This is a genomic window from Rhizobium sp. SG741, from assembly GCF_012275435.1.
GTDB lineage: Bacteria > Pseudomonadota > Alphaproteobacteria > Rhizobiales > Rhizobiaceae > Rhizobium > Rhizobium lusitanum.
Genome location: NZ_JAAZQP010000024.1, coordinates 1 through 55,119, shown reverse-complemented (window position 1 = coordinate 55,119; position 55,119 = coordinate 1). Strand labels below are relative to the sequence as shown.

Sequence of the window (55,119 nt, the reverse complement as noted above, 5' to 3'; positions counted from 1 at the left end):
AATTCCAGGAAAAGTGCGTAGCGGTTTTCCGTCCGGAATTGCGCAAAAACAATAGCATAGAGCGGTCAGGCGATTCCGTGAAACGCGTAACCGCTCTAGGTCGTGCGCCCAATGTGTTGCGCCATGTCGAGCATCCGGTTCGAGAAGCCCCATTCATTGTCGTACCAGCCGAACACCCTGAGAAGGCCGCCGGCGCCAAGCGAAATCTCCGGTCCACTCAAAACAAGAGATTCGGGACGACCGCGCAGATCCACGGAGACCAGCGGCTTCTCGATCCAACCCAACACCGGCGATCCATCGGCTGCTTGTTTCAGTTTCGTACGCATGGTGTCGAGGTCAGAAACATGCCGAACCGCGACGGTGAGATCGATCGCCGAAACGCTGGCCGTCGGCACCCGAAGGGCGCGCGCCTCGATCAAGCCGGCGAGATGCGGAAGGACTTCCCCGACGATCGCATGGGCGCTCGTGGTCGTCGGCACCATCGAAAGTGCGGCGGCACGGCTTCGGGCTAGATCGGAGCGCGGTTGATCTATCGTCGGCTGGCTTGCCGTGTAGCAATGAATGGTGGTCATCTGGCCGCCGATGATGCCGAACTCTTGATCAACAATGCGCAAAAGCGGCGCAAGCGCATTTGTGGTGCATGAGGCGTTTGAAACCACGGTCTGGCCGCGGAAGGCTTCCTCATTGGCACCCAGCACCAATGTTGCATCGGCAGCGTTAGACGGACCGGAAATCAGCACCTTCTTTGCGCCGGCATCTATGCCTCGTTGAGCCACCGCTCGGGAATTGGCATGGCCGGTGCATTCCAGGAGAACGTCGACGCCGTGAAGGTCGAGCTTGCTGATATCAGGAACATTGTGAAACGGTATCGACACCTTGCCGACGACGAGCGTCCGCTCGCCAGTCGAGACGGCCTCCGGCCAAGGACCATAAATACTGTCATATTCGAAGAGGTAGGCACATGTCTCCAAAGCGGCGATGTCGTTGATCAGCACGACTTCCATATCAGGACGATCGCGCAGGAGGAGACGCAGGACCGAACGCCCGATCCTTCCAAACCCGTTAATTGCAATCTTCAACGGCCGGTTCGACATACGACTTACACCCTTAATCGACAATGCCGGAGGCCTGCAGTGTCGCGGTTGAATTGGCTATCGCCGTGGCGTCGCGGATGTCGATGCCACCGTCCTCCCTATCCTCCTCCCTTTAGATGCGCCGGCCCTAGAAGTCGACCTCGATTGCCACGCCTTTTGCCAGGGCGAGCTCGACGGCAGCCGAGGCGACGGCAAGATCCTGAAGGCCAACCCCCGTACCGTCGAAGAGCGTAATCTGGTCTGCGGAGGTGCGTCCGGGGTGGGTTCCGTTGATCACCGCGCCAATCTCGACGATGGCCTCTTCACGGATTAGTCCCCTTTCGATCGCATGCTGGGATTCGCCGATGGTAACGGCCTGTGCGACTTCATCGGTGAAGACGGCTGCCGCAGCGAGGATTTCGGCTTCGACCTCCTGCTTACCCTTCGTATCGGTCCCCATGCAGGCGAGATGTGTGCCAGCTCGAACCTGCGATGCCTTGAGCATCGGCGCAAAAGACGAGGTGATCGAGATGATGACATCCGCTTCGGCCCCCAGCCGATCAAGATCGACTGCCTCGAAAGGAAGGCCCTCCTCCTTGGCAACCTCCTCCAGACGGCTCAGCATATCCGGATGCAGATTCCAGCCGACGATCCTTTCGAATGAGCGCTGCGCAAGGGCTGCGCGCAATTGAAACGTCGCCTGGTGACCGGCACCGATCATGCCAAGGACCTTCGCGTCTTTACGGGCGAGATATTTTATCGAAATGGCAGAGGCCGCCGCCGTCCGCAGCGCAGTCAACAGATTGCCGCCGACGACGGCGCGGCATTTGCCGGTATCCGGATCGAACAGGAACACGGTCGACTGATGGTTGGTGAGGCCCTTGTGGACATTGTTCGGCCAGAACCCACCGGCCTTGAGCCCGAGCGCCAGGCCCTTGCGATCGAAACCCGACTTGAAGCCGTAGAGGGCATCGGCATGCCCGATCGCCTCGCGGACGACAGGGAAATTGTAGGCCGATTTATCCGCCATCGAGGCAAATACCCCCTCGACCGCCCTGAAGCAATCGGCAGGGGTCACCAATCCGGCAATTTCAGTCTCAGGAACGATGATCATTCTGGCTTCCGCTAGCTTTTCAATGGGGGCCGGAACCCCCTGTTTCGTCAGTAGGCCTTGCCGCGGGCGGACACGGGCCAGAGCGTTTCGACCTTGCCGTTGCGCACGCCGACATACCAATCATGGACATTGCAGGTCGGATCACAATGACCAGGGACCAGACGCAGCTTTTCGTTGATCTTGAGGACGCCGTTCGGGTCTTCGATAACGCCATGCTCGTCCGAGCATTTGATATATTTCACGTCATCGCGGCCAAAGATAAAGGGCAATCCGGAGTCGACCGATTGCGCCTTGAGGCCGGCATCGCAGATTGCCTTGTCCGCCTTTGCGTGGCTCATGATGCTGGTCAGGATGAACAGCGCATTCTCCCATTCCCCCTGATCGATCCGCTTGCCGTCTTTGTCACGGATGCGGCCGTAATCCGCGTCCATGAACGCATAGCTGCCGCACTGCAGCTCGTTGTAGACGCCCGAATTGCTCTCGAAATAATAGCTGCCCGTGCCGCCGCCGCTGACCAGCTCGGGGTCGAGACCTTCGGCCTTGAGCGCGTCGACGGCATCCTTGACCTGGGCTATCGCCGCATCGAGCTTGGCCTTGCGGTCTTCATACTTGTCGATGTGCTGCATGGCGCCCTGATAGGCCTGGATGCCTGTGAACTTGAGGCCGGGGGCCGCATGGATGGCATTGGCAAGCTCGACGACGGCCGAGGTCGTCGTGACGCCGCACCGTCCGGCGCCGCAATCAATCTCGATGAAGCATTCCAGCGTCGTGCCGTATTTCTGCGCTGCCCTGGAGAGCTCATCGACATTGGCCAGGTCGTCGACGCAGACGATGATCCGCGCGCCACGCTGCGGCAGCAGTGCCAGGCGATCGATCTTTGCCGGATCGCGAACCTGGTTCGAGACCAGCACATCCTTGATCCCACCGCGAACGAAGACTTCCGCTTCGGAAACCTTCTGGCAGCAGACGCCGACAGCACCGCCCAGTTCCTGCTGGAGCCTCAGAACATCGACAGACTTGTGCATCTTGCCATGCGCGCGGTGGCGCATGTTGTGGGCTTTTGCATAGTCGCCCATCTTGCGAATATTGCGCTCGAGCGCATCGAGATCGAGGATCAGGCAGGGCGTCTGGATGTCATCGACGCTCATTCCGGGAAGAGCCGGTACGTCGTAGCCGACTTCCATGCCGGCAAATTTCGGTTCCATGTTCATTGCTTCTGCTCCCTATTGCCAAGGCAATTTATCGAGGTCGACGTTGCCGCCGGTGATGATGATGCCGACGCGTTTTCCGGCAAAGACGTGCGTGTTCTTCAGGATGGTCGCCAGAGGCACGGCGCTGGAAGGCTCCATGACGATCTTCATCCGCTTCCAGATGAGCTTCATCGCATCGACGATGTCTTCCTCGGAAGCCGTCAGGATATCCGTGACGTGGTTTCTGACGAAATGCCAGGTCAGCTCCTTCAGCGGCACCTTGAGACCATCGGCCACGGTGTTCGGCGCGTCGTCTGCGATGATGTGGCCGGCTTTGAAACTGCGGTAAGCATCATCAGCCTGCTCCGGCTCTGCTGCGTAGATCTTGATGCGGGGCGCAAGATTGGAGAGAGTGAGGCAGGTTCCCGAGACCATTCCGCCGCCGCCGATCGGGGCGATGACGACATCGAGCCCGTCAACCTGTTCGATCAGTTCTTTCGAACAGGTCGCCTGTCCCGCGATGACTCGCGGATCGTTGTAGGGATGCACGAACTCCGCTCCCGTTTCAGCCACGACTTCGGCGAAAACGGCCTCGCGCGATGAGGTCGAAGGTTCGCACTCGACGACCTTGCCGCCATATCCCCGGACAGCATCCTTCTTTGCCTGCGGCGCGGTGCGCGGCATGACGACCGTGCACGGAATTCCGCGACGGCCGGCCGCATAGGAAAGGCATGTCCCGTGGTTGCCGGACGAATGCGTGGCAACACCCCTGGCGGCCTGTTCGTCGCTGAGGCCAAAAACAGCGTTCGACGCGCCGCGTGCCTTGAAGGCTCCCGCTTTCTGGAAATTCTCGCATTTGAAGAACAGTTCGGCTCCGGCCAGCGAGTTGATGAAGCTGGACGTCAGAACCGGGGTTCGATGAATGTAAGGCCTGATCCGCTCATCCGCGGCAGTCATGTCGGCAAGTGTTGGGATATACATGGTTCCGGCTCCTCAGGCAGCGGCCCGGACCTTGGACGTGCGGCCGTCGCGATAATAGTCCTGCGCAGCGGCAACACCCGAGCCGAGCTTGATGTCGAGGCCGAGATCGACCATGACCATTTCAGCCGTCGCAATGCCCGACAGCGCCATGACATCGGTGAGACTGCCGAGATGGCCGATGCGGAAGACCTTGCCGGCAACCTCGCCGAGGCCAACCCCGAAGGCGACATCATATGTCTTGGCGGCGTGCGCCACGATCGACGTCGCATCGAAGCCCTCAGGCGTGCGGATTGCGCTGACCGTGTCCGAGTAGAGGTCTTCGCTCATGGCACAGAGCTCCAGCCCCCATGCCCGGACGGCCGCACGAATGCCCGAGGCGATGCGCCGATGGCGGGCAAAGACATTCTCCAGGCCTTCCGCCAGCAATAGTTCCGTCGACAGCTTGAGCCCGTTTAGCAGTCCGACGGCCGGCGTGTAGGGATAGGCATTGTTTGCGTAGCTCCTGGCCATGTCTCTGATATCGAAGAATGTCCGCGGAAGCTGGGCCGTTTCGACCGCCGCCAGCGCCTTCGGCGAAAAGGCCGTGATCGCGAGGCCTGCAGGCAGCATGAAGCCCTTCTGCGAGCCCGTGACGGCGATGTCGACCGACCATTCGTCCATGCGGAAATCCATCGAAGCGATTGAGCTGACGCCATCGACAAACAACAAGGCCGGATGACGCGCCGCATCGATCGCCCGCCGAACGGCGGCGATATCGGATTTAACGCCGGTTGCCGTCTCGTTATGAGTGACGAGAACCGCCTTGATCTCATGCGCGGTGTCGGCCGCGAGGATCTCCTCGTAGCGGGCGGCGGGAGCGCCGCCACCCCAGGCGGCTTCGATGATATCGACTTTCAGCCCGTGCCGCTGGCACATATCGATCCAGCGCTGGCTGAACATGCCATAGCGCGCGGCAAGGACACGGTCGCCGGGGCTGAGCGTATTGGTAATCGCCGTCTCCCATCCGCCGGTTCCCGTGGACGGAAATACATAGACGGAGGCGGCTTCGGTTTTCAGGATCTTCTTCACACCTGCAAGCGCCGGCCGCAGGATCTCTCCGAACAAGGGCGAGCGATGATCGAGCGTCGGCATGTCCGCAGCCTTGCGAAGGATCTCAGGCATGTTCGTTGGGCCCGGAATGAAGACGGGATTTTGCATATACATTTGGGCGTCCTCCTGTTGTGGGAGAATTGATAGCACGCCGGAAATAGGAGATAAATTTTTTTGAAATGATTTTTCAAAATCGTTATTATTGTTATAATATGCAATATAATCAATTGATTGGTATTTTTCATTGTATAAATGTATTTTTCAAGTCAGAATTTTTTATCGACTGAACGCCATTGGAGACGACGGCTGATGCCTCAAGAACCGCGCCGAAGAGGCCGCCCCAAGGCCTTCAACGGCCCTCAGACACAAAACACGATCCAGGCGCTCGATCGGGCACTGGATGTCCTCGATGCTCTCGCGACGCCGGAAGGCAAGACATTGTCGGAACTGGCCGGCCAGCTCGGGCAATCGGCAGCAACCATGCACCGCGTGTTGGCGACGCTGGAGCGCCGCGAGTTCGTCGAGATCAGTCCCGATCGCCAGGTTTGGCACATCGGTCCCGAGGCCTATCGGCTTGGCGCAGCTTTCCTCCGTCGCTCCAACGTCGTCGAGCGGAGCCGCCCCATCATGCGCGAACTCATGCTCGAAACCGGAGAGACATCCAATCTCGGCATCGAGAAGGACGGCAACGTCCTGTTCATCAGCCAGGTCGAGACTCATGAGTCGATCCGTGCCTTTTTCCCACCCGGAACACTATCGCCACTGCATGCCTCCGGCATCGGCAAGGCGCTTCTCAGCACATATGACGAAGACCGGCTTTCAGCGCTCTTCCGGAAGAAAGAATTCGAGCGATTTACGGAAAACACCGTGCGTTCCTTCGAGCAATTGCGCGAGGAACTGCAGAAGACGCGGGAGAGAGGCTATTCGTTCGACGACGAGGAACGCACGAAGGGGATGCGATGCGTCGCGGCGCCCATCCTGAACGTGCACGGCGAGGCGGTGGCAGGCATTTCCGTTTCCGGACCAATACATCGTCTTCCGGACGCTGATATCCACCAGCTCGGCGAGCGGGTGAGAAGCGCGGCGAGAATGGTGTCCCGTCGCCTCGGCGCACCGTAATCGAGGTTTAGGCCCGGCCCGTTACCCAGCCGAACTCGACTTAAGTATGATTCTGCTCAGCGGCGTCCCACATCAGCCAGCCAGGCGCTCGGTTCGCGCCGGGCAAGATGCGAGGGTTCGTCATGTACCGGACTGCCGACTTCCGGCCGGGCGACATCGGATACATGAGGAAAAGCCAAGGCCATATCATCGAGAACACCAGCAAGACGGATCTGCAATTCGTCGCCGTCTTCAAGGTGGCGGAATATCAGGAGAACCGGCTCTCCGTCTTTCCGCAGTTCTCCGTCAGCTGCGACGTACCGGTCGACCTGACCGGTACGAAGCCTCAAAACTCTTCCCATTCCTTTTGAGAGGCTGCTGAAGCCGATGCCCTGTTTCCGGCGGCTGCGGCTCGTCTAGGCTGAGGCATCATGGAGACGACGGCCGCCTGCCTATCGGGTTCAGCCATCGCCCGTCCCGTCCTGCGCAGCGCTGCAGATTGTGCGGAGGCGGAAGCTTGCAGCGTGAATTGGGAGACCAGATCACGAAGCTTGGCTGCCTCCATTGCCAGGCTATTCGAGGCTGCGGTCGATTGTTCGACCATGGCTGCGTTCTGCTGTGTCGTCTGATCCATCGAATTGACGGCCGTATTGACCTCTGCCAATCCGGTGGACTGTTCCTTCGCTGAGGTCGCAATGGCGTTCATGTGCTGGTTGATGTCAGCGATCTGCTCGCCAATCGTCTTCAGCGACATGCCGGTATCCAGCACGAGCTTGACGCCGCTTTCAACCTCCGATGACGACTTCTGGATCAGCCCCTTGATCTCTTTGGCTGCTTGTGCCGATCGCTGTGCAAGTTCACGCACTTCCTGAGCGACAACCGCAAAACCCTTTCCGGCTTCACCGGCGCGCGCTGCCTCGACCCCGGCATTCAGCGCCAGAAGATTTGTCTGGAAGGCGATCTCGTCGATCACCCCGATGATGCTGGAAATCTGTTGCGAGGATGCCTCGATGCGGCGCATGGCTTCCTCGGCGTGCGATACGACTTCGGCGGACTTTGCGGCGCTGCGATTGGCTTCGGTCGCCGCAGTGCGGGCCTCGTCGGCGCGCCTGCTCGAATTCGATACATTGACGGTGATCTGGTCAAGCGCCGCGGCTGTTTCCTCAAGGGAGGCCGCCTGCTGTTCGGTGCGCCTGGAGAGATCGTTGGCGCCGGAAGAAATCTCGCGCGTACCGTCATCGATCGCTGCAATGGCGATGGAGATTCCGCCGAGCGCATCTCCAAGCTGCTTGACCGACCTGTTGAAATCCTGCCGAAGCGCTTCGAAATCCCCGGAAAAAGGCTCGTCAAGCTGGAATGCTAGATCGCCGCCGGCAAGCCGCTTCAATCCGGCCGCAAGGCCTGATGTGGCGGCGCGAAGACGATCCGTCGCCTCTTCGTCGGCCTCGCGTCGAGCAGCGACCTGATCCGATTCGGCTTGCTTCCTGGCTGCCTCGGCATCCTGTTCAAGCTGCTTATTGGCAATCGCAGCTTGTCGGAAGACTTCAAAGGCCGATCCCATGACGCCGATTTCGTCTGAACGACCAATCGCGCCGCAACGGATGTCGGTCTCGCCCCCGGCCAGCCTCTGCATATCATTGGAAAGTGCAAGGATAGGCTTCGTAACCGTCTTGCGTGTCAACCAGTAGAGGCTGATGGAAAATAGAGCTGTCAAACCGAGAAGGCCGTTCAAAAGCCTGTCCACGAAGGCTTGCATATGGGCACTTTGTTTTGCCGTTGCAGCGGACAAGGCACTGATCTGATCCCCGGCCTGTTCCATGGCCGTTTCAAGAGCGGAAAACTGATTCATGAATTCGGGTAGCGATTTCATGGCTGCAGCCTCATCCTTCGCAGCAAGATCGACCATCGCCGTGGCACTGTCGATATACTTCAAAAGAGGAGCTTCGACCTTGGCAAGCACCTCCTGCACACTCTTGTCGGTTGCGAGCCTTTTGTTGGCTTCGATCATTTCCCGGAAAGAGGCCTTGTGTTCGTTTAGATCGGCCTTTACCGCGTCCGTGGTGATCCCTGCCGCCGGATTTGCCGCCAGCATCGACGCCAGCACGTCTGCCCGAAGCGCATCGTGCATCATGTCCGCCTGCATGTGGTTCCGAAGCACATCCGCCGTACGGGCAACCTCGGCGTTGTTATCTGCAAGAGTTGCGGCTGACCACAGCCCGACACCCGTGGCGCCACCGGCCAGGGCGAAAATTGCGACACTTGCAATGATGATCTTATGTTGTATCGACGCCATCGTCGCACTCCCCCAGTTTGTTTCTATAGCAAAACTAGCCAAACATTCTTAATTATTTATCAACCATACATTTCTACTTTGATTATATGAAATTATATTATAATATTCAAAAATTACTTCAGGTTGTAAGTATAATAAGATCCCGCAAGGAACGGCCGCAGTTAAAAGCCGAACGAAATGGCGTGGAAGTATCATCTCCTGCTTTGATGCTGCCGCGCGGCCACCTTTCCGATATTCACCTTCCAAACAACCAAATTGCCGACTGTCGTTATCGACGGGCTTCATGATGCCTGGGCGCCGGACAGCCGACGATTCGCCTTCGTCCGCTTCCACAAGGAGGCATAGAGCAGCCCTGGCATTTTATGTCGGCAACTCATATCGCGCGGTTGGAACGACCATCAATCAGCACCGAACATCCGGCATCGCGATGTAGAACAGCGATTGGCCTGAATTCGGGACCGTATGCCACCGGTATGGTGTGGCCGGGCTGGTGGCGATGGCAGCCGATCACAATATCGACGGCCACCGTGCCTGCTGTGTCAAAGCTCACGATTTCGGCTCTCCCCCCCAATCCTATGCGGCAACAGAAAAGTTCAGCCTGCCGGTGATCTCGTTAGTCAATGCGAACCCCTCATCGCTAAGGGGTAGGTAATTCCTGGCCTGACCGGCGATCCGAATATTCCATCGGCACCCCGGTTGCCGCGCCATTCCCGGCGCGTCGCAAGCAGCTCTTGCCGAAGCGGATTTGTCGGAGCAGATTGCGCCGATAACGGAGATGGACGCATGACACAGGACGATGCTTCGGGCTCTAATGCGGGGGGTATCGCCCCTCGCTGGACATCCAGCGCGAAGAGCGGTGTTGGCACGGCGCTCTCATCGGCGTGCCGCATATGGTTCACGCTGAGCCACGGCATCCTCAACGAAGTCTATTTTCCGCGCGTCGATTGCGCCTGTACGCGTGATCTTGGCCTGATCGTCACCGGTCCGGACGGCTATTTCTCCGAGGAAAAACGCGATACCGAAAGCATTGTTACGACGATCGAGGACGGCGTTCCGGCCTATCGGCTCGTCAACACGGCACTCGATGGGCGCTACCGGATCGTCAAGCGCATCATCGTCGATCCGGTGCGCAACAGCTTACTACAGCAAATATCATTCGAAGCGTTGCAAGGGTCGGTCCACGACTATCGCCTCTATGTTCTTGCCGCCCCGCATCTGGTCAATGCTGGCAGCGGCAACACCGGCTGGGTTGGCGATTACAAGGGCACGCCGATGCTCTTTGCGACGGGCAAGGGCGGTATCTCGCTGGCGCTTGCCGTTAGCGGCGGATGGCGGACGGCGTCCGCCGGCTATGTCGGCATTTCCGATGGATGGCGCCAACTGCAGGAGGCCGGCCAATTGGACCCGCGCATCACTCGTGCCGCCGACGGCAACGTCGCGCTAACAGGCGAAATTGATCTTGCGGCCGGCAGCGACACCGTTCTTCTCTCGCTCGGCTTCGGAAACCGTTCCGAGGAGGCGGGCTACAACGCGCTTGCCAGCCTGCAGGCCGGCTACGAGGATGCCGAGCGCAGCTACGTCGCCGACTGGCGGAGATGGCAAAGCACGCTACTGGCGCTCGACGAACCGAGAGCGCCGCCGCCCGAACTCAATCGCTACCGGATATCGACGGCCGTTCTCGCCACGCACCGGCCTTTGTCCTTCGAGGGTCCGGCCGTCGCCTCGCTGTCTATCCCCTGGGGCTTTGCCAAGGGCGATGAGGATCTCGGAGGCTATCACCTGGTCTGGCCACGCGATCTCGTCGAGACGGCCGGCGGCTTCCTTGCGGCCGGCGCCCCTCAAGATGCGCTCCGTATCCTTGCCTATCTTCGGACGATCCAGGAGGCGGACGGGCACTGGCCGCAGAACGCCTGGCTCGACGGCGTACCCTATTGGACCGGCATACAGATGGATGAATGCGCCTTTCCGATCCTGCTGGCTGACGCGCTGCGCCGCGAAGGAGCGCTCACCGGCGAAGCGCTCTTGTCCTATGTCTCGATGGTCGAGCGAGCGGCGCGCTATGTGGTCGTGAACGGCCCTGTAACGGGTGAGGATCGCTGGGAGGAAGACGGCGGCTTCTCTCCCTTTACCCTTGCTGTCGAGATCGCCGCGCTTCTCGCCGCTGCCGACATTCTGGAGATTGCCGGACAGGACCACAATGCCGATTATCTCAGACAGACCGCCGATGCCTGGAATGACCAGATCGAGCGCTGGGCCTATGTCGGCGCCGATGCCGCTAGTGCCGATCTTGGGGTCAAGGGCTATTATGTGCGCATCGCCCCACCCGAGATCGCCGACGGCGCCTCGCCTGCCGATGGTTTCGTGCCGATCAAGAACCGCCCGCTCTCGGAATCGTTTCTGCCGACGGCCCGCGTCGTCAGCCCGGATGCCTTGGCGCTGGTTCGGTTCGGATTGCGTGCCGCCAACGATCCACGCATTCTGGACACCGTCAGGGTTATCGACGCTCATCTCAAATGCGATCTGCCGCAAGGTCCGCTCTGGTATCGCTATACTGGGGACGGCTATGGCGAGCATGCCGACGGCGGCCCATTCGACGGCATCGGCATCGGTCGCCCGTGGCCATTGCTCGCCGGCGAACGAGCCCACTATGAACTTGCTGCCGGCAGGCCAAAAGCGGCGATCGCGTTGCTCAGCGCTCTTGAAGGCTCTGCAGGACCGGGCGGGCTACTGCCCGAGCAAGTATGGGACCAGGCTGACATACCCGAGCGAGGCCTTGTTTTCGGCGAGCCATCCGGCAGTGCGATGCCACTCGTCTGGGCGCATGCCGAACACATCAAGCTGCTGCGTTCGCTGAGAGACAATGCCGTTTTCGACATGCCGCCACAGGGCGTCGAGCGCTATATCAAGAACAAGACCACCGCGCCCTTCGTGCTCTGGCGCTTTAACAACAAGACATCGCGGGTTTCTGTCGGCAAGCGCCTGAGAATCGAAGTGATGGCGCGGGCCGTGGTGCGCTGGAGTTCGGATGGTTGGGAAAGCGCAAGCGATACCACAACCCGCCAAAACGGCTTCGGCATCGATGTTGCGGAGCTTGCGACTGAACGGCTGCCAAAGGGCGCGGTGATCGCCTTCACCTTCTATTGGTCTGACACCGACCATTGGGAGGGAGAGGATTTCTCAGTCGTCGTGGCCGACGGCGACGCCTAAACGTCACTAACAACAAACCTACCAGAAGGGGAGACGCACCGTGACCGCAAAACCCGAATCTCTCGAGCACACAACGTCGGCCGCGCCGCAGGATCTCGTCGTCCTGGCAATCGATCTTGGCGGCTCGCATGTCAAAACGCGTCTGAGTTCCGGCAGCGACCGGCGGGCAGCCGTCTCCGGTGCGGCAATGTCCGCGCAAAAGATGGTCGAAGCAGTCAAGGAGCTTACCGCCGACTGGCAATACGACGTCATCGGCATGGGATATCCCGGCCCGGTCGCCGACAATAAACCAGCGGCGGAGCCGCACAATCTGGGGGCCGGCTGGAAGGACTTCGATTTTTCCGCCGCTTTCGGCAAGCCCGTCAGGCTCGTCAACGACGCAGTTTTGCAGGCGATCGGCAGCTATGCGGGCGGCAACATGCTGTTTGTTGGGCTGGGCACCGGGCTGGGTTCGGCAATGGTCGTCGATCACGTCTGCTTGCCCATGGAACTTGCACATCTGCCCTACAAAAATAATGAGACGTTCGAGGACTTCGCCGGCGAGCGCGGCCTTGTGAAATATGGCAAGAAGAAATGGCGCAAATCGGTCGAGAAGATCGTCGGCAAGTTGCAAGCGGCCCTGCTGCCGCATGAAACTGTCATTGGTGGCGGCAATGTCGACAAGCTCGAGAAGCTGCCCGACGGCTGCCGCGCCGGCGACAACGAGAATGCATTTCTTGGCGGCTTTCGCCTATGGACGGACGAAAGCCTGAGATTTTAGGCTGAATCCGGCATGGCTTGCCCGCCTGCGCCTCCGTCTCAAAAACGAAGGAGATCGGAGATCGTCGATCGTGTTCCTGCGATCTGCGAGGATAGAACGGCTTCCTTCCTGACATACATCTAAAGAAACAGCTCTCGACGCGGAACGGCGTCGTGATATCGTCTATAGCCGTCCGACAGCACGCTCCGCCAAGCTAAGCCGCGACAAAAGAAGGGGAGAACTTCATCAAAATCCCACCTTGATGGCTAAAATCTCCGGAAAATGGGAAACTCTTGAAGAGTTTCGGATTGTTGATAGTAAAGCACACGCGCTATAAGGTCAGTGCGCGAGCTAGATGGCCGTGGAAGTGAAGAGGAAATACGATGCCTACAGGTACTGTGAAATTTTTCAATGAAGACAAGGGATTTGGCTTCATTACTCCCGAGAACGGAGGAACGGATGTGTTCGTTCACGTTTCCGCTCTGCAGCGGGGCGGTTCTCTCAGAGAAGGTGAGAAGGTTAGCTACGAATTGGGCCAGGACCGGAAGACTGGAAAGTCGAAGGCTGAAAACGTCAGCGTGCTCTGATCGCATGAGCTAGCGGACCCGCCGCGGATTTAGCCTGCTTCATGATTAGAACAGGCTAAATCAACCCCACTGCTTGAGTGGAATCGAACCAGCCGCTCCGGCGTGCAGACAACGACTATTTCAGAACCCGGCCCGACATGGCGCCGCTTTCTTTTGGCTTGCTCTCCGAGCATGCCTGCTTTGTTCCGATAACCGCGGGATTTTTGCGCCGTTTCGCTGCAAGGCTATCCGCGCAGTCGTCAGCGCGCCACGCCCCGACTGCGGCGCCCTCAACCCTCTGCGGTATCGACCAACCCAGCTGCGACATCGCGTGAGCACTCTTCGAGATCCTGTATTGCGCGCCGGCGATCAACTCGACGCCTCACAAGAGCGGTTTCCACGGGAGCAACACCAATCTCGATATATCTGATGGCGGGATTCGAATAGTAGCGCTCAAGGTGCTCGCCAACGATGACGACAGCCTCGCGTGATTCGACGACCGCAAGACGTTCCCCGATTGCCGTCATGACCGGCCCACGCGCAATGGGCTTCCCAGAGGGCGTGTGGTCAGGGAAATGGATCGCCGCCCACGCTCCCAACCGATGATTATCCGGTAGTGTCGGCAAGGTCTCGAACGCGAGTTCCTCCGGATCGATCAGGCTCTGTCGCACACCCTGTGATCGGCAGGCACGACCAGCGTCTTCTTCTCCTCGAACAGAACAGCGCATTGCACCGAGCCGTCATGGAAAAGCGGAAGTCTGCGAAGCGCTGCATCGACACATCACCAAGGGCCTCGCGAGCGGCGCGCTCAAGCCGATCCTCGATCGGATTTTCAAGCTCGTTTCAACAGGAGGGACTACGTCGCTGCCGAGCGTCTCTCCCGCAGGCGGGCATCGTAAAATGAGCGCGCTGAAGGCGATTTCGACAGATATGACTTTGCCTCAGGCGGTTTGAAGGGGCTCGAACCGCCAACCCATTTGCAGAAAGTTCTATGCTTACAAAGGGTTGGAATGGCAGACGGTAAATTGGCTTGGAATGTTTGCCCGGCATATCCGATCTATTGCAGCCGTTAGGCGCCTTCGCAGCGGGGCTATCTTGAATGCTTTCTGGCAAGGAAACATGGTCCAAAACGAAAAAGCCTGCCGCGGGAGGAGGTGCGGCAGGCTTTTCGAAAAGAACCGAACAGCGACTGGGAGGAGGAGTGCCGCTGTTCCTACAGACGTCCCTGGGAGGAGGAGTGGGCCGTCTGAAACTCGAAGCTCTGCGGGAGGAGGTGCATCACTTCGATGGAGCTAACAATACTCCAATCATCGAGATTTCATATAGCTTATGCTGCACTGCAGCTATGCAAGAAACACAAGTCGGAAAACTCAGTACAGAAGGAGGAGAAAACCGATCTCGAACAGGAGCGGCTGACGCAAAAACGCCCGCGTCATCAGCGGGCGTCGAGCAGTCGTAAAGACTATGAGGTTAGCGCGCGATCGATGCGCGGGCAACGCTGCGGATATCGGCACGATCGATGCCGAGGTCCTGCAGTTCGCGGCTGGACATGCGACCGAGTTCGTTAACAGTCTGACGGAACTTGCGCCAGTTGTTGAAAGAGCGTGCTACGTTCATGATAATCCCCTTTCCTGAGGCTTTCTGACGTCAGCAACCTTGTTTGGCCCCGGCGTCGTTTCGATGATTGGAATATAGGCGTTTCAATCGGTTTAAAACAGAGATAATCCCGCACTGCACCTATGCATTCAATGCATTGGTTTCACGGATTACATGAGGGATGATCGTTTTTTAGGCCAAAATCTGTTCGACGGTCCAAACATTGCTCGGCGCACCAGGCAGTTGTCTCGCATCTATCTCGATGAGGACAAGCTTCTGGGGCAGCTGCGCCATCGTGACCAACCCGGTCGCGGAAGCCTCGAAGAAAAATGCCACATCGCCCCGTTTCTCCGACGTGGATCCGCGCTATTCTCAAAGGGAGATTCACCCGGCGAGATAGCGCCCACAAGCCATCTGCGCCCCGCCTCACGACCGAAGGAGCAACTCCATGACGCAGACCCTTGCCGATCTGTTGGCTGAAACCTTGGCGGAAGCCGGCGTCGAGCGCATATGGGGAGTGACGGGCGACAGCCTGAACGGCCTCAACGACAGCCTGCGGCGTCTCGGCCGGATCGATTGGATGCATGTGCGCCATGAGGAGACCGCCGCTTTTGCGGCCGGCGCGGAAGCTGCCGTCACCGGCAAGCTTGCTGTCTGCGCAGGGAGTTGCGGACCGGGGAACCTGCATCTGATCAACGGGCTCTACGACTGCCAGCGGAACCACGTGCCCGTCCTGGCGATCGCCGCGCATATCCCGTCCTCCGAAATCGGCCTGGGCTATTTCCAGGAAACCCATCCGCAGGAACTGTTCCGCGAATGCAGCGATTTCTGCGAACTGGTATCCAATCCCGCCCAGATGCCGGAGATCCTGCACAGGGCGCTCAACACGGCCATCGGTCGCAATGGCGTGGCCGTGCTCGTCATTCCAGGCGACGTGGCGCTCGCCGATGCACCAGCGGGCGCGAAAACAGGCTGGGTGCAACTGCAGCCGCCGCGCATTCTCCCTTCGGACGCAGAGATCAGCCGGCTCTCGACGCTGCTCAACGGATCGGACGCCATAACGATCCTGGCCGGCAGCGGCTGCGCCGGTGCCCATGATGCTGTGGTGGCGCTGGCTGAAAAGCTCGGCGCGCCGGTCGTTCATGCCCTGCGCGGCAAGGAACATGTCGAATGGGACAATCCCTATGACGTCGGCATGACCGGACTGATCGGCTTTTCGTCGGGCTATCATGCCATGTTGAACTGCGACACGCTCTTGATGCTGGGAACTGATTTCCCCTACCGTCCCTTCTATCCCAAAGATGCCAGGATCGTTCAGATCGACCGCAACCCAGGCGCACTCGGCAAACGGACGCAACTGACCCAAGGCATCGTTGGCGATGTGTCCGAGACAATCGCAGCGCTACTGCCGCACCTTAAGGATCGACCGAACCATGCCTTCCTCGATGCCGCCCGCAAGCATTATGCGGAGGCCCGAAAGGGACTCGACGATCTCGCCGTGCCGTCGGCGAAGGGCAATCCCATCCACCCCCAGTATCTGGCGCGGCTGATAAGCAAAATCGCGTCGGAGGACGCGATCTTCACCGCCGATGTCGGCACGCCGACCGTATGGGCAGCCCGCTATCTGACGATGAACGGCAAGCGTCGCCTGCTCGGCTCGTTCAACCACGGCTCGATGGCCAATGCCATGCTGCAGGCCATTGGTGCTCAGGCAGCCGCGCCCGACCGGCAGGTCGTGTCGCTCTCCGGCGATGGCGGCTTCACGATGATGATGGGCGACTTCATCACCCTTTCCCAGCTCGAACTGCCGGTGAAGATAGTCGTCTTCAACAACGGCTCGCTGGGCTTCGTTGCCATGGAAATGAAGGCCGGCGGCTTCCTCGACACCGGGACCGACCTGAAGAACCCGAACTTTGCCGCCATGGCCCAGGCGATGGGCGTCAAGGCGTACCGGGTCGAGGATTCCGGTAATCTCGAGGGCGCGCTGCGCGAGGCATTGGCGCATCGCGGCCCGGTGCTCGTGGATGTCGTCACGGCAAAGCAGGAACTGGTCATGCCGCCAAAGATCAAGCTCGAACAGGCCAAGGGCTTCAGCCTCTACATGCTGAAAGCGATCATCAATGGTCGGGGCGACGAGGTCGTGGAACTCGCTAAAACCAATCTCAGGCTCTGACAGGAGAGCGGCGCGTGACCGGACTGGAGCTCGCCAGGCATGTGGCCTTCGTATTGCGCTGCTCGGCTGCAGCGACATTCTCCTACATGCTGGCCTCGGCTATCGGCTTGCCGCATCCGGTATGGGCGGCGATGTCGGGGATCATCGTCTCGCAGGAGAAGCTGACCGAAACGCGCAGCGCCATGGCCTGGCGGCTGATCGGCACGGTGATCGGCATCGTCGTCGCCGTGGCCGTCGGCAGCGGCACCGCTCCGCTTGGCGCCGATGTGGCAATCCAGATCGCGCTTGCCGTCGGGCTCTGCGCCATCGTCGCGCGCCGCTATCCCGCGGTTAGGGTCTGCATGTGGACAGGGCCGATCGTGTTCCTGACGGTAGATCCGGGCATGCCTCTCTACATGGTCGGCCTTTATCGCGGTACCGAGGTTTTTCTCGGCGGATTGGTCGGTGCAGCGTTGCATGCCGTCTCGGAAGCGGTGATTAGGGGCCTGTTTGGCAGAACGGGGCCCGATCCTGCCGATTTGCCGGAAAAGCCGTGATGGCGCGCGCCCGTGCATGCCTGGAGAAACAACTGAAATCAAAAGCGTGGACATGCCCGTGGAAAAGGCGGTGATAACCGAGGCAATGTCGGGCTGCGTTTGAAGTGATAGATCGAGCCGCAGTCTTGACTGCTACCGAGATTCCGACTGCCACATAAGCGTGGCGGTCACGGCTTTCCAGTGGTCCGGAGCGCGGACACGATGGGTGTTGGCGGCAAACGGACAATCAAAGATTAGATTCTTGTTAACCATCTTGACGCTATAAATTTCTGATCGAAAGGCGCATCCGCTTTTCCAGTTCTCGCGAATAAATCAGCAATGTCGATCATCCATGCTTTAAGCGCAAACAGCGGCCGCCTCGTCAGGCTCACCTTCGGCCCCGAATCGCGCGGGCGCCCTTCCGTGCAAACCAAAGGTCATGCCAAGCTTGCGAAAACCCGCATCGTGATGCTCAGCGGCGGGCTGATCATGATCTACGTCGTGATCTTCGCCAGACTTATCAATTTCGGCATGGGGCCAAGGGACGACACGTCATCGATCCCGGCTGAACATGTGACAGCCGCACGTCCCGATATCGTCGATCGAAACGGCGAGCTGCTCGCGACTGACATCCGTACCGTGTCGATGTTTGCCGAGCCGAACCGTGTTGTCGATCCGGACGAGGCGGTGGAGAAAATAGCCGAGGTCTTTCCCGATATCGACCGCAAATCCCTCTATAAAAAGCTTGCCGACCGTCGCTCGCACTTCGCTTGGCTACGCCGCCAATTGACGCCGAAGCAGCAGAGCGAGATTTTGGCGCTCGGCATTCCGGCGATCGGTTTTCGACCGGAAATCAAACGTTTCTATCCAGGCGGCCGCACCGCGGCCCACATCCTCGGCTATGTCGATATCGACAATCACGGCGTGGCCGGAATGGAGAAATATCTCGACACGCAGGGCCTCTCGGATCTCGATTCCACCGGCTTGACGAGCCAAGACTCGCTGCAGCCTGTGCGACTTTCGGTGGACCTGCGCGTTCAGAACATCGTCCACGACGTGGTGTCGGATGCGATCGGCCGCTACCAGAGTCAGGCGGCCGGCGCCGTCATTCTCGACATCCACACCGGCGAAGTGCTGGCCATGGCCTCGGCCCCCGATTTCGATCCGAACGATCCGCAGGCCGACGGCGACAAGGGTTGGCTGAACCGAATGTCGAACGGCACCGACGAGATGGGCTCGGTGTTCAAGACCTTCTCGATCGCGTTGGCCCTCGATACCGGTACGGTCAAGCTGACGGACACCTTCGACGCCAGCGCTCCCCTGCATTACGGCGGCTTCACCATCCATGATGACCGCGACGTGCCGCGGCGTGTTCTTTCGATCCCGGAAATCTTCCGCTACTCCTCCAACATCGGCACCGCCAAGATGATGGACAAGGTGGGCATGAGCGACCAGAAGGCCTATCTGACCCGCTTCGGACTGTTGTCAAAGATGCAGACGGAACTGCCCGAGGTGAAAGCGCCGAGTCAGCCAAGAGTTTGGAAGAAGCTCAACTCTATAACCATAGCGTTCGGTCATGGCGTCGCCACCACGCCGATGCAGACCGCCGTCGCCGGCGCAGCCCTCATTGACGGCGGCAAGCTGATCGAGCCTACCTTCCTTCCGCGCACGCAGGAAGAGGCGGAAAAGACCGAAACGACGATCGTCAAGAAGAGCACCAGCGACACGATCAGATATCTGTTCAGGCTGAACGGCGAGCAGGGCACCGGTAGGTCTGCTGACGTCCCCGGCTATCATGTCGGCGGAAAGACAGGCACCGCAAACAAGGTGATCCACGGCGTCTATTCGCATAAGCTCAGCTTCAATTCCTTCCTAGCCGCCTTTCCCATGGCAAACCCGAAATATGTGGTGCTAGCCTTCATCGACCAACCGTTGACGGGGTTACACAACCTGAACCTCGCCGCGGAAACGGCCGCGCCGATGGTTCACGACATCATCAGCCGCGCGGCGCCGATCCTCGGCGTCGAGCCGGATTTCGGGACGAACGTGATTGCCGCCTATTGAGGGCGCCGTTGTTCCAACAACGATGAGATACGAGCACCGACAGGTCGCTTTACGAATAAATCTCTTCGAAGCCCTGTAGTCGGGTCTCCAGGGCTGCGAATGTTGCAGCGTAGAGCCAGTCGGTGCAACAGGCCGCCGGCTATTACAATAGCGTCACGCGACGAAGCGGAAAAATCACCAAGCTTTTGTGCTCCCGCTCTGCCGAAATACATGTCATAATCTATGGCCAGACACAGCTGGAGCAGTATTTTATGCAACGCGAAGCAGTCTGGACGCTGGCTCTATTTATTCTCCTCATGATTAGCGCCACGGCTGGTTCGGTATTGCGCGACAGATTGCCTGCTCCGCACCGCGGCAACGAGACAATAGACTTTCTTCGAGTTGTAACAGCTTTGCTCGTGACCTTTGCCGCGCTCGTGATGAGCCTGCTGCTGGCGTCAGAGCTCAATGCATACACAACGGCTTCCCACGATCGCAACCACTACGCTGCCGGCCTCGCGGAAATGGACCTTTGTCTGAGAAATTACGGCTCCGCATTGGACAACGAAAGACAACTTCTGCACAGCTACACCGCCGCCGTCATTGCCAGCACATGGCCCGAAGAGCCACAGCCACCAGGGGTGGCGTATCCTGACATATCAAAACTGCCGTTGGTCGGCGAAGCGCCGGCTCTGGGGGTAATTCTGAACACCATAGGGCTCGGCATTGCCCACCAGCAGCCCGCCGATCCGTTCCATCAGGCGCTCGTCACACGTTGCCATCAGGTCTTCACCAATCTCATGATGGGGCGATGGACGGTCATAGAAGACGCGCATGGCTCACTGTCCGCGCCGTTTCTGGGAGTCCTGATCTTCTGGCTTATGCTCGTATTTCTAAGCTTCGGCCTTCAAGCTCCGAAAAATCTGCTCGCAGGCTCGATTGTCGCTGTCGCCATCGTTTCAGTCGCGAGCGTCATGTTTGTCATCCTGGATCTTGATCTCCCCTATGGCGGTCTTTTCGGTATCTCGAGTACATCCATGCGGAATGCGCTCGCCGATATGCTGGCACAATAGCGGTCGGCTACGTGCCGCTTGGCAGCCAAGGCGGCGGCTGGCTGGCAGATCATCCCGTGCTTCGGGGGTGTCGAGACGCTGCGCCACCTCGTCGACGAGTGCATGGGCGATACGCAGGCACCGTCCCGCCAGGCGACATGGACACGCGATCCGAAGATGATGCGAAAATGAATTAAAAATGATGCGAAAATGAACCTGAAATGTTGACATACGGATTCTTCGAACTAGTTCCTGCTTAGACGCCGGGGTCGCCCTTTGGTCGCCCTTTCACAGCGACATGTAATTCTGCCCAGCTGTTCCAGCCCGTAAGGGGTTGGTACGGCAACGAACATCTGCGCGGGTAACAGTGTGGTCGCGTCATCGCACAGTGGGGAACTTTAACATCGTATGGCCAACATCACCGGACGGCTCGTCAAGGGAAGCATGTGGTTAAGCCTGTCTCGGACGATCGTGAACGGGCTTGCCACCCTCAGCACGTTCGTTCTGGCACGCTATCTCGCACCCTCCGATTTCGGCGTGGTCGCTCTGGGCATGACGATACTGTTGATCGTCACGACAGTTACCGAGCTCTCGCTCTCTGAGGCGTTAATCCGTCATGCGGCGCCGGAAGAATCCCATTTCAGCGCTGCCTGGACCCTCAATGCCGCACGTGGGCTGGCGATCTGTATCCTGTTCGCGATCTTTGCCTATCCTACAGCCGTCCTGTTCGACGAGCCCAGACTGACAGGCGTAATGCTGGCACTTGGCGTCAGCATGCTGATGGGTGGTCTCACCAATCCGCGCCGTATCATGCTCCAGCGCGATCTGATTTTCTGGCAGGAATTCGTGCTTGCCGTTTCACAGAAGTTCGCCGGCTTCGTCGCCTCGGTGGCAATAGCGGTCATCTATCAAAGCTATTGGGCGCTGGTCGTCGGTACCCTCATAAGCCAGGCAACGAATGTCATCGTCTCCTATCTCGTGCTGCCGTTCCGGCCCAGGATCACCTTTCAGCATATGCGGGAGTTCTTCTCCTTTTCCGCCTGGCTCACCGCCGGCCAGATCGTCAGTACACTCAACTGGCGCTTCGATTATCTGTTGGTCGGCAAGATGCTCGGCGGGGTCCAGCTCGGCTTTTATTCGGTAGGAAGCAACCTCGCCATGATGCCGACGCGGGAAGCGACCGCGCCCCTCACACAAACAATATATCCGGCCTTTGCCGGCATTCACAACGATCCGGCCAGACTCGCCGCCGCCTATCAGCGTGTGCAGGCGCTCGTCGCCGCCATTGCACTTCCCGCCGGCATCGGCGTTGCGGTGACCGCCGAGCCACTGGTCAGGCTTGCGCTGGGCGACAAGTGGACGCCGGTCATCTTCATCATCCAGTCACTTGCCTCAGTCTTTGCGCTGCAGACGCTGGGCTCGCTGGTGCAGCCGCTCGGCATGGCGAAGGGCGAGACGCGGGTGCTCTTCGTTCGCGATACCCAGATGTTCTGCCTCCGGGTGCCGATCATGATCGCCGGTCTGATGCTCTACGGCCTTCCGGGGGTCATCCTGGGCCGCGTGTTCACCGGCCTGTTCAGCACCGTTGTCAACATGATGCTCGTGCGGCGCTTCACCGGCGTTACCGTATTGAAGCAATTGTCGGTGAACCTTCGGGCGCTCGCAAGCGTCGCGGTGATGGCCGCCGGCGTCTCGCTCGCCTCGAGCCATCTGGCGCCCACGGACGACAAGTTCGTGCTCATCACGCACCTCGCAATACTGATCCTGCTTGGCGGCCTGCTCTATTGCGGTTCGACCTTACTGCTGTGGATGTTGATGAAACGACCGGCTGGCCCCGAAACGGAGGTTCAGACCATCCTCGGCAAAGTGCTGCCGAAACTACGCCTTGCCTGAAGAATGTGCGGCCGATGTCGGCCGGACTGCCTTGTCGTCTTAATGGGGGAATGGGGAAATGACATTGCAATCCAATCTAACGCTGATCGCGAAACTGGAAAGCACGGTCCACGATTGCCTGAGGGACTACATCAGTGATGACGAGCCCTTGGCGATCCTCGACTTTCCGGACATCCGCAACTGTGGCGACTCTGCCATCTGGTTGGGCGAAATGGCCTATCTCCAGAACAGACACCGTAAGCGGCCGGCCTATGTGTCGCGGATCGATGACTTCTCGCCCGAGCAGCTCGAGCGTATCATGCCAACCGGCCCGATCTTCATTCATGGGGGCGGCAACTTCGGCGATATCTGGGACGCACATCAGGATTTCCGCGAAAAGGTCCTGGAGAGGTTTCCGAATCGTCAGGTGATTCAGTTCCCGCAATCCATCCACTACAAGTCGCAGGCACGTCTGGACGAGAGTGCCCGCGTCATCGGACGCCACAAGCACTTCGTATTGCTTGTGCGCGATGAAGAATCGAAGGAGTTTGCCCTCAAGCATTTCGATTGCGAGGTGCGGCTTTGCCCTGACATGGCCTTCTGCATCGGAGCAATCGAGCCGGAAGCGCCGGAATTTCCCGTGCTTGCCATGCTGAGATCCGATCTCGAAAAGGTAGGAGATGCAGACCTCTCCGCCTATCCCGACATTCCGAAAGAGGACTGGACCACCGAATCCGCCAGGCGCGTGCGCATCTCCAAGGCCGTCGGCGCGGCGACGGCTCTGCTGGCACTTAAGCCGGCCGAAATACGGCTGCGCAAACTCGACGCGGCGGCACATAACCGACTGCGTCGCGGCATCCGCCAAATCTCCCGTGGTCGCGCGATCGTCACCGACCGGCTTCATGTCCATATCTGCTCTCTGCTGCTTGGACGACCGCACGCGGTGCTGGACAACAGCTATGGCAAGATTCGTAGATTCATGGCTGCATTTTCCGGCGGCACCGATCTAGCCTACCGGGCGACATCGCTCGACGATGGGATTGCCTGGGCGCGTTATCAGGCCGACCAGCAGCTAGCGCCGGCTGCGTAACGCGCCGGCACCAGGGCTCATCATTGCCTTCGCCAAGTTGCCTTATCATGGGTTTCCCAGGTCATCCGACAAGGGCGTCAAGGGCTCCTACCCATCGATCGCGCACCATTGACCTCATCAATGCCCTGACCGTCGGCCCAAGCGAAAACTCCCCGCGCTTGGCCCGACACCCGGCTGTCGCGCTTGACCGTGAGAATTGCACGCCAATGATTTCAGACGGTTCATCTCACGCCTGATTTGAGAACGGTGCCGGCCAGTTGCTATTTAAGCTGAGAAGCGGCTTCGGTGCGTATGACGGCCGAGGATTTCAGGATTGAGGCATTCGGGCTTCATAGAATACAAAAGTTGCGGCGGCCTAGTTTGGAAGGCTCCCATGGCCAGCTCCAGGGGTCCACTCCCTCCTGGCGGAAATCAAGAGGATCGGGGAAGCGAACGGTCGAGACTTGTGTAGGAACAAGAGCTAGACTTCTTTTCCGGTGACAAGCAACAACGTGACTAGGGGATTGACGGGGGAGATAGCGATTGCAATGGAGAGCGGCCCTGCAGCCCTCTCCATCGGCTTGCCCGGGCATCGGACAAGACACCGACGCATTCTATAGCGCAGAAGGAATATGAGCGATGGCCAAGCCTCCAGAGATGACGAAGTACCGCGGCTTTCCATCCGGCATGCCGGGAACGGGCATTCAATTCACCATTCGCCGCGCGAACTCCAAGGGCGTTACCCCGATCAAGAGCCTACCCCGCCGTGCCCGGCCAGGCTCTTCGGAACACCGCGTCGATGCAGCGTTCCTGCATGCGCTCTGGCACTATTTCGGTGCCGAGCCTTTCGCGCGTGGCAATTTGGACGCTGCCCGATTGAACTTGCTCTTTGGACGTGAGGTAGTGGCGGCCGACAAGGATTTCGATCCGATCTCTTACGATGCGATGCTCGTGATCAACGAAAAGCTGGCGCGGGAAAATTTTCCGGAAGCCTTCGAAGATGTGATGGAGGTCTGACAATGCGCTCTTGAGGTGGCGTCCCCGTCGCTCCGGCCATAGCGTCTGCGGTTTTCATTCCTCTATAATTTCAAACCGGACCGACGCATGATAAGCATTTCAAAGCAGACGCCGAAAAGTCTTAATCGATGACCTCTGCAACCAAATCGATCCTCAAACCTACGTCGCCTGTGGGGGCATTCAGGAATCTTTGCGGACGGAGTGCATCCGTCTAGTTGCCAAAAAACCATAATTGCTCCACGAACATCATACATTGAACACTCAACGTTGAGAATCGGGTCAAAGCTTAATGCGTATACAATATGGTTTCCTCTGCATGTTCCTGGCAATTGCCCCGTCGGCATATGCGCTGGAAACCGGTTCACCGCCAGTTCTGGCGCCGCTAGAGCAGCAGGCGCAAGCAGCTCATTTGAGCGCACAATTTCTGACGCGTTTCCACTATAAGCCGGTGCCGCTTGATGATGCCTTGTCGGCCAGGATCATGAACCGGTTCATCAAGTCTCTGGATCCGGACCGTGTCCTCTTCCTGAAGGCGGATATCGACAAGTTCATGGCCGACAGCACCAAGATTGACGATGCCATCAACCGCGAAGACTTGCAGATCCCGTTTACCATTTTCAACGTGTATGAGCAGCGCGTTGTCGACCGCATGAACTACGCGCGCAGCCTGCTCAAGCAGGGTTTCGATTTCAGCGTACAGGAAGACTATTCCTTGCTGCGCGACAAGGAGCCTTGGCCGCAATCTGAGGCGGAAAGCAATGAACTGTGGCGCAAGCGCGTCAAGAGCGACTGGCTGCGCTTGAAACTGGCGGGCAAAGCCGACGCTGCCATTCGCGATACGCTCGACAAACGCTACGAAAACTCCCTTGAGCGCGCTTACAAGTACAAGAGCGACGATGTGTTCCAGTCATTCATGGACGCCTATACAACGTCGGTTGACCCGCATACCGACTATTTTGGCGCGACCGCTTCGGCTGAGTTTGATATTTCCATGAAGCTGTCGCTGGTCGGTATCGGCGCGGTATTGCAGGAAAGAGATGACTACACGACGATCCGTGAGCTTGTGCCTGGTGGCCCGGCGCAATTGTCCGGCAAGCTTGCGGTCGGTGACCGCATTACCGGTGTTGGCCAGGGCGAGAACGGCGCGATAAAGGAAGTTGTGGGGACGCGCCTTGATGAAATCGTCCAAATGATCCGGGGCGCAAAAGATTCCATCGTGCGCCTGGACATCTTGCCGGCGGATGCCGGACCGGACGGCAAACATCGCCTCATCAGCCTCGTGCGCGATAAGATCAGCCTGGAAAAGCAAGCTGCCCAGAAGACCATCCTCTCGGTAAAGGATGGCGACGCCACTCGTAAAATCGGAGTGATTACCCTGCCGGCGTTTTATGAAGACTTCGAAGCGCGACGAAAAGGCGACAAGGACTATAGAAGCGCAAGCCGCGATGTCGCCAAGCTTCTCGTTGAACTGAAGCAAGACAACGTCGACGGCGTTCTGGTCGACTTGCGCAACAACGGCGGCGGTTCCTTATCCGAGGCGATCGATTTGACAGGTCTGTTTGTCGGCAAAGGCCCGGTGGTTCAGCAGCGCGATGCAGGCGGCAAGGTCAACGTGGAGAGCGATGATCTTCCAGTGCCTGCCTGGACTGGTCCGGTCGGAGTTTTGATCAATCGCGGCTCGGCGTCGGCGTCCGAGATTTTTGCCGCTGCGATACAGGACTACGGTCGAGGCGTGATTGTCGGAGAACCCAGTTTTGGGAAAGGCACCGTGCAGACCGTAGTCAATCTTGACCAGGTGGCTCACAACATCAAGCCGAAATTCGGCGAGCTGAAATTGACGGTTGCCCAGTTCTTCCGTGTCAATGGCGGCACGACACAGCTGCGCGGCGTGACGCCTGACATCAGCTTGCCGGGTCTTTCCGACCCTAAGAGTTTTGGTGAGGCGAGCTATGACAATGCTCTGCCGTGGACGCAGGTCAAGCCGGCGAACTATGCGCCTGACGGTGATATAAAGGCATTGCTGCCGCAGTTGCAAAGCCGCCACGATGCTCGGATAAAGAACGATCCGGATTTCCAGCGCTTTGTGGAAGATATCGGCGAACTGAAGGCGCAGCGCGAGAAAAAGGTTATTTCACTCAATGAAACCGAACGCCGCAATGAAATGACCGCTCAGGCAAAGCGTTTGAAGTCGCGCGAGCAGATAAACGATGGTGTGGATACAGGCGAAGACGATGGCCTGCAAGCAAACGAGCGCAGCCTGAGTGCCGATATTGCCATTGAAAAAGCCCGCAAGAACGCAAAGGACGTCCTGCTGAACGAGGCCGCCGCCATTCTTGCCGATGAGGCGGATCTGCAGGCAGGTGGGCAACGATAGGGAAGCGTTGACGGAAATTAGTATTTTCTCGATGAACACAGCCGCGGAGGTCGGATGAGCTATTCCAGCTCATAGGCCCGCCCGGCCGGGAGCACTACAGTCGCGTCGTGACGCCCCCTTTTTTTCGCTCCAGCAATACTAGAGCGCGCCAAGTGGCGGAGGCGGCGCCTTTGGCCGCCTTGTCCTTCAAGCTTCGTCAAGCGCCAGCGCCAGATCGGCAATCAGGTCGTCGGGATGTTCGATGCCGATCGAAAGCCGGATCGTCGATTCAAGCACGCCGATGCGTTGGCGCACGTCCACCGGCACACCCGAATGCGTCGTCGTCGCCGGGTGGGAGGCCAGGGACTCCGTTCCGCCGAGGCTGACGGCGAGTTTGAAGATCGTCAAGGCGTTCAGGAACTTGAACGAGGCCGGCTGGCCACCCTTGATGTCGAAGGAGAAGGTGGAGCCTGCGCCGGTGCACTGGGTAGCGAATGTCTGGCCGACAGGCGATTTCGGGTCGCTGTAAGACAGGTAGTGAATACTCTCGACCTTGGGATGCTCCCGCAGGAAATCGGCCACTGCCTTTGCATTGCTGTTCGCACGCTCCATGCGGATCTGCAGCGTTTCGAGCGAGCGCCCGAGCATCCAACAGGAATGCGGATCGAGCTGTGTGCCGATCGCACCTCTCAGCGCCTTCACCTGCTTCATGACCGCCTTGCGGCCGAGCGCGGCACCGGCGATCAGGTCCGAGTGCCCACCGACATATTTCGTCAGTGAGTAGAGCGAGATGTCTGCGCCGTGCTCGATCGGCCGCTGGAATACCGGCCCGAGCAGCGTGTTGTCACAGGCGATGATCGGCGTATGGCCTCGCTTCTCGCCGATTGCGTCGGCAACCCTGCGGATCATCGCGACATTCACGAGGCTGTTGGTCGGATTGGCCGGCGTTTCTATCAGGATGACAGAGACGCGGCCCTTGGCCATGGCCTCCTCTGCCGCAGCCTGCACCGATGCTTCGTTGACACCATCCGCGAAGCCAACCGCGGAAACGCCGAGATTGGCGAACGTCTTGGCAAGCAGCGTCTCCGTGCCGCCGTAAAGCGGCTGCGAATGCAGCACCGCATCACCCGGTCGAGCGAATGCAAGAAGCGTGGTGGCGATAGCCGACATGCCCGACGAGAACAGCACACAGCTTTCCGTCCGCTCGTAGACTGCCAGACGGTCCTCGACGATCTCGCTGTTCGGATGGTTGAAGCGCGAATAGACGAGTCCGGCCCCCCTTCCTGCCGGCGGTTCCTTGCGGCCCGAGACGTAGTCGAAGAAATCGCGGCCGTCTTCCGCGGACTTGAAGACGAAGGTCGAAGTCAGAAAGACCGGCGGCTTGACGGCACCTTCGGAGAGCTCAGGATCATAACCGTAGTTCAGCATCTGTGTTTCGGGATGCAGGGCATGATTGCCGATATGGGTTCTCGGCGGGTGCGGCGCAGTCATGAGACGTCTCCTCCATCGGTTTCACGAGCTTTGCGCTGCAGATTATATCAAACGTGGCGGTGTATTCTTGCTATTTGGCGCGCTCTTTTGATGCTTGAGGCAACTTCTTGCAGCGACAACGCATCGCTTCGAACAAGCGAGAAGCGTTTTCCGGGATCAGACGAAGCCCAACAGGTCAGACCTCGCATCCTTTCAGGAAGATGTCGGCGCAAATTCGCGCGCGCTGGGCGATCTCCTCGATACCAGCCGGCTTCCGTTGACGCAGGATGGCGGCGCGCTGCGGCTCCATGATCATCATTCCGCGCAGCATGCCCGAGGCCATGTGCGGATCCTCGAGCTTGATCAACCCGCGCTCGGCCTGCCTTGTCAGCCATTTCTCCATGACGGCATTGGAACCGACGATAGCGGTCTCATAGAAGCTTGTGGCGATCTCGGGGAAGCGGTCGGATTCTGCGATAACGAGACGCGTCATGTCGACTGTATCGTCCGACATCGTCAACATGCCGTAGGTCGTCAGCAGCCGCTCCAGCCCCTGCCGCAGATCCATCGTCGCGAGCGTCGACTGGTCGAGTGCCAGGAAAAATCGATTGATGCGATCGGAAATGATGCTGGAAAACAAATCCGCCTTGGTCGGGAAGAGCCTGTAGAGCGTCTTCGTCGAGACGCCGGCCGTTTGCGCGATCGCACTGATGCTTGCGGCCGCATAGCCGTTTTCCCGGAATTGAGCGTCGGCGGCCTCGATGATCACGCTTTTCGTATCGTCGTCGCAGCGGATTTGGGGGCGGCCTCTCGACCGCTTCTCAATTAATTGAATTTCGACCATGTTGATTTTCCAAATTCCTATTGACTTCCATTTTATAGCGCATATTTTGGAAAATATCAAGTTTCCTAAATATCCGTCCGAGAATTTTCGCGGGGCTATCCGCCCTCCCAAGACGATCGGCCTATCCGGAGAAACAGCAGTGGAAAACAAGGTTCACGTATTGAGTGCAAGCAAGCATGCACCCGTCGCCGAGGCCCCGACCATGGACGCCGGCAAGCCGGATGTGTCGGCCGAACTGGCGCGTATCGCCGCTGAGGAAAAGCCGGCGCCGAAGCGTGGCAAGTCATTCCTGCTCGGAGCCACTGCGCTCGCTGTCATCGCTGCCGCCGCCTATTACGGTCATAACTACTGGACGGTCGGCCGCTTCCAGGTATCGACCGACGATGCTTACGTGCAGGCCGACAACAGCGCGATTGCGCCGAAGATTTCCGGCTACATCACCGATGTCGTCGTCAACGACAATCAGACGGTCAAGACAGGGCAGGTGCTTGCCCGCATTGACGACCGCGACTTCAAGACGGCGCTGGATCAGGCCAGGGCCGACGTCTCAGCCGCTCAAGCGGATGTCGAGGCCAAGCAGGCGTCCCTCGAGATGCAGCAGTCGTTGATCGCCGCCGCCCAGGCGACCGTCGATGTCGACAAGGCCAACGAGACCTTTGCCGAACAGAACGACAAGCGTTATGCGAGCCTCTCGGTCAACGGGTACGCTGCGGTGCAAACCGCACAGCAAGCCGCATCACAGATCGCCGCCGCCCGCGCTGCGATCGACCGCGACACGGCATCGCTTGCTGCCACCACCAAGCAGGTCGATCTGTTGAAGGCGCAACTGGCGCAGGCCAAGGCAACGCTCGCCCATGACCAGGCCGTCCAAAGCCAGGCCGAACTCAATCTATCCTATACGGCGATCACCGCACCGCTCGACGGCGTAATCGGCAACCGCACACTTCGCGTCGGCCAGTATGTGCAGGCAGGCACACAGTTGATGTCGGTGGTGCCGACATCAGCCGCCTATATAATCGCCAACTACAAAGAGACCCAGTTGACTGACGTGCACGCCGGTCAGCCGGTCGACATCGAAGTCGATATGTTCCCCGGCCGGACCTATCACGGCCATGTTGACAGCCTGGCGCCCGCCAGCGGCCAGGAATTCGCGCTGCTGCCGCCAGACAACGCCACGGGCAATTTCACCAAGGTCGTGCAGCGTATCCCGGTCAAGATCGTCCTCGATGCCGACAGCGCCACATCGGGCGATCTGCGCCCCGGCATGTCGGTTCAACCGAGCATCGACATCAAGACGGCCGGTCAGAGCCACGGCGCGTGAACGGTGAGGGATGAGGAGTATTGAACCATGTCCACCATCGCAGCCACCGCCGTCCCACAGCCGAGTGCGAGGGCCAGCACCAGAGAATGGATTGCCGTACTCGCCGGCATGATCGGGGCCTTCATGGCCATTCTCAACATCCAGATCACCAATGCCTCGCTTCTCGATATTGAAGGCGGCATCGGCACGGGCGTCGACAACGGCGCCTGGATTTCGACCTCCTATCTGATCGGCGAGATCGTCGTCATTCCATTGACGGCTTTTTTCAGCAACGTCTTCTCGTTTCGCCGCTATATCCTGGTGAATTCGATCCTGTTTCCGCTGTTCTCGATTGCCTGTGCCTTTGCGCATGATCTCGGCACGATGATCGTGCTGCGCGGCTTGCAGGGCTTTGCCGGCGGCGTGCTGATCCCGATGGCATTCACCATGATCCTTACCAAGCTGCCCAAGGCGCAGCAGCCGACCGGGCTTGCCCTCTTTGCGCTCTCGGTCACAGTCGCCCCGGCCATCGGCCCGACCATCGGCGGCTATCTGACGGAAAATTACGGCTGGCAGACGATCTTCTTCATCAATGCACTGCCAAGCGCCGTCATGGCGATCGCCCTTGCGCTGACGCTCGATAAAGGGCCGATGCGGCTCAGTCTTCTGAAGCAGGGCGACTGGGCTGGGATCGTGACGATGGCGATCGGACTTTCAGCGCTGCAGACCGTGCTTGAGGAAGGCAACAAGGACGACTGGTTCTCCTCGCCCTTCATCCTGAAACTCAGCGCCATCGCTGTCGTCTCGCTCAGCGCCTTCATCTGGATCGAGCTGACCGTCCAGAACCCGCTGGTGAAGCTGCGGCTTTTGAAGCAGCGCAATTTCGGCATCGGCGTTCTCGTCAACGTCCTGGTCGGTTTCGCCCTCTTCGGCTCGGTCTATATCCTGCCGCAATATCTCGGCCAGGTGCAGCGTTACAATGCTGAGCAGATCGGTAATGTGCTTGCCTGGACCGGTCTGCCGCAGCTCATCCTCATTCCGCTGGTGCCGATGATGATGAAGCGTTTCGACGTCCGCTATATCGGCTTCCTCGGCATCGCAATCTTCGCGATAAGCTGCTTCATGAACGTGACGCTTTCGGCCGATACAGCCGGCGATCAGTTCTGGATCCCGAATATCGTGCGCGCCATCGGCCAGGCCATGGTCATCACACCGATCACCGCGATCACGACCGCCGGCATCGCCGCGGCTGACGCCGCCGCCGCATCGGGTCTTACGAACATGCTGCGAAATCTTGGCGGCGCCGTTGGAACGGCGACGCTCGGCACGGTCCTCACCAAGCGCGAGCAGTTCCACTCCAACATCATCGGCCAGTCGGTGACATTATCACGCGACGAGGTACGGGAACGGCTGACGCAGGTGACCAATTATTTCCTGTCGCATGGCGTCTCGGATCATGCCCTTGCCGCACAGAAGGCGACGGTCGCGCTTGGCAGCATCGTCAAACGGCAGGCACTGATCATGGGCTTCAGCGATACGTTTGCCGTGATCGGCATTCTGTTGGCAACTGCTGCAGTCGCCGTCCTCTTTGCCCGCAAGCCCTCTCCCGGTGGTGGAGCAGGGGCTCACTGACGCCCTGCGGACTGACCACCGGGCGCCACGAGACCTTCCAGCCCGGTGGCAACGACCGATACCCTGAACACGCCATCGAGGTTTCTGTCAAAGATCGCTCCAACAACGATATCGGCATCATCGAAGACTTCGTCGCGTATGCGACTGGCGGCCTCATCGACCTCGAACAACGTCATATCAGTCCCGCCGGAAATGGAGATCAGCACGCCCCGCGCGCCCTTCATGCTCATGTCATCCAGAAGCGGGTTGGCAACGGCGGCATCAGCGGCTCTTAGTGCACGGCCTGGTCCTGTCGCCTCGCCTGTTCCCATCATCGCTCGACCCATTCCACGCATAACGGATTTGACGTCGGCGAAGTCGAGATTGATGAGACCTTCCTTGATGATCAGATCGGTGATGCAGCTGACGCCGGCATATAGGACCCGGTCCGCGGTCACAAAAGCATTGGCGAAGGTGGTCGTGGCATCCGCAATACGAAACAGGTTCTGATTGGGAATGACGATGACGGTGTCCGCACTTTCGCGGAGCCGCTCGATACCCTCGTCGGCGGTGCGCATGCGTCGGTTGCCTTCGAACGTAAAGGGCTTGGTGACGACGCCCACCGTGAGAATCCCCGCCTGCCGTGCGACCTGAGCGATGATCGGGGCAGCGCCCGTGCCGGTGCCGCCACCCATTCCCGCCGTGATGAAGCACATGTGCGTACCCTGAAGATGATCCATGATCTCATCAATGGATTCCTCAGCGGCGGCTCGTCCGATTTCCGGCAAGGAGCCCGCGCCGAGACCTTCCGTCACCTGTGCACCAAGCTGAATGCGCCTGCTCGCCTTCGACGTCGCGAGCGCCTGTGCATCCGTATTTGCCGCGATAAATTCGACGCCCTGAAGCTCTTCCGCGATCATATTGTTGATGGCGTTGCCGCCGCCGCCGCCGACACCGACGACGGAAATCTTCGGTATCACCTCGGAAACTGGTGTGCGGATGTCGGCCATGAAGGACTCCATTGGATCAATTGCATTCTCAATCGCAATCGCCTGCCGCTTGCGGGAAGGAACATTGAAGCGATTCGCGAGAGCATAGAGATCCTAGTGAGGAACGTGTGCGCATTGCGGCACGAGCCGGCCGCCCTCCACAGGATATTGAGTCCGGCAAACGGCCGAACTTCAACGCCTAGTCATTTCCAGCGTGCTGACGTCGCTTTTGGCCCCCAATCCGTGCTCCGATCTCTGCATCAGAGGCCTGTGGATCGTAATTGCGAAGCCAGGCCACGTGCCTGCTGACTCGTGAACGTGAAATACGGCGTGAGGCAAACGCCTTGCTCGCCTTGATGGGGACCGAACCGACGGCCCGTCATCTCGATTTCCTGGGATAACAATGATTTATGGAACCCATGAACCGAAGAAAGATTGGTGGCAGCTGCGTTCCCTCAGAATCAGTCTAAATATCAGACATTTTTCAGCGCAGCCGTTTCAGCATTGTAATATCAAGCAGCGCTATTGTAGTTCAGGAATGCAGCCCGTACTCGATTATGTTTCCATCTCAACTCTTCTTGCCGCATGTTAAGTAGTGATGGCCGCAACGCCTTCACACTGTGATTGCCTAAGCTCGGGCTTGCGCGATTTCTTGATTGTGATGACGTATTTGTGATATGTTATGTTCTTTCGCGCCGGTGAGGCCGTCCTGTTGGACGAGGTACGCGATGAGGGTCGTCAGCGGATTTATAGCATGCCTTCTACTCTGGACGCCGCTCGTCTATGCAGGGCCGCTGCATGACGCGGCCCGGACCGGCGATCGGGAACGCGTGGCCCAATTGATCGCGGCCGGCATTGATATCGCCGCACCGAACGAGTCTGGTGAACCGCCCCTGCTAATTGCTGCGCTCGCCGGGCAGAAGGATATCGTCGCACTTCTGCTGGAAAACGGCGCCGATATCGATTGCCGCAACAAAGGCGGCCTTACCGCTCTGCACGCCGCGGCCTACGGCGGACATCTCGACGTGGTCGAGCTGCTCGTGTCGAAAGGTGCTAAAGTCAATGACGATAAGAACTTCTATCACATGTCGCCGCTGCATGCTGCGGCGGAGGAAGGACAAGCCGATGTGGTTACCTTCCTGGTGGCGCACAAGGCCGACCTAGAAGCGAAGGAACGTAATGGCTACACGCCGTTGACCCAGGCCGGATGGCGGTCCCACTGGGATACCGTCGAACTTCTGCTGAAAGCCGGAGCGGTCTGCCAAAAGGCTGATCTCGTCGGCGACTGGCTTTTTGCCGAATGCACCAAGCGCCAATAGCGCCATATTCACTGCCCGAAAAGGGAGGACTGATAACATGTCTCGCAAACAGACAGGACCCGCCGCGCTGATCCTCGCAGGCCTGGCAATCGCCTTTGCCGCGCCGGTCTGCGCCGAGGAGCTGGTCAACACCGGCTATTTTGGTGACGTCGCGATCAAGGGATACGATCCGGTGGCATATTTCGTTGAAAACAAGGCCGTGGAGGGATCCGCGGCCTATTCGCACCGCTGGCTGGGTGCAGAGTGGCATTTCGCCAGTGCCAAGAACCGTGACCTGTTCATCGCCGATCCCGGCAAATACGCACCGCAATACGGCGGTTATTGCGCAGACGGCGTTTCATTCGGCACGGTGACCACCAATATCGATCCGAATGCCTGGCGCATCATCGATGGCAAGCTGTACCTGAGCTACGATCCGGGCGCCGCCGACGGCTTCGAGAAAAAGCCGACAAAGGTCGTCGACTCCAAGAAACACTGGTCTGAAGTGCAGAACACGCTGATTTCGGACAAAATGCAAAAGGACTGGCAGCACATGCCGGCAGACTGACCTCATGGCGTCGGCGAAAAGAACATCAGTGCCTGGGGGGTCACGTGGACATATTGGGCGTCGAGCTGTCCGGCGTCCCTGTTCCGGTAGACCTGCCCACAGACCATACGATCCAGGAAGTAACCGCTAAACCTTTCGCACAGCCTGTTTCCCTTCACGTCAACCGTGCCGGTAATATTGGTATTGGCGCTCCTGTAGGCGGTGTTGCCTGCCTTGTCGAAATACTGGACGAAGGCCGTTCCGTTCTTGTGTTTTCCGGCCCAGGTCTTTCCGTCGATGAGATCGCGCAGCGCCTTCTCGCCGAGCTGATCGGCATCGTTCCCGACAAATCCGAAAGGCCATGCCGGAATGCCCGCAGCCTTCAGCCCGGTCAGATGGTGTTCCAGTTCGGCTGGACGCCAGTAGTCGTAGAGATATTCGTAATAGGCGAGATTGCTTTCCGGAAAGAGTTCCAGAAGCTTGGTCTTCTCCGCCGCGCTGCGCACCCGGTCGCCATCAAAGCCATAAGCCGCCGTCAGATATTCGCGCGCTGGTTCGACGTTCGGCAATGCGTCGCGCGCCGCTTCTATCAGAGGGACGGCACGGCCATTGTCTCGCGCCGTGTAGAGAACGATGCCCGCCAACAACTGGAAGCTCGGCGATGGCGACGGATCGAGCCTGAGCGCCCGGTCGATTTCGGCAATGGCCTCGTCATGGTTTCCTGTTTGAGATAGGATCAGTGCTAAGTTACCAGCAGCTTCAGCACTGTTCGGCTGGGCCGCCACAGCCCGGTTTGCCGACTCTCGGGCTTCGGCCTCCCTCCCGTCGACCAGTTGCAACAAGGCGAGCACGGTATGAGCGCGCGCATTATTCGGGTCGAGCTTCAGCGCCTGCCCCGCCGCGTCATAGGCGATCTTGCGCGCCACCGCCGCGGACCAGAGAAAATTGTAATCGTTGCGCCAGACATCGACTGCGACGCGTGCGATCCCGGCATGCGCGTCGGCGAAATCCGGATCGAGATCGATCGCCTTCTGGTAATAAGAAAGCGTCCGGCGATAGGTCTCCACGTCGCTGTAGAGCAACCCTTCGTGCTCCGCGCGCATGTAATAGTCGTAGGCCTCGAGGTTATCGCTTGGGATCTTCTCGATCTGGGTGCGCTCGCCTTCGCTGAGCTCCACCTTCAGCGCCGAGATGATCTTGCCGGTCACATCGTCTTGAATTGCAAAGAGATCAGCATATTGCCGGTCGTAACGTTCCCCCCACATGGAGAGCCCCGTCAGCGCGTCGATCAGTTTGACGTTGATCCGCAACTGTGGCCCCGCTCGCTGCAGCGTGCCTTCGAGCAGATAGTGCACGCCGAGCTCCGCTGCCACGTCCTCCGTCTTGCCCGCATTGCCCTTCAACGCAAAGACCGAATGCCTAGCGATGACGAAAAGCCCCGACACTTTGGAAAGTTCGGTAATCAGATCGTCCGTCAGCCCCTCGGCCAGATGATCTTGTTCTGAATCGCCGCTGACGTTGATGAAAGGAAGGACGGCGACCGAAGGCTTATCTGGCAGAGGATAAGCGAAGCGACGGACGAATGCAGGCGTCTCACCTATATCCAGTCTCTGCCACAGGTAAGCACCGCAGCCGGCAATCAGGGACAGTGCGACGGTCAGGATCGCGCCGCGACGCACGCGCTGGGACCATCGTGGAAACCGGCGGGCCGCAGCCGGATCGAAAACAACTCTGTAGACCCGGATTGGCTCGGCAATGCTTCTGACTTTCTGCCGCCCGAGCGAAAAGAAACTCGCATCGATCTTCGTCTTCACCTGATCGTATGTCGTACCGGAGATGGCGATGCCGCCCGGTTCGGCTAGCGTCTGCATGCGATCGGCGATGTTTACGCCATCGCCGTGAATATCCTCGCCCTCGACGATAATGTCGCCGAGATTGACCCCGATACGGAACCGCAGCGGTATGGCGTCACCGGAGGCCGGGTTCTGCTTCGCCTTCTCCCGCTGGATCGCGATGGCGCATTGCAGGGCGTCGACGACGCTATGAAACTCGACGAGCAGGCCGTCGCCCATCGTCTTGACCAGCCGGCCGTGATGTTCAGCAATTCTGGGCTCGATGAGATCATCCAGGTCGGTCTTAAAGCTGCGGCGCGTCGCTTCCTCGTCGATCTGGCTCAGGCGGCTGTAACCTGCGACGTCAGCGATCAGAATTGCTGCAAGACGGCGCTCCATGCCCCTCCCCGCTGACCGTGATGGCCCCTCCGGCACATCTTATCGCAGGTCGACTGGCGAAGCCATTCGTCGAGGACTATCTCGCATGCGAGATAGTCCATGGTGGCTTTGAAAGGATTCGAACCGGCGACTGGCATCTGGTCGACCGCTGTTGACAACGGCCGCTGGGCCTCAAACCCTGGCATCCCGAATGCGATCTCGATCGGCATGTTCGAGGGCACCGACCGCGCTTGACGATCCCGGCGGTCTGCACATCGCGGCTGTCAGGCGGGCGCCCTTCTATGGACAAGCCCGACAAGCCCATTGTCGCTATGACTGGGGATTGCTCTTCGCAATTCCAGCATCGCCGATCGGATGTTGCGTAGCGACGGGGAGCTCTCCTCTCTTGAAGACTAATTTGATCCCGCCGTTGCCACCCAACTTTCCGCCGCTGCCAAACACGCGAACCTCTCCCTCCGAGCTGATCTCAACCGAGAGCTCGACTTCGTCGAGCAACAGTCCCAACCGGCTCGGTGACTGATCGAAGACATGTTGAACCACTTCAAGCAGATTGGTCATCTGCTCTTTCAGCGCGTCGGCGCCAAGTCTGACCGCCTTGAACGGGGACCCGAGGACGGAGCCGAAACCGCCGCCGACGTCATCGCCACCCCGCGCACCCCGGTCACCAACGATGGGTCCGGTTGCAAAGCCGGGTGTTGGAGCTGCGTTGGTAATAAAAGTAATTTCTCTGTTCATGTCAGGCGCTCCTTGTTCATCCGTCATCGGACACGCTCGAGAAAACCTATTTCCCCGCGGCTCAGACCTCGCAAACCACCCTGAAACCGACACGCCCCTCCCATCCCGCCGCCGTCTCCTTCATCCAGTCCCGATATGCCGAGCGACAAATCGCCGGATTATGCGAGAAAGATCCGCCTCGAAGAACGCGGGTAGAGGAATCAGCATCGATGAACGGCCGACCGTCATGCGGTATCGATCGCACGTCGGGATTCCAATTGTCGAGGCAATGCTCCCAGACATTGCCATGCATCTCGAAGAGCCCATAACGATTGGGTGGGTAGGATCGAACGGGCTTCGTTGATCCGTAGAAGGTGCCTCGCGGGCCTTTGGCATAGGCGCCATCTGGATAGGCAACGTCGGCATAGCTGGCGCGAGAGACGTTCTCGCCGAAACTCATTCCGCAGACCGCGCCGCCCGTACCGCAGTAATTGGCAAGCGCCGGGGTCAGTGTCGACCCGAAGTGGAAGGCCGTCAGCGTGTCCGCCCTGCAGGCGCGCTCCCACTCGGTTTCGCTCGGTAATCGGATGACGCGCTCGGTCAATTTGGAGAGCCTGGCGCAGAACTCCATCACCTGCAGCCAGGTAACGGTTTCCACAGGGCGGTCGTCGCCCGGAAATGAGGATGGTGCCATTGGTAGCGAAAGGCCGGTCTGTTCGTGATAGGCAGCGATCACGGCACGCCATATTCGCTGCGTAATCGTCGTCCGGCTGACGGCGATGCGGCCGACGGTGACATCGACCTGCTGCTCAAACTGGCCGATGCGCAACAGCTCGCCATCTGGCGAACCCATCTTGAAGCTGTGGGCCGGCAGCAGGCTGAATTCGATGTCGTTTTCCGCATCGACTGGCTGACTGAAGGTTTCGACCGTCTCCCAACGCGTATCAAACAGCGTGCCCTCGTCGTTGACGGTCGTCACCGGCACCGTTTCGGCGCGGATCGGCGTGGGCCGCAGTTTTCCCCGGTTCCGGGCAACCCATGCCCCCGCTCCGATCGTGGCAACAAGACCGGCCGCACCAATCCCGTAAAGAAGCGTCCGTCGCGGAACCGTGACGGAATGCGGCGTAGTCGATCTGTTCGCGATCGATGCGGGTGGGCCAACGTGTCCACCGGGCTGCTTCAGAGTGACGCGCCTGATCCCCTCTCTGGTTTGCGCATCTGCCGGAGCAACGGCATTGATGCGCCACCACAATTGTTCAGCCTCGGCGAGATTGCCGTTCGCTTCGGCCTCCAGCGCTTCGAGCTTCAGCGGCTCCAGATCTTCGGGCAGCGCACGCGCCGGAAGCAAGATGAAGTGGCGCTTGGCAAGCGGCTCGACAAAGGTCGAGGGTGTCTGGCGAGGCTTGCCGTATTTGCGGCACAAATCGGGGACAGCGAATTTCAGATAGTTGTCGAGCCGCTCGACCGTGGCACAATTTTGTGGGCCTTCCAAGCCGAGCCCCTCGAGCAGCCCATAGGTGAAGGCACCGTGACCAAGTTCGGCAATCTCGTAGGAGAATTCCGAAGGACTGCACGAGCAGACGGTAACGGCGCCCTGCTGCCTGTCGAGACCGAGGCCTTGCCCATCGCGTGCGCCCTCATTGCGGCAGGCATCGAGAAGCAGGATGACATTGTCCGCGCCGCAGCGCTTCAATCGCTCGGCTATATGTTGCACCGAGATTCCTGTCTCCTCGACATTGCCGGGATCGGCATCGATCGGCAGCAGATAGTCCTGCTCTCGCTCCCGCCGCCCGTGGCCTGCAAAGAAAAACCAGAGATTGTCACTCGGCCGGAGGAATGGCTGTTCGAAACGCACGCGCAGAAAACGCATCAGATTGCCGAATGTCGGACGAGATTGCAGCGGGCTTCCGAAATCCGAAGGGAGTGGCGGCGCGTCCTCGGCCAGATAATAAACCTGGCTGAAATGGGCTGAAGCGCGAAAAAAATCGCTCATCGCTTGAGCATCCTGTTGGGCGTACTCGAGCGGTTTCAAATTATCGTAGCGATTTATCCCTATGCAGATCGCCCAATTCTCACTCATGCCCCAAATGCTCGCTCCGTGGCCAATGTCGACCAGCGCAGATAGCTTCCCCGTGTGCTCTCGATCGGGGCAACCATCCTGTGCGCGGCTGCCGATCGCTCTCGCTTCGCCACCCGGGCCTCCGCCAAACGCCGGCTTTACCTCACTTCATATTTCCGCTACCGCCCGTGCCGCTGCCACCCATGCCACCGGAACCGCCTGTGTTGGTGCCTCCACTGGTGCTACCACTGCCCATACTGCCGGCGTTGCTCGTGCTGTTACCACCCATGTTACCGGCGCCGCCTGCGTTGGTGCCTCCACTGGTGCTACCACCGCCCATACTACCGCTGCCGGAATTGCCTGATCGCCCACCATAGGTGTCGTCATTACGGTTTCCGTGCCACGGCTTTTTCTTCTTGGCCGAGCTGTCCTGGGCTGGCGACGATGCCCAGGGCCACATAAACGGTTTGCGACCGGATTCACTATCGGCAACTGCGCGGCCCGTTGACCATTCGCTACGAATGTCGCCGTAGTTCTCAACCTTGCAATCATTCGCCTGCGCGGGAATCGCAAGTCGCCGGGTGACCAAACCGTCACTGCCGGAACCCGAATCCACGATCGGATCAACGAAAACAAAATACTCGGAACTAAATCCATGAGCGCTGGCGACGCCTGCACAGAAACCGGAGCTTAACATCGCAGCTCCCGTTAATATCACGCATAAGTCGTTCATCTCGACCTCCCCATATTGCGTGAAAACAGCACTATATAAAACTATCACTTGTACTTCGAATCACTTTTTACATCGCCGGATATTCAGCACATTTCAATCAAGCGCAGAAATGCGCCTTTCTCTAGTGCCAGTCCTGACGATGAGAGCGATGGGCGTCCGTCAGCCCGTTTTTGAAGTACCGGTCGTAGTAGCCAAGTTCGACATGATGCGCCTGGAGCCAGACGCCAGGTACATGGATCGCGTCGCAATGCGCCGGAAACCGCCCATGCGTCTCGTAAATGTAGGTGCAGATGTCGCGTGCGCAGTTGACGACGTCGTCGTTGTAGACGGCCGCTTCCGCCAGATAACGCCTGCCATAATCGTCCTTGTAGATTTCGGCAAACAAGGCCTGGTCGTTGAAAAGGCCGGCCTTGCCGAACTTCTCCTCGATGACGAAAGCAACGGCATCGGCCATGCTGTCGTAATAGGGTGGCGACATGCCCTTGATCAGGTGCTCGCCCTTGTAGCGCAGTCCGATCGGGTTGCTACGCAGATTGGAATAACGTGGCAAAGGAATCTGCCATCGCAGGATGTCCATCAAGCGCCAGCGCGGCGTAACGACGTCGAAGCCCAGCATCGCACCATAGGTTTTCAGGAATTTCGGATCGCCGACAAGGACAGGCGGGCTGATGGAAGCATGGATCCAGGCGCCAAGCCCCATGGCGTCGGCAGTCAGGAATATATTCTGCAGAAGAAGATCAGCTTCGATCTGCGTACGCAACGAACCGATGACGCCGAGCGGTATCTTGATATCCTTATTCAGAAAGCCCTTGTCCACCCAGCGCTTCACACCCGCGAGCCGATAGAAGTTGCGGTCGTCGACGATGGCCGGCCGGGCACCGTCCGGTTGGGTCAGAAGATACATCATGCCATTGATATATTGCCGGGAAAGGTCGACGACCGGCAGGAAGATCGTCGTGCCTGGCTGGTTCGACAGGAAACGATTGGAATCCAGATAGGCCGGAAAGGCACGCTTGCCGTCCGGCACATCGAGGCGGTGATCGAGAATGCGCACCTTCGCCTCCGCCGCCCGGGCGATCAATCTCTCCGGCGTCAGCGCTTTTTCACCGTCCGGCGGTGGCGGCAATTTCCGGATGAAATAGGTGCCGCTGTCGTTGATCATGAAGAAATGCGTGCCCTGGGCATTGTCGGGGCTGCCGGCGGTGCGGCCTTCCATGGTGAGGTTCGGCTTGGCCATGATCGGCTGATGCGTGGCGGGGTCCTCGAAGGGCCGGTCCGGCATGGTAAGCCCGGTCGAACCGGTAATGGCGATCAGCACCGCCTCCTCGAGTTCCGAAAGAGGCTCGCGCGGCTGATCCGATTGATAGCTCATGGTGCCGGCAAGCACCGAGCTTCCCTGGCTGACGCGATGGGTGCGACGGCGCCATATCGCCTCGATGAGCGGCCGGCGGAAAAGCGCGTCGAGACCACGATTGCCGGTCGAAGTCTCCGACGCGGCGGCGTTTGCTGGCGAAGAACCATCTGCTCCGGATATGTTGGTCATGATGCCTTCCTTTCCAGATCCTGTTTTTCACCGCCTGGAAGGATCGGCCGCCAGGGCACAAAGGCACTGGCATTGCGCGGCACCATCGAGGCGAGGTCAGGACAGTGCCGCAGGATCAGGCTCGTCATGCCATTATTGGCGATCCAGTCGATCCCGAAGGGCGAATAGACTTCCGGGCGGAAATCCACCGTCAGGAAACGGTCGCTTTGCAGCCGGCGCGAAGCCATGAGGATGAAGATGCGGAATGCGGTGTCGCTGAAGCCGAAACCGGTCGGCGGAGGCTCCGCAAATAGGCCGACCACCGTGTCGACACGGTCGATATCGCCGTAGATTTCCTTGATCAGCCGCACATCTTCCGGATTGGTCGACAATTCCTCCCAGTTCTTGATCCGTGGCCGGTGCAGGCCGGCCCTGAAATCATTGTAGCGCGGCACGCCACGGTGCCGTGTGCGCACGAGGTCAACAACGGAAAGATCGATAATCTCGTTGTCGCGCGTGAAAGCCTGCAATGCACGAGGGAAGTTATGCAGCGTGATCGCGCCGGGGTGGGCGGTGCCAAAGGAATAGAGCGTGTTGCGAAGGCCGTATTGCCGCATGATCTCGTCGGCGCCTGGGCCTTGGATATCCATGAAGCTCTTGTCAGCGATCTTGCCGCCCGTTTTGTGGTCGTAGAAGCAATAATCATCAGGCAGCAGCGGGTGCATGCGGTAGACGGTGACAAAATCCTCCGTCAGCGAATAGGGCGTGCCGTGGTGATCCGGCATCGTCTTCGGAATGCCGGTGGACGCATGTTGGTCTATCAGCCACAGGCCCGCCCTTGTCAGCCAGTCATTGGCGGGCGGACCGTTCCAATTGCTGGAGAGGCCGACTTCGATCGCCTTGGTGGCAAGGATCGCCGGCGTCCATTCGACCGTATGGATCTTGGCAATCAGTGCCGAGACGATCAGCCTCGCCGTCTGATAAACGCGCTCATCGTCCCAATTGCCATACTGGCGGCGCAGTTCGTCACACAACAGATTATGTTCGCGCGCAAACAGGGTGTGCATCGCACTTAGGCCGAGCCACCAGCTCTCGTTGAAACCGGTAACCTCGAAGCCATGAACGTCGACCGGCAGATGCCCATTGACGAGACGGATCTTTGGTCCCTCCCGCAACAGCTTCGCCTTCTCGCTGTCAGGGCCGTAGACCTCGGATCCATCCCACCAATGGGATGCGGCGTTGCCGAAATAGATGGGCGGCTTGCCGGCATAGCCGGCGATCTCCATGTTTCCGGCAATTCGCATGACGTCTTCCGGCTGGCCGCCGACCTCGCTGGTCCATTTCATGCCGGCGGGAAGGCCAACGACCACGTCTTTTTTCCCGAGTGGATGGCGGGCATGGTTGACCCAATCATGGACCTGAAACTGGATCCAGGCGGCGGCGAGGATGTTGAGCGAGCGCGCCGGAATGAATGTATCGCGATGCATCAGTTGCTGCGCGACCACCACCGGATTGGGCGTGTCGAACAATTCGGGCGCGAAAACCGGTGCTAGGTTGCGGCCAAAAGTCGAGCCGACTGCGCCCATCTGCGGCGCCGACAGATCATTGAAAGTGCCGTCATAGGTCCGCATTTGCCGCTCGCCTTCGGCAATCGCCGGCGGCGGCGTCGGGCGCGCGACGGGCGGCGCTTCGACGGGATCCGTTCCGATCAGGTTCTTTTCACGCAGGACATAGCGGAAAGCATCGAGATTGAGCAGGCTCAGCCGCAGCGACAGCCGATGCCAGGCGATGTAGCGATTGATGACCAGAAAAGCACGGCGCACTATACTTCCTGCCAGCCGGTTGCGAAAGGGCACCGGGCTTGTCCAGCGGAAACTGTGGCGATAGGCAGCACTGGCATCGTAGACCACCTTGCGTGCCCGGTTGAGATTGCCGAGCGGCCTGAAGGCGTCGGTCGTGTTCCAGGGGTTGAAAGCCAGTTCGTCGACAAGGCGCGCATTGGCAATGGCTTCGGCGTCTCCAGTCGTCGGTTTGCTGACCTTGAGATCTGCCACCTTGATCGGAGGCGAGGCGGTCTCCGTCCATTCGACGGACGTGTCTTCGATTGGCGTTGACTTCGGATCGGCGAAAAGCTGGAGACAGAGTTCGTAATGGATGTCTCCAACCTCCAGCCGCCGGGCGAGTTCGGTGGAGAGATAGCCAGGATCGGTCTTGGACGGATCGGGAGCATGTGGCACATTCGGTGCGGGACGGAATAGATAGCGCACGGCCAGCTTGTCGCCCCAACAGATCGCGCCGCGGCTCCAGAAGGTCTCGAGCGCCAAGCTGCGGACTTTGCGGTTGCGGCCAGTCGTGACGTTGCGGATCATCCGCAGGGTTTCCGAGGGTCCGAAGGTGAAGGCAAGGCCGATCACACCCAGGAGCCGGCTTAAGCCTCCTCCCGCCGTCGCCTTGGCGAACGCAACGAATTGCTTGGCATCGCGGGCATGTGAAACCGGAAAGTTGGTCGCCAGCAGATCGTGCTGCTCCTGATCCGAGACATTGATCCGCACCGCCAGCCCACGCAGATCGGGCTTATAGTCCGGTTGACCGTAGCCGCTGGCATTGGACAGGCGCAGTATCGCGGAATAGCTCTTGCCAGGCCCGGCAAAACCCACTCTGAGATCATCGGGCAAGTCGTCTATGAAGGTCAGTTTAGCATCTATCGCCGCAAAAACGGCCTTGCTGTGAAAGGCGCGCTGAATGTCGGCGGCCTTGGCATAGGCGCGCGTCTTATACTGCACGCGCATCATATCCTGAGCGAGGCGCTCGAACAGGAGGCGCTCGGCCTCGACATCTCCTTGATAGGATTCACTCCACGCCATTACCGCTCGCCCTCCGTGAACGCATCGAACAATGGCCCTCGGCGCATCGCATCGATGGACTGCATGGGATACAAAAGAGGCGGACGTTCCCCCGTTTCCCGTCGCCGTCCGCTATGCGACCAGGAAACGCCTGCTTATTTCGGCTTGTCTCGCCGACGACCAAAATGGCTATTGCCCACTGTGACCCGGCAAAACCCGATCCTCGACCATCTCTGCGATGCCGGAAAGAAGCCCTTTCGGTGATGGGCTGTAATGCGGCAGCGCGAGCCTGGTGATGTGGGCATCGATGATTGCCGGCTTGCCCAGCGCCAGCGCCTCGTCGAAGGCGCTTTCGAATTCATCGATTGTCTCGACTCTGTATCCCTGCGCGCCGCAAGCCCTGGCATAGGCAACGTAATCGGGATTGCCGAATTCGACGAGGGCCGATTCCGCATAGGCTTCGAGTTGATAAAGCTTGATGAGCTTGAACTCGCCGTCGTTGAAAATAATCCAGATGACAGGAATATCGTACTGAACGGCGGTCAGAAGCTCGAAGCCCGACAGCAGATAACATCCATCGCCGCAACCGACGATAACCGGACGGTCGGGATTGGCGCATTTGGCGCCAAGCGCGCCGTTGACATGCCCCGCCATCGGTCCGAATCCGCCGGGCTTTCGGAAAAACTGTCCCGGTGACAGCTCCAGATAGTAGCCGAGCCAGGCGAGATGCGCGCCGGCGTCTGCAAGGACGATGGCATTCTTTGGCAAACGCTTGGACACGGATTGCGCAAGCTGTCCTGGATGGATTTCATCCAGAAGATGGACGATCCGCTCCGCGTCGTAATCGCGCCCCTCGGCGGGTCTTGCTGCAACAGCCGCGGCCTTGGGCGATATCTCCTTGTTGAGCGCCGCAACCGCAAGTTTTGCATCGCCGATGATGGCGGCATCGGCCTTGTAGACCTTGTCGATCTCGCCGATATCGATGTTGATATGGATGAGCGTCTTGCCGGCCAGAAGATCATCGCGAAAATTGAAGGTGGCGTGCTGCGCGAAAGAGTTCCCCACCGCAAGGATGACATCGGCCTGCAGGAAAGCTTTCCAGGCGGCGCTGTGGCCGCTGTCGCAGAACACGCCAACCGAGAGAGGATGACGCTCCGAGATGATGCCTTTTCCATCGAGCGTCGTCGCGAACGGAATCTGATAGCGCTCCAGAAGCTCCCTCAGCTCCGGCCCCGCGCCACTGCGAACAGCGCCGAAGCCGATCAGCGCCAATATCTTCTTGTCCTTGGCAACGGCGTCCGCCAGAAGCTGGGCAACTTCGGTCACCCGCTTGGACTCCGGCGTCACCGGACGTCGCCGGAGATCGATAGGGCGAAAATTGTCAACGGAAACGCCATGATGCGTCAGGTTCTCCGGGACATGGATGTGAACCGGGCCAGGGCGGCCGTCGAAGGCCAGGTTGACTGCCTCCTCGACGACGTCGCAGGTCGTGGCCGCATCCGTCAGCAGAAATGACTTCTTCGTGGTGGCGGCAAACATCGCCTGGGAATCTGGAGTGCGACTGGTGCCGGAGGTTTCGTTCAACGCCCCCTTTCCCTTCCAGTCGAGGGAAGCATAGCCGGAAACGGCCAATACCGGATAAGAATCCGACATGGCGACAGCCAATCCGGAAAACAGATTGAACGCGCCCGGTCCCGCCGTCGCGAAGCAGAAGCCCAACCGATCCGAATGCATGGCATAGCCGCAAGCCATGAATGAGGCCGCTTGTTCGTGGCGAGTAATGACGGGGCGGATTGAGGAATGTTTGAGGGCAAGCATCAGACCGGCGGCATTTTCGCCCGCTCCACCAAAGGCGGCGCCGACCCCCACTCCCTCCAGCGCCTTCACGATCGCCTCGTAGACTCTCATCGAGAATGCCCTCCACACAGACACCCAAATTGACTGGGCGTATTTAGTCTCCCACCGAATTGCGCATGCAGAATACTGCTATTGCTATGCTTCAAGGCCAATGAATATTAGAAGATTACGATCTGAAATCGGTCCACTGCGTCGCTTTGCAACGCCCTGCGAGCGGACGTTCAAGCTGCTGATTCGAAACATGCTATCGAACAAAAGTGCAGCTGGCGGATGATGTATCCCATCTCGCCCTTTTCCAGGCTTGTAGCGTTATATTCGCGCACTTTGTAACAGAATTCAACTTCAGATTACCACGAGGCCTCATGGCGACGGGCAGACAAGGCCGCGCCTTGTTCTTTTCTAAAGCCGGGCGGTGAAAGCCTCTCGCATCGCCGGTGGAATATTGAGCAATGCAAGCGCTGCGACAAGCTCATCGATCCAGCCGGGCTGGAAAGCCGAAGGTCGGGCGAAATTGTCCTTGCCACTGAAGAAATGCTGGACGGCGTGAAAGCCAAGCGCCCTGTAAACCTCGAACTGCTCCTCGCTAAAAAACTGGTCGAGGGTCGTCTCGTGTGGGAACGTCGGGTTCCGCCTCTTGTAGTCCATGATGTAGTCGTTCTCGTCGCCGGTCAGCGACGATTTGATGTAGAGCAATATACCCCTTTCGTCCTCGCCATACTCGATGATTCCGACGGCGATGTGGGGTCCTGCGGATTCGACCGAAGCGGCGACGTTCGGTGCCAAATGCTCGGCCACTTCCAGGGTTTTCCTCTGTATATCCTGCCACGGAAGCTCGATGCGGACGCCAAGGTCGATACGCGCCATGATCTGAAGCTTTACGAAGGATTCGAAGGTCATGCTTGGATCGGCGTCGGCGTCGACCGCCACAATGACCTTGCAGCGTCGGCGCAGCAGTTCGTATATGCCGAGATTTTCGATGTGGCCGCCATCGGTCAGATAGACATTCAACTTCTTCTCGTCCAAACGGCCGGCGGTTTCATTGGCAAAGTACCACGTGCCGAAATTCGACCACCATCGGTTCCACCAATGACGGAATGCGTCGAGTCTTGCCGGATTGGCAAGCCAATAGCCCAGACGGACGTTGAGCAGGGAAAGGCTGAAGGTCAGAATCCGGATGGTATGGCTGCCCATATTCGCCGAGGCGGCGGCGCCGGATGTGGCCATCGCCGTTGCGAGCGTGAGCGACGGCACGGTATCTTCCATATCCTGGGTCGCCACATAATGCGTTGCTTGGCTGCCGACATGCAGTGGACTGAAGATGAAGCTGTCGGCATTGCGGCCGCGCTTGTTGAGATTCTTCGATCCGATCAAATTGATCGTCGTGTTGACGAGAAGATAGGGAGAATAGGCAGCCCCCTCGGACCAGTCGTCGCTTGCGGCATCAAAAGGTTTCAGCGATGAAAACTTCCAACCGTCGACATCGACCGACGGCTTGTTCTTCTTAAGGAGTGCGCGCTCAAACAGAAAAGCCCGGCTGAGACGGTCCCGATAGAGCTGATTGAGCGAGTTGGAATTGGGGCCGATGAAAAGGCAGGCGAAAGCGAGCCCCAATGCGATCCATAGGTAGAACGAGCCGATTGCTCCCAGGCGGCCGATCACGGGGAGGCAATGCGCGACAAGGAGAGACAGGTCGGACAGCCATGTGGGAGCGACTGGCGCAGGCGGATCGGCGCTGGCCGCACCGATCGCAGGCGTTATCGCCCAAAAGCTGAGGTAGAGATAGGAAACCCACAACAGCAACGGCACGACGATAGCCGAGAGATAGAGCGCGATGCGGCTCGCATATTTCTGCAGCATCGCCGTCCAGGTCGCCTCCCCAAGCGTCGATTTTGCGATGTTTGCCAGCTTCTGCGCCGCGCCGATCAGAACAATGGCCGTTGGGATCAGGGCGCTTGTCAACGCAGGCAGGATATGCGCGATCGCCAGAAGGACACTTTTCAAGTTGCCGTCCTCCAGGCCGGTAACCGCAGCTGAACCGGCATCTGTCTTTTCGAACATGCCGCTGAGGATCAGCGGCTGCAGCTCGATGAGAAACGCAAGGGCGATGGCCGCCACCAGCCAGCCGAGGATCCGTGCAAGCCTTTCGCGCGCCGCTAACTGGCTTGTCTGAAAGGTCAGGGAGGTCGTGATTGCGCTTGCGAACATCAGGATCGAGACGGCGATCAGAACATTGACCGTCAAGGTGAAGGCTTCCATGCCGCTGACGGTGACGAGCGGAAGTCCGTCGAGCGGAAAGCCGAAGATATCCGGCTGCCCAAGATCGATTGACCGCGGGTTGCAAGCGACGGTCAACACCGCCAGAAAGAGCAGGCCAGGCAGGACGATCAGCGCGTTTACGAGCAGTCCGCGCATCAAAAGCGCGGCGCTGGTCAGATAGTCGATCAATCCGTTCGGGACGAGGAAGTTCGAATAGTTTCGCAGATGTTGAATTTCCAGCGTTTCCTGAGCGTCGAGTTTGCTGGCGAAGGGAAACGTATAGGGCTCCTGCATCATGCCTGAAACGATCGAGGTGCCGATGTAGCCGCCGCCGGACACTGTGGAGAGATAATCGAAGGCGTCGAGAACGCGCGGTTCACCGTCATGCGAGAGCGAGTCCAGCGCCTGTGAAGCGCCCAGGCAAAAGGCCGCGGAACGGATACCGCCGCCGGAAAACGAAAGCCCCGTCAGGTTGCTGCCCGTCTCCATTCTTACCGTGCCACGCTTGTCCGCGCCGACGTGGTCTTGCGACAGTTTTGCCGCACGACGAGGGATATGAAACCGTGCGCTATCCTCACTCGCCGCTCGCTCGGTGCGATGAGCTTTCGCACCGCCATTCTGAAGTGACTGACGGCGGAAATTGATGACATCCAGTTCGCGTCTAAAGATTGCTTCGAAATCCAGCTTCATGTGCCCCACCCAATTGCCAAGAATGGTTGCCACTCAACAGAAATGCGCGCTGCAACTGTATCAGAAATATTTCGCGGCCCAGGAAGCATTTTCCTTTGCACCGCATGCACAGCCCCATCAGGACGTGCGAGACTGATCATCCATGTTCGTCACTTCCCGATGGAGCGATGACGTGGACGACCTCCACCTCCGATGCTCATCAATGCGTGGGAGCCGGCTCTGCTTCAGACGCTTCCTGCTTGTGATGGTCCGCAGCCAATAGCATGTAGACAGCGGGCACCACGAAGAGCGTGAACAATGTACCGATAGCCAACCCCGTTGCGATCACCAACCCCATATTGTAGCGGGAAGCCGCGCCAGCGCCGGTGGCCAGGATCAGCGGCACCACGCCCAGAACCATGGCGCCGGTCGTCATCAGGATCGGACGCAACCGGATGCCGCAGGCGCCCTCGATTGCCTCGCGCTTGGACTTTCCGGAAGCCTGCAACGTGTTCGCCACCTCGACGATCAGGATGCCATGCTTGCTGATCAACCCCATGAGCGTCACCAACCCGACCTGCGTATAGATGTTCATGGTCGCGCCGCCGACACCAACGCTTATGAACGCGAGTGCGCCTGCTATCGACATCGGCACCGACACGAGAATGATCAGAGGGTCTCGGAAACTGTTGAACTGAGCCGACAGCGCCAGAAAAACGATGATCAGCGCGAGACCGAAGGTGGTGGCCATGCCGCTGGATTCCTGCACGAACTGGCGCGACTGGCCGCCATAGTCGACCGTATAGCCCTGCGGCAGGGTGCGCGCCGCGATCGACTTGAGGGTATCAAGAGCATTGCCGACGGCGACGCCCGGTGCCGGCACGCCGGAGATGGTGGCAGAGTTCAATTGCTGGAAATGCGCGACCGAGCGCGGGGTTGCCTGGAGTTTCGCCGTAGCGATTGCCGAAAGCGGGATCTTTTCGCCGTTCACGCTTGCGATCGGATAATTCATGATCTGATCGATGGTCTGACGCGAACGTTGCTCCACCTGCGGGATGACCTGGTAGGAGCGGTTGTCGATGCTGAAATAGTTGACGTAGCCGCCGCCCAACATGGAGGAGAGGGCCGCACCGACTGTGTTCATGGATAGCCCAAGCGCCGACGCCTTGCTGCGGTCGATCTGGATCGAATATTGCGGATTGTCGATGTAGAGATCCTTTGTCAGGAAGATGAACTGACCGGATTTCTGCGCCTCCTGCAGGAAGGTGTTGGATACCTCATTCAGCTGGTCGAAGCCGCTGGTGCCACCGATGGCGAACTGCACCGGCAAGCCGCTGGCGCCGGGCAGCGGCGGTATCTGGAAGACCACTGCCTGGCCGCCGGCAATTTTTGCCATGTCGGCCTGCACCAGTGGCTGCAGATCGTTCGCCGTTCTCGTGCGTTGATCCCATGGCTTCAGCACCATACCCTCGAAGGACGTGCCTGGCGCCTCGACCTGCAGGGTCTTGTCGGTCTCCGGGAAGCTCTTGAAGATCTTGGTGACCTGATCGGAATTAAGCAGTTTCTGTTGAAGCGTCGCGTTGGGAGCGTTGGTGACCTGCGCGCCAAGGAAGCCCTGATCCTCGTTAGGGGCCAGTTCGTTCTTGGCGCTGGAATAGAGGAAATAGATGCTGCCCAGAACGATGGCAGCGAACAACAATGTCACCGGTACCGTGTTCAAGCTGCCGTGCAGCATGCGCGTATAGGGCCGATGGATCTCCGAAAAGCGGCGGTCGATGAAATCCGAGACACGCTCCTCCCAGCCACTGCGGTCAGTCAGATGCGGCTTCAGGATGCGCGAGCACATCATCGGCGTCAGGGTCAGCGCGATGATCATCGAGACGGTCACGGCGCCGACCAGCGTGAAAGCAAATTCCGTGAACAGAGCACCGGTCAGGCCGCCCTGAAAGCCGATCGGCACGTAGACGGCGATCAGCACCACGGTCATGGCCAGGATCGGCCCGACCAGTTCGTGCGCAGCGGCCAGCGCCGCCTGCATCGGTGCGGCACCCTCCTCGATGTGACGGTTGACGTTTTCGACGACGATAATGGCGTCGTCGACCACAAGGCCGATGGCCAGCACCAAGGCGAGCAATGTCAGAAGGTTTATCGAGAAGCCGAAGACCAGCATCATCGCGAACGTGCCGACCAGCGACAACGGTATGGCGACGATAGGAATGGCAACCGAACGCGGCGAACCGAGAAATGCGAACACCACGAAGATGACGATAACCAAGGCTTCGAGCAGGCTTTTCACGACCTCCTCGATCGACGTCGTGACGAAGGTACTGGAATCGTAGACGATATAGCCCTCGAGCCCCTGCGGCAGTTGCTCCTGAATGCCCGGGAACACCGCACGCACGCCCGCGATCACGTCGAGCAGGTTTGCCGTCGGTGCGATCTGGATACCCATAAAGACACCGGTCTGCCCATCGAACCCGACCTGGACGTCGGTGTTCTGCGACCCGAGCGCAACGGTAGCGACATCCTTCAGGCGCACGGTTGAGCTGCCGATCTGCCTGACTACCATTTCGTTGAATTCGTCGACCGAATGCAGGTCGGTCCGTGCGGTGAGCACTGTCTGCGTCATCTGTCCGCGCGTGGTGCCGATGCCGGAAATATAGTTATTGGCTGCAAGTGCGGTTCCCACATCGCCGGCCGTCAGCCCATAGGCGGCCAGCTTGTCGGGTTTTAGCCAGGCCCTCAAAGCGAACGTTCTGCCGCCAAGAATTTCGGCTGTCTGAACACCATTGACCGTTTGCAACTTAGGCTGGACCACGCGCGACAGATAGTCGGTGATCTGGTTCCCGGCCAGAACATCGCTGCGGAAGCCGATATACATCGCGTCGATCGACTGGCCGATGGAAACCGACATGATCGGCTGCTGCGTGCCCGTCGGCAGTTGATTGAGAACCGAGGACACCTTGGCGTTGATTTCCGTCATTGCCGCATCCGCATCATAGTTGAGGCGCAGGTTGACGGTGATGGTCGACGTACCGCTGGTGCTCGTCGAGGTCATGTAATCGATGCCGTTGGACTGGGCGATGGCGTTTTCGAGCGGCGTCGTGATGAATCCGGCGATCACGTCGGGTGCGGCACCTGGATATGTGGTCGTCACCGTGACGACGGCATTCTGGGTCCGTGGATATTGGCGCACGGTCAGCGTGCGGAACGACTGGTAGCCGATCACGATAATCAACGCGCTCACCACCAGGGCAAGAACGGGGCGGCGGATGAAGATGTCGGTGATATTCATCGTCCCGCCTCAGTTGGGATTTGCAGGATTGGCATTGGGATCGTTCGACGGCTGCACCTCATTGTTGATAATGACAGGCGAGCCGTTGTTCAGTTTCAGCTGGCCGGAGGTCACCACGACGTCACCTGCGTTCAACCCCTTGGTCACCGCAATCTGATCGCCCCGCGCCTGCCCCGTGGAAACGAACTTCTGGTTGGCGACGAGCTGCGGCTTTCCGTCCGCGCCGTTGCCTTTGTCGGTCACGATATAGACGACGTTGCCGTAAGGGTTGATGGTGACGGCGGTCTGCGGCAGGGAGATATAGTTTTGCGGCTCTCCGACGACGACAGACACGTTGCCGAACATGCCCGGCAAAAGCCTGCGGTCGGGATTGGCGAAAGTCGCCCGGATGGTGAGATTGCGGCTCTGGCTGTCCACCAGCGGGCTGATCGCCGTGATCTTGCCGTCGAAGGTCTGGCTGCCATAGGCGTCGATCGTTGCAGTCACCGCCTGGCCGACCTTCAATTGTGACAGAGCCTGCTGTGGCATCGAGAAATCAAACTGGATCGGGTCGAGCGACTGCAAGGTCACGACGGCGGTTCCGGCCGCCAGATATTGACCGAGGCTGACCAGCCTGACGCCGAGGTGCCCATCGAAGGGGGCACGTATGGAATATTGGTCTATCAACGCCTGCTGGGAGGCGACCTGCGCCTGCGCGGCCTTCCAGGTTGCCAGATCGCTGTCGACCTGGCTTTGCGCAATGGTGTTCGCCTTGATCAGCTTGGAATCGCGATCATAAGCGATCTGCGCATTCGCCGCCGACGCCTGGTATTGCTGCAGCGTGGCAATCTGCTGATCGGCAAGCAACTGCACGATGAGATCGCCATTCTTGACGTCCTGGCCATCCTGAAAACCGATCTTCTGCACGATGCCCTGGACCTGAGCCGAGAGATTGGCGCCCTGGACGGCATTGAAGCTGCCTATGGATTGCAGTGTTGTCTGCCATGGGCTCATTGCAGCCGTAATTGTCGAGACGGTCTGCGGCGGCGCCTTGAGATTAGCCAGATACGCCGCGATCATGCGGTTCTTGAATGCCTGAAAGCCGAAAATCCCGCCCAGGATTAGGCCTATGACGATCAACATGATCACCATGCGTTTTATCATGATTGCAAACTCTACTCTTCAGGGACGGAAGGGGAGAAGATCTGATTGGCATCGGCTCTGGCGCGTCTCACCGAAAACGCCTCTCCGTGGGCGTGGTGGCGAGCGCGCCGCCAGCCGCATTCAGAGCCTGCACGACGGCCGATGGTGATATGGATCGGCGGGGTCGAGTGGATAAAGGCGTGTGCATCGAAAGGCGCCGCAGACCAACATCTCCCGCGCGCTGAAGGCGAGGTTTACTCGGCCATGATCGAAGCAGATCCCGTCGATCTCGACCATCCTCACGCAAACCGGACCAGTCAAACCTCATCAGCAGGCCTCCGTTTCCGATCGAGCACGATTTGTCTCGGTCATATTCACGATAACTGATTCATTATGCCGCGACCATATCGAGGAGCCTCGAAACTATCTCCAGCGAAGTCAACCTTTGTTGACCTCAGTTGTTGCAGGTCACTTCATCCGAAATGCGATGGTTGCCGTCTATTTCAGGGCAAAATGGATGATCGGCGACACGAAGTCCATGCGGCGGATTTGTTCGTTTTGAAAGGTCTTCCAGGACACTTCGCTGGAAATACAGATACCAGGCAAGAGGACGAGCGCCCAAGGGTATTCGAGCGATGTCGCGCTGTTCAAACTATGGAAACAAAAGAAAAGCAGCCGCTAGGCCGCCCCAATTGTTGTTAAGCAGTCGGCAAATCAGG

Annotated in this window: 39 protein-coding genes and 2 pseudogenes; 19 read left to right on the top strand and 22 right to left on the bottom strand. The window is 59.0% G+C overall.

What is annotated here, in order from left to right; genetic code table 11:
* Window positions 1–95: 95 nt before the first annotated feature.
* The 5 genes from FHT29_RS33240 to bhcA form a co-directional block, all read right to left on the bottom strand.
* Window positions 96–1,079, bottom strand: coding sequence for a glyceraldehyde 3-phosphate dehydrogenase NAD-binding domain-containing protein (locus FHT29_RS33240; protein WP_246703210.1), 984 nt, complete (start codon window positions 1,077–1,079; stop codon window positions 96–98).
* Between the two features lie 142 nt (window positions 1,080–1,221).
* On the bottom strand, window positions 1,222–2,187 hold the full coding sequence (gene bhcD / locus FHT29_RS33235) for an iminosuccinate reductase BhcD (protein ID WP_168601097.1): 966 nt from the start codon (window positions 2,185–2,187) through the stop codon (window positions 1,222–1,224).
* Between the two features lie 47 nt (window positions 2,188–2,234).
* The gene (gene bhcC / locus FHT29_RS33230) at window positions 2,235–3,398 is read right to left on the bottom strand and encodes a 3-hydroxy-D-aspartate aldolase BhcC (protein ID WP_168601096.1); all 1,164 of its coding nucleotides are present in this window, start codon (window positions 3,396–3,398) and stop codon (window positions 2,235–2,237) included.
* 12 nt (window positions 3,399–3,410) lie between these two features.
* A complete protein-coding gene (gene bhcB, locus FHT29_RS33225) occupies window positions 3,411–4,358 on the bottom strand; it encodes a beta-hydroxyaspartate dehydratase BhcB (protein ID WP_037197030.1) in 948 nt (315 codons plus the stop codon).
* A gap of 12 nt (window positions 4,359–4,370) precedes the next feature.
* The gene (gene bhcA, locus FHT29_RS33220; protein WP_168601095.1) at window positions 4,371–5,561 is read right to left on the bottom strand and encodes an L-aspartate--glyoxylate aminotransferase BhcA; all 1,191 of its coding nucleotides are present in this window, start codon (window positions 5,559–5,561) and stop codon (window positions 4,371–4,373) included.
* Window positions 5,562–5,756: 195 nt separating this feature from the next.
* Here bhcA and bhcR point away from each other — a divergent pair, with 195 nt between their 5' ends.
* Window positions 5,757–6,566, top strand: coding sequence for an HTH-type transcriptional regulator BhcR (gene bhcR, locus FHT29_RS33215; RefSeq protein ID WP_168596343.1), 810 nt, complete (start codon window positions 5,757–5,759; stop codon window positions 6,564–6,566).
* A gap of 128 nt (window positions 6,567–6,694) precedes the next feature.
* Window positions 6,695–6,832: pseudogene (locus tag FHT29_RS33210) on the top strand (cupin); the annotation flags it as partial.
* Window positions 6,833–6,891: 59 nt separating this feature from the next.
* Here FHT29_RS33210 and FHT29_RS33205 read toward each other — a convergent pair.
* Window positions 6,892–8,838 (bottom strand): methyl-accepting chemotaxis protein, encoded by a 1,947-nt coding sequence (locus FHT29_RS33205; protein ID WP_047639099.1) that lies wholly within the window; start codon window positions 8,836–8,838, stop codon window positions 6,892–6,894.
* A gap of 783 nt (window positions 8,839–9,621) precedes the next feature.
* Here FHT29_RS33205 and FHT29_RS33200 point away from each other — a divergent pair.
* The gene (locus FHT29_RS33200; RefSeq protein ID WP_037197037.1) at window positions 9,622–12,045 is read left to right on the top strand and encodes a glucan 1,4-alpha-glucosidase; all 2,424 of its coding nucleotides are present in this window, start codon (window positions 9,622–9,624) and stop codon (window positions 12,043–12,045) included.
* A gap of 40 nt (window positions 12,046–12,085) precedes the next feature.
* Window positions 12,086–12,805 carry an ROK family protein gene (locus FHT29_RS33195; RefSeq protein ID WP_168596341.1) on the top strand — a complete coding sequence of 240 codons (720 nt, stop codon included), beginning with the start codon at window positions 12,086–12,088 and terminating at the stop codon, window positions 12,803–12,805.
* A 13-nt stretch (window positions 12,806–12,818) separates the two neighbouring features.
* Here FHT29_RS33195 and FHT29_RS34860 read toward each other — a convergent pair.
* Window positions 12,819–13,015: pseudogene (locus tag FHT29_RS34860) on the bottom strand (Fic/DOC family N-terminal domain-containing protein); the annotation flags it as partial.
* Between the two features lie 152 nt (window positions 13,016–13,167).
* Between FHT29_RS34860 and FHT29_RS33190 the strand changes: the two are divergent.
* Entirely contained in the window at window positions 13,168–13,371 is a 204-nt protein-coding gene (locus tag FHT29_RS33190) for a cold-shock protein (protein ID WP_007693942.1), read from the top strand.
* Window positions 13,372–13,640: 269 nt separating this feature from the next.
* Here FHT29_RS33190 and FHT29_RS33185 read toward each other — a convergent pair whose 3' ends face one another.
* Together FHT29_RS33185 and FHT29_RS33180 are read right to left on the bottom strand one after the other, a co-directional pair.
* Entirely contained in the window at window positions 13,641–14,021 is a 381-nt protein-coding gene (locus FHT29_RS33185; RefSeq protein ID WP_168601094.1) for a hypothetical protein, read from the bottom strand.
* Window positions 14,022–14,820: 799 nt separating this feature from the next.
* Window positions 14,821–14,967 carry a DUF1127 domain-containing protein gene (locus FHT29_RS33180; protein ID WP_080739486.1) on the bottom strand — a complete coding sequence of 49 codons (147 nt, stop codon included), beginning with the start codon at window positions 14,965–14,967 and terminating at the stop codon, window positions 14,821–14,823.
* A gap of 427 nt (window positions 14,968–15,394) precedes the next feature.
* Here FHT29_RS33180 and poxB point away from each other — a divergent pair, with 427 nt between their 5' ends.
* The 9 genes from poxB (at window position 15,395) to FHT29_RS33135 (ending at window position 27,061) form a co-directional block, all read left to right on the top strand.
* Window positions 15,395–17,119, top strand: a complete 1,725-nt coding sequence (gene poxB, locus FHT29_RS33175; protein WP_168596339.1) for a ubiquinone-dependent pyruvate dehydrogenase — start codon at window positions 15,395–15,397, stop codon at window positions 17,117–17,119.
* Window positions 17,120–17,133: 14 nt separating this feature from the next.
* The gene (locus FHT29_RS33170; protein WP_348644917.1) at window positions 17,134–17,655 is read left to right on the top strand and encodes an FUSC family protein; all 522 of its coding nucleotides are present in this window, start codon (window positions 17,134–17,136) and stop codon (window positions 17,653–17,655) included.
* 318 nt (window positions 17,656–17,973) lie between these two features.
* Window positions 17,974–19,698 carry a penicillin-binding protein 2 gene (locus FHT29_RS33165; protein WP_037197041.1) on the top strand — a complete coding sequence of 575 codons (1,725 nt, stop codon included), beginning with the start codon at window positions 17,974–17,976 and terminating at the stop codon, window positions 19,696–19,698.
* 122 nt (window positions 19,699–19,820) lie between these two features.
* Window positions 19,821–20,750: a hypothetical protein gene (locus tag FHT29_RS33160; RefSeq protein WP_245297571.1), complete on the top strand. Its 930-nt coding sequence runs from the start codon at window positions 19,821–19,823 to the stop codon at window positions 20,748–20,750.
* An 18-nt stretch (window positions 20,751–20,768) separates the two neighbouring features.
* Window positions 20,769–20,921, top strand: a complete 153-nt coding sequence (locus FHT29_RS33155; RefSeq protein WP_168601093.1) for a hypothetical protein — start codon at window positions 20,769–20,771, stop codon at window positions 20,919–20,921.
* A 216-nt stretch (window positions 20,922–21,137) separates the two neighbouring features.
* The gene (locus FHT29_RS33150) at window positions 21,138–22,622 is read left to right on the top strand and encodes a lipopolysaccharide biosynthesis protein (protein ID WP_168601092.1); all 1,485 of its coding nucleotides are present in this window, start codon (window positions 21,138–21,140) and stop codon (window positions 22,620–22,622) included.
* Window positions 22,623–22,680: 58 nt separating this feature from the next.
* Window positions 22,681–23,691, top strand: coding sequence for a polysaccharide pyruvyl transferase family protein (locus tag FHT29_RS33145; RefSeq protein WP_047639107.1), 1,011 nt, complete (start codon window positions 22,681–22,683; stop codon window positions 23,689–23,691).
* A 618-nt stretch (window positions 23,692–24,309) separates the two neighbouring features.
* Entirely contained in the window at window positions 24,310–24,687 is a 378-nt protein-coding gene (locus FHT29_RS33140; protein ID WP_037197044.1) for a hypothetical protein, read from the top strand.
* Window positions 24,688–24,976: 289 nt separating this feature from the next.
* A complete protein-coding gene (locus FHT29_RS33135) occupies window positions 24,977–27,061 on the top strand; it encodes a carboxy terminal-processing peptidase (RefSeq protein ID WP_168601091.1) in 2,085 nt (694 codons plus the stop codon).
* A gap of 186 nt (window positions 27,062–27,247) precedes the next feature.
* Here FHT29_RS33135 and FHT29_RS33130 read toward each other — a convergent pair whose 3' ends face one another.
* Both FHT29_RS33130 and FHT29_RS33125 read right to left on the bottom strand, forming a co-directional pair.
* Window positions 27,248–28,531: a cystathionine gamma-synthase family protein gene (locus tag FHT29_RS33130; protein ID WP_168601090.1), complete on the bottom strand. Its 1,284-nt coding sequence runs from the start codon at window positions 28,529–28,531 to the stop codon at window positions 27,248–27,250.
* A 175-nt stretch (window positions 28,532–28,706) separates the two neighbouring features.
* On the bottom strand, window positions 28,707–29,354 hold the full coding sequence (locus tag FHT29_RS33125; RefSeq protein WP_047552662.1) for a TetR/AcrR family transcriptional regulator: 648 nt from the start codon (window positions 29,352–29,354) through the stop codon (window positions 28,707–28,709).
* A gap of 160 nt (window positions 29,355–29,514) precedes the next feature.
* Here FHT29_RS33125 and FHT29_RS33120 point away from each other — a divergent pair, with 160 nt between their 5' ends.
* Complete coding sequence (locus FHT29_RS33120; RefSeq protein ID WP_210255629.1) at window positions 29,515–30,675, top strand: HlyD family secretion protein; 1,161 nt, start codon at window positions 29,515–29,517, stop codon at window positions 30,673–30,675.
* Window positions 30,676–30,702: 27 nt separating this feature from the next.
* Window positions 30,703–32,286, top strand: a complete 1,584-nt coding sequence (locus tag FHT29_RS33115) for a DHA2 family efflux MFS transporter permease subunit (RefSeq protein WP_168601088.1) — start codon at window positions 30,703–30,705, stop codon at window positions 32,284–32,286.
* On the opposite strand, the gene ftsZ is transcribed toward FHT29_RS33115, so the two are convergent.
* Complete coding sequence (gene ftsZ / locus FHT29_RS33110; protein WP_037197124.1) at window positions 32,280–33,275, bottom strand: cell division protein FtsZ; 996 nt, start codon at window positions 33,273–33,275, stop codon at window positions 32,280–32,282. The genes FHT29_RS33115 and ftsZ overlap by 7 nt on opposite strands.
* Window positions 33,276–33,982: 707 nt before the next feature.
* On the opposite strand from ftsZ, the gene FHT29_RS33105 reads away from it, so the two are divergent.
* Window positions 33,983–34,573 carry an ankyrin repeat domain-containing protein gene (locus FHT29_RS33105; RefSeq protein ID WP_168601087.1) on the top strand — a complete coding sequence of 197 codons (591 nt, stop codon included), beginning with the start codon at window positions 33,983–33,985 and terminating at the stop codon, window positions 34,571–34,573.
* Between the two features lie 37 nt (window positions 34,574–34,610).
* The gene (locus FHT29_RS33100; protein WP_047552670.1) at window positions 34,611–35,120 is read left to right on the top strand and encodes a YHS domain-containing (seleno)protein; all 510 of its coding nucleotides are present in this window, start codon (window positions 34,611–34,613) and stop codon (window positions 35,118–35,120) included.
* A 2-nt stretch (window positions 35,121–35,122) separates the two neighbouring features.
* Here the strand turns inward: FHT29_RS33100 and FHT29_RS33095 are convergent, their stop codons facing one another.
* The gene (locus FHT29_RS33095) at window positions 35,123–37,330 is read right to left on the bottom strand and encodes an adenylate/guanylate cyclase domain-containing protein (protein WP_168601086.1); all 2,208 of its coding nucleotides are present in this window, start codon (window positions 37,328–37,330) and stop codon (window positions 35,123–35,125) included.
* A gap of 99 nt (window positions 37,331–37,429) precedes the next feature.
* Here FHT29_RS33095 and FHT29_RS35020 point away from each other — a divergent pair, with 99 nt between their 5' ends.
* Window positions 37,430–37,564 carry a hypothetical protein gene (locus FHT29_RS35020; RefSeq protein ID WP_281408414.1) on the top strand — a complete coding sequence of 45 codons (135 nt, stop codon included), beginning with the start codon at window positions 37,430–37,432 and terminating at the stop codon, window positions 37,562–37,564.
* A gap of 75 nt (window positions 37,565–37,639) precedes the next feature.
* On the opposite strand, the gene FHT29_RS33090 is transcribed toward FHT29_RS35020, so the two are convergent.
* From FHT29_RS33090 to FHT29_RS33050, 9 genes are all read right to left on the bottom strand, one after another.
* On the bottom strand, window positions 37,640–38,065 hold the full coding sequence (locus tag FHT29_RS33090; RefSeq protein ID WP_173412404.1) for a hypothetical protein: 426 nt from the start codon (window positions 38,063–38,065) through the stop codon (window positions 37,640–37,642).
* 61 nt (window positions 38,066–38,126) lie between these two features.
* The gene (locus FHT29_RS33085; protein ID WP_168601085.1) at window positions 38,127–40,124 is read right to left on the bottom strand and encodes an SUMF1/EgtB/PvdO family nonheme iron enzyme; all 1,998 of its coding nucleotides are present in this window, start codon (window positions 40,122–40,124) and stop codon (window positions 38,127–38,129) included.
* A gap of 142 nt (window positions 40,125–40,266) precedes the next feature.
* On the bottom strand, window positions 40,267–40,836 hold the full coding sequence (locus FHT29_RS33080) for a hypothetical protein (protein ID WP_092575525.1): 570 nt from the start codon (window positions 40,834–40,836) through the stop codon (window positions 40,267–40,269).
* Between the two features lie 121 nt (window positions 40,837–40,957).
* Window positions 40,958–42,379 carry a hypothetical protein gene (locus FHT29_RS33075; RefSeq protein ID WP_037197057.1) on the bottom strand — a complete coding sequence of 474 codons (1,422 nt, stop codon included), beginning with the start codon at window positions 42,377–42,379 and terminating at the stop codon, window positions 40,958–40,960.
* Window positions 42,376–45,222: a peroxidase family protein gene (locus FHT29_RS33070; protein ID WP_168601084.1), complete on the bottom strand. Its 2,847-nt coding sequence runs from the start codon at window positions 45,220–45,222 to the stop codon at window positions 42,376–42,378. The genes FHT29_RS33075 and FHT29_RS33070 overlap by 4 nt, the downstream gene beginning before the upstream one ends.
* A gap of 168 nt (window positions 45,223–45,390) precedes the next feature.
* On the bottom strand, window positions 45,391–47,109 hold the full coding sequence (locus FHT29_RS33065) for a thiamine pyrophosphate-binding protein (RefSeq protein WP_168601083.1): 1,719 nt from the start codon (window positions 47,107–47,109) through the stop codon (window positions 45,391–45,393).
* Window positions 47,110–47,457: 348 nt separating this feature from the next.
* Window positions 47,458–50,004: a patatin-like phospholipase family protein gene (locus FHT29_RS33060; protein WP_168601082.1), complete on the bottom strand. Its 2,547-nt coding sequence runs from the start codon at window positions 50,002–50,004 to the stop codon at window positions 47,458–47,460.
* 199 nt (window positions 50,005–50,203) lie between these two features.
* Window positions 50,204–53,278: an efflux RND transporter permease subunit gene (locus FHT29_RS33055; protein ID WP_037197060.1), complete on the bottom strand. Its 3,075-nt coding sequence runs from the start codon at window positions 53,276–53,278 to the stop codon at window positions 50,204–50,206.
* A gap of 9 nt (window positions 53,279–53,287) precedes the next feature.
* Window positions 53,288–54,409 (bottom strand): efflux RND transporter periplasmic adaptor subunit, encoded by a 1,122-nt coding sequence (locus FHT29_RS33050; RefSeq protein WP_234903964.1) that lies wholly within the window; start codon window positions 54,407–54,409, stop codon window positions 53,288–53,290.
* Between the last annotated feature and the right edge of the window lie 710 nt (window positions 54,410–55,119).

What these genes read in the sequence shown, in the direction of transcription:
- bhcD (WP_168601097.1), bottom strand. Translation starts at nt 2,187, where the DNA reads ATGATCATCGTTCCTGAGACTGAAATTGCCGGATTGGTGACCCCTGCC.
- bhcC (WP_168601096.1), bottom strand. Translation starts at nt 3,398, where the DNA reads ATGAACATGGAACCGAAATTTGCCGGCATGGAAGTCGGCTACGACGTA.
- bhcB (WP_037197030.1), bottom strand. Translation starts at nt 4,358, where the DNA reads ATGTATATCCCAACACTTGCCGACATGACTGCCGCGGATGAGCGGATC.
- bhcA (WP_168601095.1), bottom strand. Translation starts at nt 5,561, where the DNA reads ATGTATATGCAAAATCCCGTCTTCATTCCGGGCCCAACGAACATGCCT.
- bhcR (WP_168596343.1), top strand. Translation starts at nt 5,757, where the DNA reads ATGCCTCAAGAACCGCGCCGAAGAGGCCGCCCCAAGGCCTTCAACGGC.
- FHT29_RS33205 (WP_047639099.1), bottom strand. Translation starts at nt 8,838, where the DNA reads ATGGCGTCGATACAACATAAGATCATCATTGCAAGTGTCGCAATTTTC.
- FHT29_RS33200 (WP_037197037.1), top strand. Translation starts at nt 9,622, where the DNA reads ATGACACAGGACGATGCTTCGGGCTCTAATGCGGGGGGTATCGCCCCT.
- FHT29_RS33190 (WP_007693942.1), top strand. Translation starts at nt 13,168, where the DNA reads ATGCCTACAGGTACTGTGAAATTTTTCAATGAAGACAAGGGATTTGGC.
- FHT29_RS33180 (WP_080739486.1), bottom strand. Translation starts at nt 14,967, where the DNA reads ATGAACGTAGCACGCTCTTTCAACAACTGGCGCAAGTTCCGTCAGACT.
- poxB (WP_168596339.1), top strand. Translation starts at nt 15,395, where the DNA reads ATGACGCAGACCCTTGCCGATCTGTTGGCTGAAACCTTGGCGGAAGCC.
- FHT29_RS33165 (WP_037197041.1), top strand. Translation starts at nt 17,974, where the DNA reads ATGTCGATCATCCATGCTTTAAGCGCAAACAGCGGCCGCCTCGTCAGG.
- FHT29_RS33150 (WP_168601092.1), top strand. Translation starts at nt 21,138, where the DNA reads ATGGCCAACATCACCGGACGGCTCGTCAAGGGAAGCATGTGGTTAAGC.
- FHT29_RS33145 (WP_047639107.1), top strand. Translation starts at nt 22,681, where the DNA reads ATGACATTGCAATCCAATCTAACGCTGATCGCGAAACTGGAAAGCACG.
- FHT29_RS33140 (WP_037197044.1), top strand. Translation starts at nt 24,310, where the DNA reads ATGGCCAAGCCTCCAGAGATGACGAAGTACCGCGGCTTTCCATCCGGC.
- FHT29_RS33135 (WP_168601091.1), top strand. Translation starts at nt 24,977, where the DNA reads ATGCGTATACAATATGGTTTCCTCTGCATGTTCCTGGCAATTGCCCCG.
- FHT29_RS33130 (WP_168601090.1), bottom strand. Translation starts at nt 28,531, where the DNA reads ATGACTGCGCCGCACCCGCCGAGAACCCATATCGGCAATCATGCCCTG.
- FHT29_RS33125 (WP_047552662.1), bottom strand. Translation starts at nt 29,354, where the DNA reads ATGGTCGAAATTCAATTAATTGAGAAGCGGTCGAGAGGCCGCCCCCAA.
- FHT29_RS33115 (WP_168601088.1), top strand. Translation starts at nt 30,703, where the DNA reads ATGTCCACCATCGCAGCCACCGCCGTCCCACAGCCGAGTGCGAGGGCC.
- ftsZ (WP_037197124.1), bottom strand. Translation starts at nt 33,275, where the DNA reads ATGGCCGACATCCGCACACCAGTTTCCGAGGTGATACCGAAGATTTCC.
- FHT29_RS33105 (WP_168601087.1), top strand. Translation starts at nt 33,983, where the DNA reads ATGAGGGTCGTCAGCGGATTTATAGCATGCCTTCTACTCTGGACGCCG.
- FHT29_RS33100 (WP_047552670.1), top strand. Translation starts at nt 34,611, where the DNA reads ATGTCTCGCAAACAGACAGGACCCGCCGCGCTGATCCTCGCAGGCCTG.
- FHT29_RS33095 (WP_168601086.1), bottom strand. Translation starts at nt 37,330, where the DNA reads ATGGAGCGCCGTCTTGCAGCAATTCTGATCGCTGACGTCGCAGGTTAC.
- FHT29_RS35020 (WP_281408414.1), top strand. Translation starts at nt 37,430, where the DNA reads ATGGTGGCTTTGAAAGGATTCGAACCGGCGACTGGCATCTGGTCGACC.
- FHT29_RS33090 (WP_173412404.1), bottom strand. Translation starts at nt 38,065, where the DNA reads ATGAACAGAGAAATTACTTTTATTACCAACGCAGCTCCAACACCCGGC.
- FHT29_RS33085 (WP_168601085.1), bottom strand. Translation starts at nt 40,124, where the DNA reads ATGAGTGAGAATTGGGCGATCTGCATAGGGATAAATCGCTACGATAAT.
- FHT29_RS33080 (WP_092575525.1), bottom strand. Translation starts at nt 40,836, where the DNA reads ATGAACGACTTATGCGTGATATTAACGGGAGCTGCGATGTTAAGCTCC.
- FHT29_RS33075 (WP_037197057.1), bottom strand. Translation starts at nt 42,379, where the DNA reads ATGACCAACATATCCGGAGCAGATGGTTCTTCGCCAGCAAACGCCGCC.
- FHT29_RS33070 (WP_168601084.1), bottom strand. Translation starts at nt 45,222, where the DNA reads ATGGCGTGGAGTGAATCCTATCAAGGAGATGTCGAGGCCGAGCGCCTC.
- FHT29_RS33065 (WP_168601083.1), bottom strand. Translation starts at nt 47,109, where the DNA reads ATGAGAGTCTACGAGGCGATCGTGAAGGCGCTGGAGGGAGTGGGGGTC.
- FHT29_RS33060 (WP_168601082.1), bottom strand. Translation starts at nt 50,004, where the DNA reads ATGAAGCTGGATTTCGAAGCAATCTTTAGACGCGAACTGGATGTCATC.
- FHT29_RS33055 (WP_037197060.1), bottom strand. Translation starts at nt 53,278, where the DNA reads ATGAATATCACCGACATCTTCATCCGCCGCCCCGTTCTTGCCCTGGTG.
- FHT29_RS33050 (WP_234903964.1), bottom strand. Translation starts at nt 54,409, where the DNA reads ATGGTGATCATGTTGATCGTCATAGGCCTAATCCTGGGCGGGATTTTC.